This window comes from Advenella mandrilli, assembly GCF_016595155.1.
Taxonomy (GTDB): domain Bacteria; phylum Pseudomonadota; class Gammaproteobacteria; order Burkholderiales; family Burkholderiaceae_B; genus Advenella; species Advenella mandrilli.
In genome coordinates this window covers 114,367-168,249 of the sequence record NZ_JAENGP010000004.1, presented here as the reverse complement: position 1 = coordinate 168,249, position 53,883 = coordinate 114,367, and the positions used below count along the sequence as shown (strand labels likewise).

Below are 53,883 nucleotides of genomic sequence, written 5' to 3'. Positions count from 1 at the left end.
TGGTGATCGGGTGCTGGATTCCCATCATGAAAAAAGTGATGGTAAAACTTTTCTCAGTTATGGCAGGGGCATGCCACGCCCTTTATTTCAGGGAGGAGCTCCAAAAGTGATTCTGGCCCATTTGCCCCCCCGGCAGTTGCGTAAAATTTATGACGGGCATGCCCATGAGCTGAAAAAATCAGGTGTACCGGAAGATTGGAGTAGCTTCAGGGCCTATTATCAGCAGATTAAAAAACAGGGGTTTTATTATTCTGCCGGTGAGCTGGAGTCTCATTTGGGTGCCTTGTCGGTACCCATTGAAAAGGTGGGACAGCCAGGGGTGTGGGGAGCCCTGTCACTAGTGGCAGAGTTATCGCGTTTCGAGGTGGTTGATGCTCAAAAAATGAAACAGCTGCTTGAAGTCGCTATCCGAAGTATTTCACAAAGTTTGGTTTAATTGTTTTCAATAATATGAAATTTGGAAGAAGGAAGAGAGATGAAGTTAATCAGTTTTGTTTTGAATGGTAAAAATACCTATGGTGTGGTTACCAACGATAAAAAAGTCCTGGATCTGGGCCCTTTGCTGGGAGACCGATTTGCGGATCTGGCCAGCCTGCTGGGTAATAATGATCTTGCACCGGTCCACGAGGCGCTTGAAAACAATCTGGCAACGCTGGATTATGATGCGCTGGAGTTGCTACCCGTGATTCCCGAGCCAGGCAAAATTTTTTGCATTGGCCTGAATTATGCCGACCACGTCAAGGAAACCAATCGTGAAGTGACTGAATCGCCCACCATATTTTTGCGCGTGGCTGAATCCCAGGTGGCACATAATGACAGCATTGTCTTGCCGCCAGAATCTGTCAAGCTGGATTACGAGGGTGAAATTGCGATTGTGATTGGCAAAGGTGGGCGGCGCATATCAGAAGAAGAGGCCTGGGATCATATTGCCGGTTATGCCTGCTATAACGATGGCAGTATCCGTGACTGGCAAACGGCTACTTCACAATGGGGTCCCGGCAAAAACTTCTGGAAAACCGGTGGTTTTGGCCCCTGGCTGGTGACCTCAGACGAAATCAAGCCTGGTCAGGAATTAACCCTGGTGACCCGTTTGAATGGTCAGGAGATGCAGCGTACCACTACTGAATTGTTAATTCACAGTATTCCAAGGCAGATTGCCTATATTTCTTCATTCCTGCCGTTGAATGCCGGTGATGTGATTGTGACCGGTACGCCCGGTGGTGTGGGTGCCAAACGCAATCCGCCTGTTTTCATGAAAGAGGGCGACATTGTGGAAATTGAAGTGGATGCCGTGGGTGTACTGCGCAATACCATCAGCACAGAATAAGCGCATTCAATAAAAGGCTTTTGTAAGAACATAAAATACCATTGCCTGAACTTAAACACAGCTTGAAAGCAAGAATGTAATCTGCTTTCAGGCTGTTTTTCTTGGTGTTTTCACTTCTTGATTGTTATGAAAAACCTTGTAAGATACTTGGTATAAGAAGAAAACAAACCTTAATATCACCAAGGAAATGACATGGATCTTTCAGAATTAAAGCAATTTGGCCTGGATGTAACTTATCCTTATAAAAAAAAGTATGACAACTTCATAGGCGGCCAATGGGTACCCCCGGTTTCAGGTGAATATTTTGAAAATATTTCCCCTATTACCGGAAAACCATTTTGTCAGGTAGCCCGTTCGGGAGCCCAGGACGTTGAGCTGGCACTCGACAAGGCTCATGCTGCCCGGCACGCCTGGGGTAAAACATCGGTTATGGAGCGTTCTAATTTGCTACTGCGCATGGCAGACCGTATGGAACAGAACCTGCAGTTGCTGGCGGTGGCCGAAACCATTGATAATGGCAAACCTATTCGTGAAACCATGGCGGCTGATTTGCCCCTGGCGATTGATCACTTGCGTTATTTTGCTGGTTGTATCCGTGCCCAGGAAGGCGGTATTTCAGAAATTGATGAAACAACCGTTGCCTATCATTTTCATGAGCCGTTAGGGGTGGTTGGCCAGATCATTCCCTGGAACTTCCCCATCCTGATGGCTATCTGGAAACTGGCGCCGGCCTTGGCGGCGGGTTGTTGTGTGGTATTAAAACCAGCCGAGCAGACACCGGCATCAATTCTGGTGTTAATGGAGTTGACGGCAGATATCTTCCCGCCCGGCGTGATTAATGTGATTAACGGTTTTGGCAAAGAAGCCGGCAATGCCCTGGCAAGCAATAAACGCATTGCAAAAATTGCGTTTACCGGTTCAACCGCAACCGGTAAGCATATTTTGCATGCGGCCGCCGAAAACCTGATTCCTTCCACGGTTGAACTGGGTGGCAAAAGCCCGAATATTTTCTTTGCCGATGTGATGGACCAACCAGATGCTTTTCTTGACAAGGCACTGGAAGGCTTGGCCATGTTCTCGCTTAACCAGGGTGAAGTATGCACTTGCCCATCCCGAATCCTGATTCAGGAATCCATTTACGAGGCTTTTATTGAAAAAGCCATCAAGCGTGTTCAGTCTATCAAGACCGGTAATCCGCTTGATTCAGCCACCATGGTGGGGGCGCAGGCATCGCAGATGCAAATGGACAAAATCATGTCTTATATTGATATCGGAAGGGAAGAGGGGGCGGTTTGCCTCACGGGCGGTGACCGTCATCGTCCGGGCAAGCTTGAAGATGGTTACTATATTAATCCCACTATGTTGCTGGGCAAAAACGACATGCGTATTTTCCAGGAGGAAATTTTCGGGCCGGTGGCGTCGGTAACCACCTTTAAAGATGAAGAAGAAGCGCTTGCGATTGCCAATGACAGTTATTATGGCCTGGGTGCTGGTGTATGGTCACGTGACGGATCACGAGCCTACCGGATGGGAAGGGGTATAGAAGCCGGCAGGGTATGGACAAACTGCTATCACCTGTATCCGGCACATGCGGCATTTGGCGGCTACAAGCAATCGGGCATTGGACGGGAAACCCATAAAATGGCCTTGTCCAATTACCAGCAAACCAAATGTTTGCTGGTTAGCTACAGTCCGAATGCCTTGGGTTTCTTCTAGTTTTTATATGGTTAAATAAAGAAATTAACTAGAAAAAACAATAATAGTTTATTGCTCCCCTGCCAAAGCAGGGGTTTTTTTTAAGGTTAGCCGAAATGTGAAAAGAATGCATAAGGACCAGATGGTAATCCAGATACCATGTACCACTAATAAAAGGATTTGTTTGGCTGTCAGGGCAGTGTCCTGATTCAGGGTAGAAGCAATCTCGGCAACAGAAAAGCTCATGACCAGAAGGGCAAAGAAAAGTATGCCAGCCAGTATTTGCAGTTTATGAATAGTTTTCATACCTGATCTGTTTTATTGGTTATCTTGTTACCAGTGTAAGGTGTCTGGCTAAAGTTACTAAATACCAATTCTTAATTTATATATATCTTTATTGTTATTAGCATGTTTTTTTGGGTTGCTTCCTCGCTCTTATGCCCTGAACGCTTACGTGGGTGAGTTTGCATTCCTGCGCAGATTGAACGAGCAGAAAAAAGCACGAAACTATTCGTGCTTTTTAATTTAATACAAGCAGATTCCTACCCTGTATTACCAGGCAGTAAAGTAGGCGCCGGGAAATGTTTTTTCAACAAATGCTTTAACTTCATCAGATTGGTAAGCCTTGATAAACCGGGCAACCCGGGGGTCATCTTTGTTATCTTCGCGGGCGGCAATGACCACGACGGCGAAATCGGCTTTTTCATCTTCAAGGACCAATGTGTCTTTGGCAGGGTCAAGGCCGGCAGGAATGGCATAGGCCGAGTTAACTGCCGCGGCATCCACATCTTTTAAAGAATGGGGCAATTGTGCGGCTTCAATTTCAATGAATTTAAGTTTTTTGGGGTTCTCTACAATATCAAACAGCGATGCGGTAGAGGTGACGCCATCCTTGATTTTAATCAGCTTGGCCGCTTCCAATACCAACAGGGCACGGGCCCCATTACTGGGATCATTGGGAATGGCAATCGTGGCGCCTGAAGGCAGGTCTTCCAGGTTTTTGTAACGGCTGGAATAAATACCCATGAGTTGCACCACCGCATCGGCCACCGGCACCAGTTTATAACCTCGGGTGCTGTTCTGGGCATTCATGAATGGGCGGTGCTGGTAGATATTAAGATCAATATCTTTAGTGTCCAGGGCGGCATTAGGCTGGATGAAGTCACTGAATTCAATCAATTTGACCGACAAGCCCTGTTTTTCGGCAACCTGGCGTGCGACTTCACCTATTTGGGCGTGTGGACCAACCGTTACGCCTATTTTCAGTGGTTCTTCCTGGGCAATGGCCATTGGAGAAGAAACCAGGCCCAGTGATAATGTCGCGCAAACCAGTGTTTTTTTCAACTTCATGATTGAGTGAAAAATGTTCATTTTTTATAAGTCTCTGTTGGAAAGTGAATAATGGAAAACAGATGGGGTATCAGTATGGACAGATAAATCTTTATGGGATTTTTGCTTTATTTGGCCTTCAATTATAACCAGAAGGAATAAATGCCATAAGAAATTATTTATTATATGGATATAACCATTGGGAATATATATTGGATTAAAATTATCAGCTATACAATTGCCAACTTGGCAGTTTTAACCAAATTAGTGAAAAATTTATGTCATTGCCCGAATTACATCATTATGTTCCCGATCTGCTAGCTGACAATTATGCTGCGATTGATGCCGATTTACCCCAATTGCTAGCGGTTTTGTTTGCCCGTAATGCCAGTGAAGATTGGCACAAGGCGGGTACCTTCAAACATCATCTGTTGGGGGTGTATCGTGCGTTAAGTTTGTGGGACCAGCCACGGGAAGTGCGTATGCTGGGTTTGTTTCATAGTGTGTATGGCAATGAATACGTTAACCTGACCCTGTTTGACCGTGAGCAGGAACGGGAAACCTTGCGTGGCCTGATTGGTGAAGAGGCTGAATCCTGGGTTAGCCTGTTTTGTGCTATTTCCCGTACCCGTTTTGTCCAGGCGGTATTGAATGGGCAGGGTATCGGCCCTGAGGGTCTTGACCTGGACAATGATAACGGTGAAATCACTCACCTCACACCACGCCAGGTTGCGGCTTTTATTGTGCTTACTGTGGCAGACGTTGGTGAACAGTGGCATAGCTGGCAGGATGAGATTTTTTCCGGTTATCCCTACCAGCAAAAGCGGGAGCTGGCACCGCATTGGGTATCGTCTATGTGGCCCGGGCCATTAAAACCACCCGCCAATATTTTGCATATGCTGTCGCGGCTGGTTAATGTATTGCATTCATTACCGGCAGATACCGGCATACCGGTTCCTTCGGCTTTTAACCAGGGGCAGGGCGTTCTTGAGCGAAAGGATGAAGCGGCGGCATCGGCCTTGTACTGGCAGGTGATTACCCGTATGCATCCCCTGACTGAAAACATGACAGCAAGGCTGATGGTTGAATCAGTTATAGATCATAACCCTTATGTGGGTGAGCCGCGTTTGTTACTGGCCCAACTGGCCCTAACACAAGGTGACTTTGAAACGGCTGAAACACAGGCGCTGGCCGGCCTGCAAGCCTTGCAATCCTGGGGGCTGGCCTGGGATAAACGAATTGCCTGGGAAGCCTGGGTTGCCTGGGCCCGTATTTTGCTGCAACATGCGCGTAAGCGTGAATGGCCGCAAAACCTGGGCGCTTTGAATGGCTTGGGTCTGGTTGAATAAGTTAAAAGCTTAGCCATTGGAATCTCAGACTTGCCATCTTGGGTTAAATAACCCGAAACGACAACGGGAAAGCCGGGCTGATGATTTTTGTTAGCTAAGGTTTAAACGGTAAGTGCTTAAACGCCAGATACAAAAAATGCACCCTTTTAATTGGGTGCATTTTTTGTGTAACGGGCAATCGCAGAAGAGATTGCCCAAAAAACAATGACACTTATTCCTCTTCTGGTGTGCCAGAGGGCCAGTCACGAATATAGGCTTTGAGCATGGTGTTTTCAAATTTTTGAGCTTCAAGGATGGCGCGAGCCATATCGTAAAATGAAATAACGCCCATAAGGGTCGGGCCATCCATAACCGGTACATACCTGGCGTGGTGCTCAAGCATTAAACGCTGTACCTCATTGGCATTGGTATTGGGTGAAATACTAACCGGTGCATCGTCCATGATTTTGCGAATGGTGGTGTTGCCTGCCTGATTGTCGTTGTTGCTAAGGTGGCGGATAATTTCCCGAAAGGTAAGCATGCCGGCCAGTTGCCCCTGTTCCATAATGACTAAAGAGCCAATATCATGAACACTCATGGTTTCAATGGCCTGGGCAACGGTTTGGTCTGGTGTGGCCGTATAAAGCGTATCGCCTTTAACACGCAAGACTTCGCTGATTTTCAACATATTGCTCTCCCTGATACTTGCCAGCCGGATTTTTATATTTTAAGTACTGTTCAAAACTTCTTAACCGGATCTGGCTGCTTTTACTGAATAAATGAAATTTGATATATAGAAATGTACACCATACAAAGAGTCTTTTAAAGTTAAATTTTCATGTATGGCCCGTTGATGACGGGGTGGCGGCCGTTTTCCCAGTATTAATACCTATAGAATGACGGCCGGCGTTGTTTTGCTTGCTATTGTTTTTTAATGATATCGCGAAGCTTGACAGCATTATCATTCATGAGAAGCATCGGGATAGCCTGGCGAATTTCAGGTTCGTCATCCAGGGGATTGGCCTCATTGTCAAACAAAAAATAATTGGACAAGGGGGTTAGGCTGGCGTTTTCACTGCTGGCCAATGCCCATCGTTCAGATCTTTTTCCGGTTGTGTTAACAATGTATCCCATTGCCTGAAGGGGGGCGAGCACTTCTGGCAATTCATCATGATTGATTTTTAGTGAAGAAGCCAGAAAAGAACTACTTCTGCCGGGTGGATTGTCATCACGGTTAGCATGAAGCAGGCGCAACACACGGATAGCAGTCATAAACCGGGTGCCTGGTAGGGTATTGTAATGAAAACTGCCAAGCCGGATCTGGGGGGCTATGGCCGCTACCGAGGCACCAAACAGGATAACCAGCCACGATAGGTAGATCCATAACAGAAAAAGAGGGATCGTGGCGAATGCGCCATAAATAAGCGTATAAGAAGGAAAACGGCTTATGTAAAAGGTAAAGCCGACTTTCATGATTTCCAGCAAAATAGCCGTGGTTGAGCCACCAATTAAGGCGTCTTTAAGGGCAATCTTGCGATTGGGCGCTACAAAATACAATAAGGTAAATCCCAGAACAGACATCAGGATGGGTATCATGGGAACCAGGATGCTGCTAATCAGGGACAAGTCATCAACCAGACCGAATTTTTCCTGGGCCAGGTAAGCGGTGGCCCACAGGCTGGCACCCAGCATGACGGGACCTAACGACAGAATGGCCCAATAAACCAGAATGCGCTGGGAAATTGGCCGCTGGCGCCTGATATGCCATATTTTGTTCAGCGCTTCGTCTATCGTCATCATGAGCATGATAGATGTCACAATCAGGAAGCCAACCCCAATAGCGGTAAGTCGGCTTGCCTGTTGGGCAAACGTATTAAGATAGCCCATAATGTTCTCTGACATGGCGGGCGGCATCAGGTTGTTGGTTAGAAAAGCGTCAAGCGAGGCCTTGAAATCGGTAAACAGCGGGAAGGCGGTGAAAAGGGACAGGACAACCGCCAGCAAAGGAACGATGGCCAATACGGTGGTAAAAGTAAGACTGGAAGCTGCTTGCGTGAGGTTGTCACGCATTAGCCTGGATAAGGCGTATAGAAAGGCATCTTTATAAAATAGCAGGCGGGATTTGCCGCTAAACCGCGAAAGCTGTTCTTGTTCTTCTTGTGCCTCTTGGGCTTCCTGCTTTTGTTCCAGGTGCTCTTCCTGGTCCATATAGATTTGTTTGTCTTCTGTTTTCATGAAAAAGTAAGGGAATTAACCATTTTAAGGGCAGTATAACAAGATTATCCCCGCGCTTTAAGCCAGGCTGCGCTTATAATACAGTAATTAACGTTAAATGATTATTGAGTATTTTTGTGCCTGCACCTGTAATTTTTTCTTCTGACCAGGATACCCCCGTTTATTCTGTCAACCAGCCCATGACCATATCGCTTAATCCGGTCTACCGTTATATTTGTTTTGCCAGTCTGTTGGCCTTATTGCTGTTATGTGTGCTGTGGGAGCTGGTTCTTGATCCGCTGGTGCCGGGGGGCAGTATCTATGTCCTGAAAGCCTTGCCCCTTATTTTTCCGTTGTATGGTGTTTACAAAGGTAATTTATACACCATGCAATGGTCTTCCATGCTGGTCCTGCTTTACATTATGGAGGGTACCGTGCGTTGGTATTCAGACTTAAGTTCCGCCTCAATGTATTTGGGTATGGCAGAAACCCTGCTTTCATTGCTTGTGTTTGTAAGCGCTGTTTTATATGTGCGCCCGGCCAAGAAAGTGGCCCGTGCCACCAAGAAACAGGGTAAATAAAATGTTTGCCCAATTGTCGGTTAGTAATGGTTTTGCCCAACTGTCACCCGAGTTTTATACCCGGTTGCAGCCGCGTGGCCTGAACAATCCATCCTTACTGCATGTTAACAACGATGTTGCGGGTTTGCTGGGTCTTAACCAAGCACAAACTGAAAGCAATGAGTTCCTGCAAATCATGTCCGGTAATGCTCCGTTGCCAGGCGGGGTGACTTTATCGGCTGTTTATAGTGGCCATCAGTTTGGCGTTTGGGCTGGGCAGCTGGGTGATGGCAGGGCGCATTTGCTGGGTGCCGTGGCAGGGCACGATGTTAACGGCTTCCCCTGTGACTGGGAGCTGCAGTTAAAAGGAGCGGGGCTAACCCCCTATTCCCGCATGGGAGACGGTCGAGCCGTTTTACGCTCTTCAGTGCGCGAATATCTGGCCAGTGCAGCCATGGTTGGCCTGGGTATACCCACCACGCTGGCCTTATGCATTACCCAGTCTGATGATCCGGTTTATCGGGAAACCACCGAAACCGCGGCAATCGTCACGCGAGTGGCACCCAGTTTTGTCCGTTTTGGTTCTTTCGAGCACTGGTATGCTAACCGCCGCCCAGACCTGCTTCGCGAGTTGCTCAATTATGTGGTTAGCCATTTTTTTGCCGATGAAGTTAAGGTGGCACAAAGCGATGCCGATTTGTCGGCAATGGTTTGCGGATTCCTCGATAGTGTCATCAAGCGTACCGCTTTGTTAATGGCCGACTGGCAATGTGTGGGTTTTTGTCATGGCGTCATGAACACAGACAACATGTCCATTCTGGGTTTAACCATTGATTACGGCCCGTATGGCTTCATGGACGGGTTCCAGGCCAATCATATTTGCAACCATTCCGACACCGAAGGCCGGTACGCCTGGAATCAACAGGCATCCGCAGGTTTGTGGAATTTATACCGTTTGGCTAATTGTTTTATATCGCTAGGGGTTACCCAAGAGGCGCTAATCCAATGCCTTGATCGCTACGAGCCTGTCTTTACCGATGCTTTTCGCGAAAAGATGATACGCAAAATGGGTTTGGTGCAATGGCAGGAAGGTGATGAACAACTGCTTGAACAATGGTGGCAAATACTGCATACCCAAAAGGCAGACTTTACGTTAAGTTTCAGGTATTTGTCAGAAGTCATGCAAGACGACTCTCGGTTTCTTTCGCTTTTTTCAGACCAGCCTGCTGCGCAGCAGTGGTTGCAGCAATACAAAGCGCGTATTGCCGGTCTTGAAGGAAACGAGCAGGAACGGGTGGATAGCATGAACGCGGTTAACCCTTTGTATGTCTTGCGCAATTATCTGGCCGAAAGGGCTATTTGGGATGCCAAGCGTAAAAATCCGGTAACTATGGAAAATTTGTTAACGGTATTAAGAAACCCGTTTGTGGAACAGGCCGGCATGGCGCAATTTGCCGCCTTGCCACCCGAGTGGGCCAATGAGATTGCGGTAAGTTGTTCTTCTTGAACAAGATATATAAACTATAAACAGCAGAAATAAAAACGATTTGGGTAAGAGAAAAATGTCAGGTAATACATTAGGAAAAATTTTTACGGTTAGCAATTTTGGCGAGTCGCACGGGCCGGCCATTGGTTGTGTTATTGATGGCTGCCCGGCCGGCATGGCGCTGTCAGCTGAAGATATCCAGCAAGAACTGGACAGGCGCAGGCCCGGGACCTCACGGCACGTGACCCAACGTCAGGAGCCCGATCAGGTGGAAATTCTGTCTGGTGTTTACGAAGGTAAAACCACCGGAACGCCCATTGGCTTACTTATTCGTAACCAGGACCAGCGCAGCAAAGATTATTCAGCCATTTCGGATACATTCCGTCCCGGTCATGCAGACCTCACTTACTGGAAAAAATACGGTATTCGCGATCCGCGGGGGGGCGGTCGTTCTTCGGCCCGTTTAACCGCGCCCACGGTGGCGGCCGGTGCGGTGGCCAAAAAATGGCTTAAACAAGAGTTTGGCACTGTTATCCGTGGCTATATGAGCCAGTTGGGTCCTATCGAAATTCCCTTCATTTCCTGGGATCATGTCGCCAATAACCCGTTTTTTTCGGCTAACCAAAGTCTGGTTCCGGAACTGGAAAATTACATGGATGAATTGAGAAGGGACGGCGATTCTATTGGTGCGCGTATAGAAGTAGTGGCCCAAAACCTGCCTGCAGGCTGGGGTGAACCTATTTATGACCGTCTTGATGCCGATATTGCCCATGCCATGATGGGTCTAAACGCCGTGAAGGGGGTGTCGGTTGGTGCCGGATTCGAGTCCGTGGCGCAACGCGGCTCTGAACATGGCGATGAATTGACGCCTGATGGCTATTTAAGCAATCATGCAGGCGGCATCTTGGGGGGCATTTCCACCGGACAGGACATTACGGTGTCCCTGGCCATCAAGCCAACCTCCAGTATTCGCATCGAACGTCAATCGGTTAACAAGGCGGGCGAGCCGGTTATGGTGCAAACCCTGGGCAGGCACGATCCTTGCGTGGGTATTCGCGCAACGCCGATTGCTGAAGCCTTGCTGGCGCTGATCCTGATTGATCACGCACTCAGGCAGCGGGCTTATCGCTGCTGATTGCCGGTTGTGGGCAATTTCCTGCCAATAAAAAAGGACGGTATCTCAACCGTCCTTTTTTTGCTGCAATGAAAAGCGCTTAGAACAATGCTTTCAGTACGGTTCCTGAAACAGAGCCCAGGCTGATATCTGGATAGCCTTCTTTCTGGCAAACACCCTTGATAATGATTTCATCGCCATCTTCCAGGAAGGTGCGTTTTTCACCCCAAGGCAAGTCAATGGTTTTTTTGCCGCCTTCGCTTAATTCAAGCAATGAACCTGCTTCTTCGGGGTTGGGACCCGACAGTGTGCCCGAACCCAGCAAGTCTCCGGGTTGCAGATTGCAACCATTGACGGTGTGGTGCGTGACCATTTGGGCAATGGTCCAGTAGGCGTCCTTGAAATTACTGCTGGCCAGGTGTGCCGGCTGCTGATTGCTACTACGCGACTGTTCGGTGCTTAGCAAAACCTCCAGTTTAAGATCATAGGCACCGGCCTGGCTGTTTTCTTCAGAGCTTAAGTACTCAAGGGGCTGAGGGTCTTCGGCCGGATGAGAGAAGGCAGTCTTGAAGGGTAGCAGGGCTTCTGTGGTAACCACCCATGGAGAAATCGTGCTGGCAAAGTTTTTGGCCAGGAATGGGCCAAGCGGTTGGTATTCCCAAGCTTGCAAATCACGGGCAGACCAGTCATTCAAAATGCACAGGCCAAAAATGTGTCTGGAGGCATCTTCTATTGTGACGCGATGGCCAAGCGGGTTGCCGCTGCCAATGAAAACACCTAATTCCAGTTCGTAATCAAGGCGTTTGCAAGGACTTAATTCCGGTTTGCCATCTTCAGTGGTTGGACGCAATTGCCCAACCGGACGATGAAACTGCTGGCCTGATACGCCAATGCTTGACGCGCGGCCATGATAGCCGATGGGAATCCATTTGTAGTTGGGCAACAAAGGATTGTCGGGGCGGAACTGTTTGCCGACGGCAGTAGCATGATGGACGGAAATATAAAAATCGGTGTAGTCGCCAATTTTTGCTGCAGTCGTGTATTCGGCATTGGCCTGGGGTACCAGTAGTGCTTGGATGCTGGCTTGCAAGTCAGACCCGCTTTGCAGGGCGCGGGACAGGGCCAGGCGTAGTGCAGACCAGTATTCCTGGCCCAGGGCCATGAGTTCGTTCAGGTGGGTGCCACGGCAGGCATTCAGGGCCTCTTGGGCTTTGCCATCAAACAGGTTCAGGTTTGCCAGTGCGGCCAGGTCAACAATCTGGTTGCCAATGGCAACGCCTGGGCGGAATGATTCTTGTGATCCGGCCTGGCGAAATGAAGCAAAAGGCAGGTTTTGGATAGGAAAACCGTTACCTGGTACGTTGGCGGAATCTACCCAGCTTTGCAGTTGGGGGTTATGTGTCTCGTTTAGTGTTGTCATGCGTTTGAATAATTTAAAAAAGAGTTTGAAATTATAGTTGAAAACGCAACCATTGTAACGGGATCTCCTTGAAAAAAGCGAACAAGGGTTTTCCTGTATGGTACTGCGTTTTATTGCCCGGTTTGGCGTAACGGATAAAACCGTAACAGATGATACTTTACCGGATAAGCAAAAAAACAGCCAGAGGCAAGTCCGGCTGAGGCTGAAAAAGTTTTATCTTGCCTTGCAGGTTTTGTATTTGTTGGCTACCGATTAATGTCTTAATCCACTTGTTTCAGGACATTGCCAAGCACATTGAATATATGTCTGATTTGTTCCTGATTAATAATTAGCGGAGGAGAAATGGCGATAATATCGCCGGTGTAGCGCAACAGCACACCTTGGTCGTAGCATTTCTGGAAGACTTCTGCGGCACGGGCGCCAGGAGCCCCGGCTCTGGATTTAAGCTCTATGCCCGCCACCAGGCCAAGGTTGCGGATATCTACAACATGAGGAAAACCTTTTAAGCCGTGCGCGGCTTGTTCAAATACCCCACTTAATGCCTTGGCATTTTCAAAAATATGCTCGTTTTTGTACATGGCCAGCGTTGCTTTGACGGCGGCTGCAGACAGGGGGTGTCCGGAATACGTATAGCCATGAAACAGTTCTATGCCGCCCGCAGCGTTATTGACAATGGTGTTGTAAATATGGTCATGGACCGCTACAGCGCCAACTGGAACCGCTGCATTACTCAGTCCCTTGGCCAGGGTAAGGATATCAGGGGTAATGCCAAAGTATTCACTGGCAGTTGCGGTACCTAAACGGCCAAAACCGGTAATGACTTCATCAAAAATAAGCAAAATACCGTGTCTTTGGGTAATTTCACGCAAACGTTCCAGATAGCCCCTGGGGGGAATCAAGACGCCTGTAGAGCCGGCAATCGGTTCTACAATAACGGCGGCAATGGTTGATGCATCATGCAGGGCAATGATGTTTTCAAGTTCATCGGCAAGGTGTACGCCCCAGGCCGGTTGCCCCTTGCTATAGGCATTGTGCTCAAGATCATGGGTGTGCGGCAAGTGATCCACCTGGGGCAGCAGGGTATTGGAAAAGGTTTTGCGGTTGGAGCTGATGCCGCCCACTGAGATTCCCCCGAAACCCACGCCATGGTAACCCCGCTCGCGGCCAATCAACCGCGAGCGGGTGGGTTCACCATTGGCCCGATGGTAGGCCAGGGCGATTTTCAGGGCCGTATCCACAGCCTCTGATCCCGAATTGGTAAAAAATATTTTGTTAATGGTGTCTGGCATGAATTCGGCCACAGCCCGGGCCGCTTCAAATGCGACGGGGTGCCCCATCTGGAAACCGGGGGCGTAATCCAGCACATTCAGTTGTTCAATGAGCGCCTGTGTTATTTCATCACGGCCATGTCCAGCGTTCACACACCATAAACCGGCGCAGCCATCCAGTACCTGTCGATCATCGATGGTGGTGTAGTACATGCCTTTGGCCGCTTTTAGCAGGCGAGGAGAGGCTTTGAAATTTTTGTTGGCGGTAAATGGCATCCAGAAATGGGAAAGGTCGGGTGTCTGGCTCATGACTTTACTCCGAAAAGTGCATAATTATTCAGGGCGTATTTAGGGGGGGCTTATGTCTGATATGAAAAATTTTTTATTATGTGCAATTAACCGTTGCATTATGGCATGTGATTAATAGAGAAAAAAAGGCGGGTTTTACCTATGTGGACGGGCTATGTGATTGTTTTGCAACAGTTTTAAGTGAGATAATGGTTGTTTGGAAGGTTTGAATGCTGCGAGCCTGGGCAAGTGATTGGTTTTTATAGTAGTACTACTACTAGTATAAATAATGGGCTTGTTAAGCATGAGCAATCAGCGATAATTATTGCATTGTTGGCAAAAAGGTTTTTGTCAACCCAACAAAACTATTCATTTAGTTGTGCGGAGAAAAAAATGGCGCAAACACTTTACGATAAACTCTGGGACGCCCACGTCGTCGACCAGGGAGAAGACGGGACCTGTCTATTGTATATAGACCGTCAGTTGTTGCATGAAGTTACCAGTCCACAGGCTTTTGAAGGCCTGACCCTTGCCGGACGTAAACCATGGCGTTTAAGCGCCAACCTGGCCGTGGCGGATCATAACGTACCTACCCAGGACAGGGCCGAGGGCATTGCCGATCCTGTCTCAAGGTTGCAGGTTGATACCCTGGATAAAAACTGTGAAACCTTTGGTATCACAGAATTTCGCATGAACGACATGCGCCAGGGAATTGTGCACGTGATTGGGCCTGAACAGGGCGCAACGCTGCCAGGTATGACGGTTGTCTGTGGTGACTCGCATACCAGCACGCACGGCGCCATGGGTGCCCTGGCTTTTGGTATTGGTACTTCTGAGGTTGAGCACGTTTTGGCTACCCAGACTCTGCTGATGAAAAAGAACAAAAACATGCTCATCAAGGTAGAAGGTGAGTTGCCTTTTGGCTGTACCGCGAAAGACGTGGTATTGCATATTATTGGGGTGATTGGAACTGCTGGTGGTACCGGTCATGCCATCGAATTTGCCGGCAGCACCATTCGCTCCCTGTCCATTGAAGGCCGCATGACCGTGTGCAATATGGCCATCGAGGCAGGTGCCCGTTCTGGCATGGTGGCCGTTGATGAAAAAACAATTGAATACTTCCGTGGCCGTCCTTATTCGCCAACCGGCATCTTGTGGGATGAAGCGGTCAAATACTGGAAAACATTGCACACTGATCAAGGTGCAATGTTTGATACGGTTGTAGAAATCAATGCCAAAGACATCAAGCCGCAGGTTACCTGGGGTACGTCACCTGAAATGGTGCTTTCCATCGAAGACCGCATTCCTGACCCTGACAAGGAAAAAGATGATGTTCGCCGCAGCGGTATGGAGCGTGCCCTTGAATATATGGGCTTAAAGCCCAACACGCCTATCGAGGACATTCGTATCGACCGCGTTTTCATCGGCTCCTGTACCAACTCCCGCATCGAAGACTTGCGTGCTGCTGCCAAGGTGGCCCGTGGTAAACATGTGGCGTCAAATGTCATCCAGGCCATGGTGGTGCCCGGTTCCGGTCTGGTCAAGAAACAGGCCGAACAGGAAGGCCTGGATAAAATATTTATTGAAGCCGGTTTCGAATGGCGTGAGCCAGGTTGCTCTATGTGCCTAGCCATGAATGCCGATCGTCTTGAGCCAGGCGAGCGTTGCGCCTCAACCTCAAACCGGAACTTTGAAGGCCGTCAGGGACAGGGGGGGCGTACTCATCTGGTTAGTCCTGCCATGGCTGCAGCTGCCGCAATTGCCGGTCATTTTGTTGATGTCAGAAAATTAGGATAATTGAAATGGAAGCTTTTACAACACATGAAGGCCTGGTAGCCCCCTTGGACCGCGAAAATGTGGATACAGATTTAATTATTCCCAAACAGTTTCTGAAATCCATCAAGCGGACCGGTTTTGGTCCTAACCTGTTCGACGAGTTGCGCTATCTGGATCATGGCGAACCGGGCATGGATAACAGCAAGCGTCCGTTGAACCCTGATTTCATCTTGAATCAGCCTCGCTACAAAGGTGCCTCAGTTTTGCTTGCCCGTAAAAACTTTGGTTGCGGTTCAAGCCGGGAGCACGCTCCCTGGGCGCTCACCCAGTACGGTTTCAAGGCCATTATCGCCCCTTCTTTTGCGGATATTTTCTTCAACAACAGCTTTAAGAATGGCTTGTTGCCCATTGTGCTGTCTGAACTGGACGTATCGCGCCTGTTTGATGAGGTCAAGGGTTTTGCGGGCTATAAACTGCGTATCGACCTTGAGCGTCAGGTTGTGATTGCACCTGATGGCCGTGAAATGTCTTTCCAGATTGACGGGTTCCGCAAATACTGCCTGCTTAACGGGTTTGACGATATTAGTCTTACCCTGCAAAAATCAGACAAAATCAGGGCATTTGAAGCAGAACGGCTGGCCCGCCATCCATGGCTTGAAGGCAATGCCGGCTTGGTTTAATAACAGGATATTTACATGACTTATAAAATTGCAGTATTGCCAGGTGATGGCATTGGAAAAGAAATTGTCGATCAGGCCGCTCGTGTTTTAACGGCACTTAAGCTGGATATCTCGCTTGAAGAAGCCCCGGTGGGTGGTGCGGCTTACGACCAATTAGGGCATCCTTTGCCACCCTCTACACTAGCGCTGGCAAAAAGCTCCAATGCCATTCTGTTCGGTGCGGTGGGTGACTGGAAATATGACTCTTTGCCGCGTGAGCATCGCCCTGAACAGGCTATTCTTGGCTTGCGTAAAAACATGGGCCTGTTTGCCAACCTGCGTCCGGCCATTCTGTATCCGCAGTTGGCCAATGCTTCTTCCCTTAAGCCCGAAGTAGTTTCCGGCCTGGATATCCTGATTGTTCGTGAGCTTACCGGCGATATCTATTTCGGTACGCCCCGCGGTGTCCGTACCGCCGAAGATGGTGCTTTCAAGGGCGAGCAGGAAGGTTTTGATACCATGCGCTACGCAGAAACCGAAGTGCGCCGGATTGCTAAAATCGCCTTCGAAGCAGCCCGCAAGCGTCAAGGGAAATTGTGTAGTGTTGACAAGGCCAATGTACTGGAAACCTCCCAGTTCTGGCGTGATATCATGATTGATGTGTCCAAGCAATACCCTGATGTCGCTTTGTCCCATATGTATGTCGATAACGCTGCCATGCAGTTGGTACGCGCGCCTAAAGAGTTTGACGTGATCGTTACCGGTAACCTGTTTGGCGATATTCTGTCTGATGAGGCGGCCATGTTGACGGGTTCTATCGGCATGTTACCTTCGGCCTCCCTGAATGCTTCCAATCAGGGCCTGTATGAGCCCAGCCATGGTTCGGCACCGGATATTGCCGGCAAAAACATTGCCAACCCACTGGCCACTATTTTGTCGGCAGCCATGTTGTTGCGTTATTCATTAAATGAAACCGCTGCGGCTGACAAAATTGAAGAGGCCGTTCGCCAGGTATTGGCGCAAGGGTTGCGTACAGCCGACATTTATGAAGAAGGAACAGAAAAAGTTTCAACTTCTCAAATGGGTGATGCTGTATTAAAGGCATTAAGCTGATATAGTGTTGTAATATAAGCACTTAACAGTAAAGAGGGGCTTGTTGCGAAGGTAGGAATCTACCCGCGTGACAGTGTCCCTTTTGTTGTCTGAATTTTTTATAATTAGTAATTTTGTGAGTTAAAAAATGACACAATCTGTCGGTTTAGTCGGTTGGCGCGGGATGGTCGGCTCTGTTCTCATGCAACGCATGCGTGATGAGGGCGACTTCAACCTTATTAATCCCGTCTTTTTCTCAACCAGTAATGCAGGGGGTACAGCACCTGCCTGGGCGGAAGGCGCCGGTCCATTGCAAAACGCCTACGATATAGAGGCGCTGAAAAAGCTGCCTATTATTGTAACGGCACAGGGCGGAGACTACACGACAGAAGTATTTCCAAAATTACGCGCAGCAGGTTGGGATGGTATCTGGATTGATGCGGCCAGCACACTGCGCATGAAAGACGACGCGATTATTGTGCTTGATCCGGTTAATCGTGCCGTGGTTGATGCCGCCCTTGGCAAGGGTGTTAAAAACTTTGTTGGTGGCAACTGCACCGTAAGTTGCATGCTAATGGGGTTGGCCGGCCTGTTCAAGCATGACCTTATCGACTGGATGACCAGCATGACTTACCAGGCCGCTTCCGGTGGTGGTGCCAAGCACATGCGTGAACTCATTACCCAGTTTGGTTTGCTTAACGATTCCGTCAAACCCTTGCTGGACGATCCCGCTTCCGCCATTCTGGAAATTGACCGTCAATTGTTAGTTGCACAAAAAGACGAAAAGCTGCCACAGGAAAACTTTGGCATTACCCTGGCCGGCAACCTGATCCCCTGGATCGATAAAGACCTTGAAAACGGCCAGTCCCGTGAAGAATGGAAAGCCGAAGCCGAAACCAATAAAATTCTTGGTCGCGGGCAGGCATTTGGCACGGCTCCCGTGCCTATTGATGGCCTGTGTGTTCGCATTGGTGCCATGCGCTGCCATAGCCAGGCATTAACCATCAAGCTCAAACGTGATGTACCGCTTGATGAAATTGCCGATATTTTAAAACAGGGTACCGATTGGGCCAAGGTCATTCCCAACAACAAGGAAGCCACCATGGCAGGCCTGACACCGGTCGCCACTACCGGTACACTTGATATCCCGGTTGGCCGTTTGCGTAAAATGTCTATGGGTCCTGAATATCTTAGCGCCTTTACCGTGGGTGATCAATTGCTGTGGGGTGCCGCTGAACCTTTGCGCCGCATGCTGCGTATTGCCATTGGTGAGCTGTAAACATGAATTTACCCGCCTGGCTTGCCAATGAAACAGCCGTGTTGATTCTTGTGGTTTGTCTTGTCATGCTCATCGTACCTGCGGTAGCGATTGCGATTCTTAAAAAAAAGGCGGCACAGCAACCGCGGATGATGTCCGATGATGAGTTAAAGGCAAAACTGGGGAAAATCAATCTTGATCTTGATTCTCCAGAAAGCAAATAAGCATGCCTATGGACCTGCTTCCTGAATTGCCATTAAAAAGAATAGTCTTGGGTATTGCCTATAACGGTACCCCCTATTACGGCTGGCAAACCCAGCCTAATGGTAAAACGGTTCAGGATAAACTTGAAGCGGCTTTGCGGCAATTCACAACACAGGTAACCCCCACTATTTGTGCCGGACGAACCGATACCGGGGTGCACGCACTTTCTCAAGTCGTGCACCTGGACACACAGGCGGAACGACGCACTGAGTCCTGGGTCAGGGGGCTTAATGCCCTGTTACCCGATAGTATTACGGTGCGTTGGGCTAAAGAAGTGGCCCTGGATTTTAATGCGCGATTTTCTGCCCGCTCCAGAACTTATGTGTACGTGCTCAGGAATGAGCGAATTATGTCACCCCACTGGGTAGGCCGGGCCGGCTGGGACTTCCGTCCGTTAAACCTTGACGCCATGTGCAAGGCCGCAGAACACCTGGTGGGTACCCATGACTTCAGCAGTTTCCGTTCATCACAGTGCCAGGCGGCCAGTCCGGTCAGAACGATGGAATTATTGAAGATAGAAAAGCAGGGCACTTTTATTGTTTTTACATTAAAAGCCAATGCTTTTTTGCATCACATGGTACGCAATATTATTGGTTCTCTGGTGTATGTGGGCAAAGGTCGTTTCCCAAGCGAGTGGGTAAAATCGTTACTGCAGGAAAAAGACCGTAAATTTGCAGCCCCCACTTTCATGTCTGATGGCCTGTACCTGGCCCAGGTTGATTACCCCGAAGAATATGGGCTGGACTCATTTAATCAGTTCGACATTAATCACCCTTTACATTCATTGTTGCAGGCCTGAAGCAAACAATAAATTGATGCCGGTTTGCATAAATCAATAAATCCCTTGTCATTCAGGTTTGTCAAACTAAAATTGCTTCAGGGGTTAATATCAGCTTACAAAATGTGGTTAATCAGTTATCATTTTGCATCCCGGAATATATCCGGAATCATTCAGATAAAAACTATCTATTCAGTGGACATCCCTATTTGCAAGATGCCCATGCCTGAATAACAATTGGTTTATTTTTACGATTGAGAATTTCATGGGTTTTTTACTTTCCATTTCACGGTTGATAGACTCGCTGAATACTTATACCGGTAAGTTTGTCACCTGGTTAACGCTGGTGGTGGTCGTGATCAGCGCTGGAAATGCTATTTTCCGCAAAGTGTTTCATCTTAGCTCCAATGCCTGGCTGGAAATCCAGTGGTATTTGTTTGGTGCCATCTTTCTGCTTGCCGCCGGCTATACCTTCCTGAAAAATGAGCACGTGCGGGTTGATATTCTTTCACAACGCTTGTCCGAACGCACGCAGGTCACTATTGACCTGATTTGTGTCTTTCTGTTCCTGCTTCCGGTCTGCGGCCTGATTATTTACCTCTCATGGCCATTTTTCATGCTGTCGTTTGAAACCATGGAGCAGTCTTCCAATACCGGTGGTCTAATCCGCTGGCCGGTAAAGCTGTTAATTCCGCTTGGTTTCCTGTTGCTGGCATTGTCCGGGGTTTCACATTTAATCAAATGCGCTGCTTTTCTTGCCGGCAAGGGGCCCAATCCATTGGCCCGACAAAATACAAAATCGGCAGAAGAATTACTGGCCGAAGAAATTGCCCGTGAGGCAGTGCAGCGTGAGCAACAGGCAGGAGTGAAATAAGCATGGAAATCATCATCAACAACATGCCTCCAATCATGTTCCTGACCCTGATTGGCTTCTTGCTGTTAGGCTTTCCAGTCGCATTTTCTTTGGCGGCTAACGGTATTTTGTACTGTTTGTTAGGTATTTTCATGGGGGAATTTACCTTTTCATTCCTCCAGGCCTTACCTGAGCGTATTTTTGGTATTGTGCAAAATGACTCCCTGCTGGCGGTACCGTTCTTTACCTTAATGGGGCTTGTGCTGGAACGATCGGGGATGGCCGAAGACCTGCTGGAAACCATTGGCCAATTATTTGGCCCTATTCGTGGTGGCCTGGCCATTGCCGTTGTGCTGGTGGGAGCCATGCTGGCTGCTACAACCGGGGTGGTTTCCGCATCGGTTATTTCAATGGGCCTTATTTCACTGCCAATCATGCTGCGTTATGGCTATGACCGCAAGCTGGCAACCGGTGTCATTGCTGCCTCGGGAACCCTGTCTCAAATCATTCCACCATCTCTGGTGCTTATTGTTTTGGCTGACCAGCTTGGTCGTTCAATTGGCGATATGTATCGCGGTGCCATTGTGCCTAGCTTCTTGCTAACGGGCGCCTACATTATCTATATTATTATTTCTTCCATTATCAAGCCATCATCGGCACCCGCCTTGCCAGAAGAGGCGCGTGTTTATAATCAGCCCAATGGAAGCCGGGGACTTAAATCCCTGTTGGTGGTTACACTAATTGCCTCTGCTGCCGCTTATTATCTGGATAGTATCCTGATCAATGAAAGTGCACCGGTCGATGAAAAAGTGGTGGTTTCCCTGTTGTTATGGGGGGTGATTGCTTTTGCGATTGCCTTGACTAATAAATTTCTTCGTTTGGGCTTGCTATCGCGTATTGCCGAGCGGGTGATATTTGTCATGATTCCGCCTATGTTCCTGATTTTTCTGGTGCTTGGAACTATTTTTATTGGCGTGGCTACACCCACAGAGGGTGGGGCAATGGGTGCGGTTGGTTCTATTCTGCTGGCATTGTCACGTCGCAGGCTTAGTCTGGATTTGTTAAAACAGGCCATGGACACCACAACTAAAATCACCAGTTTTGTGGTGTTTATTCTGGTGGGTTCAACCATTTTCACCCTGACGTTTACCGGGTTTGGTGGCCAGGTATGGGTTCATAACCTGTTTGAATCATTGCCGGGCGGGCAGTTTGGCTTCTTGGTCGTTGTCAGTATTGCCGTTTTTTTCCTGGCATTTTTCCTGGATTTCTTCGAGCTGGCCTTCATTGTGGTGCCGTTGCTGGGGCCGGTGGCCGAAAGCATGGGCATTGATTTGATCTGGTTTGGTGTGTTACTGGCCGTGAACATGCAAACTTCGTTCATTCATCCACCCTTTGGCTTTGCCCTGTTTTATCTGCGTTCGGTGGCTGCCAAAGATGACTATATAGACAAGGTGACCGGCAAGCTTATTCCCAAGGTAAGCACCGGGGATATTTACAAGGGTTCCATTTCTTTTATTGTTATCCAATTGATGATGGTGGCTTTGGTCATGTACTGGCCAGATGTGGTCATGCACTACAAAGGGCAAGAGTCCGGTATTGATCCAAGTACCATTATTATCGATACCGGTGCTGGCTCTTATGGTGCCGATCCTTACGGAACCCCCAGCCCGTATGGCGGCGACGGGTTCTCTAGTCCTGCCGATGCGTTCAAGTAAGCTTGGAAATATATGAGAACACGGGTAAAAATCTGCGGCCTGCGCAGTAAAGAAGACATTCATATGGTGGCCGATGCCGGTGCTGATGCCATTGGTCTGGTTGCCTACGCCGGCAGCAAGCGGGCGGTTAGCATACAAGAAGCGGCTGTACTGCGTCGTGAAATTCCTGCCTTTGTTTCTGCCGTGGTGCTGGTTGTTAATGCCAGCCAGGCAGAAATAACACAAATCATCAAAGACGTAAATCCTTCGTTATTGCAGTTTCATGGTGATGAATCAGCCGAATTTTGTGAGCAGTTCCAGTTTCCCTATATCAGGGCACTCAGGGTTGGCGGCGGAGAGTTGATTTCGGCTGAAGCGGTTGCCCGGGAAGTGCAAAAATATCCCAATGCCAGCGGGTTTTTGTTTGATGCTTACAGTACGGGTTATGGTGGCTCGGGGTTAACCTTTGATTTGTCTTTGCTTGAAAAAGTGCGTGAAATCTTGCCTGCCAGAAAAATCATTATTGCCGGTGGTCTGAATGCCGGTAATGTGCAGCAACTTATCAGTCAGGTGCAGCCTTATGCGATTGATTTAAGCAGTGGCGTAGAAGCAGCCCCTGGTGTTAAATCGGCCGAAAAAGTACGGGAATTCATGAAAAAGGTGGCGCAGGCTTAACAGGCTTGTCCCATTTGCACAAAAAAACGGGCATTACTCGTTACATACTCCAGTGTGGAATGCATACGTTTTTTCTGTGGCAGCGCGGTATCATCATTCAGGTTTGCTCCGACGCCGCTTCGCGCCGAAGTCGCTGCACCTGAACGATGATACCGCTTTTGCAAGTTTGAAAATACCCAATATAATGCTTCGTGAACTGTTGTGTCAGTTCACTGTGTGGTAACGTCTATCACACGGCAAGCGATTCTATTTCTTCTTGCAACATGAGCCATTCCTCTTCCAGATCATTATGGCGCTTACTGAGCTCACCATGCTCGTTAAGCACCTTAACGCGCTCATCGCGCCGCTCATCTGCATAAAAAGACTCATTGGTGATTAGCAAATCAATCTCTTCGAGCCGCTTCTGGCTTTTTGCCATCTCGCTTTCCACTTTTTTGAGTTTGCTTTCCAAAGGTTTACGTAAAGCAGAAACGCGCTGGCGCTCTTCGGCTTCAAGGCGTTTTTGCGTTTTGCGGTCAATGTTTTCCTTGCCATTGTTTTCTGCCGCTTCCTGGCGGGCTTCGCTGCGTTGCGCCTGGTTGCGCTGGTTCAGCCATTCACGGTAATCTTCCAGGTCACCGTCAAACTCCTGGACCTTGCCATCGGCAACAATCCAGAAGCTGTCCACAGTGGTACGCAACAGGTGCCGGTCGTGCGAAACCATGAGCATGCTGCCGTTGAATTCGGCCAATGCCGTAGCCAGGGCTTCGCGGGTATCAACATCCAGGTGGTTGCTGGGCTCGTCAAGCAAAAGCAGATTGGGTTTTTGCCAAACAATTAACGACAGGGCCAAACGGGCTTTTTCACCACCAGAAAACGGGGCTACCTTTGAATTGACGGTATCTCCGCCAAAACCGAAGCCGCCCAAATAGTTACGCATTTCCTGTTCACGGGTGTCTGGTGCTATCCGGGCAAGATGCTGCAAGGGAGTGGCATCCAGATCCAGCATATCTAGCTGCTGCTGGGCAAAATAACCAACCTCCATGCCTTTGGCGGGCTTATATTGCCCGGCTAGCGGTGATAATTCTTGGGCAATGGTTTTGATCAGCGTACTTTTTCCCGCGCCGTTAACCCCCAAAACACCAATGCGGGCACCACCACGAACCATAAGCGTGACATCGGAAAGAATCGTTTTGGATTCGCCTTTTTCATTGGTATAACCGGTCGAGACTTTATCCAGCACCAGAAGAGGGTCTGGCATATTGGCCGGAGAGGGAATATGGATACTAATACCAGATTCCATTTGCAGTGGCGCCAGCTTTTCCATGCGCGCCAATGCCTTGACGCGGCTTTGTGCCTGTTTGGCCTTACTTGCCTTGGCTTTGAAACGGTCGATAAAGCCTTGCAGGCGGACGCTTTCACGTGACTGGCGGTCAATCGCGATTTGGGCTTGTTTCAGGCGTTCGGCGCGTTGTGTCAGGAAGTCTTCATAGCCGCCTTTGTATCGAACCAACTTGCATTGGTCAAAATGTAAAATCACTTTGGCCACGGCATCAAGAAACTCGGTGTCGTGCGAAATCAGGACAACCGTGCCCTGGTAAGCCGTCAACCATTTCTCAAGCCACAGCATAGCGTCAAGGTCAAGGTGGTTGGTAGGTTCATCAAGCAGCAGCAATTCGGAAGGGGCCATTAAGGCGCGGGCCAGTGCCAGTCGCATTTGCCATCCCCCTGAAAAACTGTTCACCGGGTTCATCCATTGGTCTGGTTTGAAACCAAGCCCTGCCAGCAACTGTTCGGCCCGTGAGGGTGCGCTCCAGGCATCGGCCTCTATCAGGGCCGACTCCAGTTCTGCAATTTTAGTGCCGTCATGCTCATCCAGTTGAGCGCGCTCAGCCTGAAGGGCACGCAGATGGGTGTCACCGTCTATCACAAATTCACGGGCAGGCTGCTGGCTTGAAACCACTTCCTGCCGGACACTGGCTATGCGCCAGGTATCTGGCATGGTTAATGAGCCGGCGTCCTGATCCAGTTCATCCTGTAAAAGGGCAAACAGGGTGGATTTCCCGGCGCCGTTTTTGCCAACGATACCTACCCGTTCGCCGGGGTGTATGACAAATTCGGCGCTATCCAATAATACTTTTGTGCCTCGTCTTAGCGTGAGGCCGGTAGAACGAATCAAAATAAATCCAGATAAAAAGAAGCTGTTTATTCCAGGGTAAGCAGCTGGGTTCGGTTCAACAACAAGATGCAGTGAGAGGTGGTTTCTGTTTCAAGAAAAACCGGATCCAGTGTGGGGAAGGCATTCATGAAGTTTTCATATTCATGGCCAATTTCCAGCACGATAAAGCCATCATCCTGAAGATGAGAGGGAGAGAGTTTCAGGATACGACGGATAAGCTCCATGCCATCTTCCCCACCATCAAGGGCCAGTTCAGGCTCGTTCTGATATTCAACGGGCAAGGCCTTCATGGAAGTACTGTTTACATAGGGGGGGTTGCAAATAATAAAATCATATTGCTTGTTGCCCAGTGCTTCGAATAGGTCGCTGTGGATCACATTAACCTGATGCTCAAGACCATACATGGCAACGTTGACGTTGGCCAGACGGATAGCGTAATCTGAAATATCGACGGCATCAATGGTTGCTTGCGGAAAGGCCAATGCAGCCAAAATAGCCAGACAGCCTGAGCCGGTACACATATCCAGGATATTAGCCGTATTTTCAGGGTCAACCACCCAGGGGTTCAATTGCTCTGAGAGCAGTTCAGAAATGGGCGAACGGGGGACGATAACCCGTTTATCGGCAATGAACTTGTGTCCTTGCAGCCATGCTTCGCCAATTAAATAAGCCAGGGGGATGCGTTTCTTGACGCGCTGGTCTATGAGTTTGAGGCAAAGTTTTTTTTCTTCTTCAAGCAGGCGGGCATCCAGAAAAGGCTCCAGTGTGTCCAAGGGCAGGTTCAAGGTATGCAAAACCAGGTAAACCGCCTCATCCCATGCGCTGTCGGAGCCATGGCCAAAAGATAGCTTGGCTTGGTTGAACCGGGAAACCGCAAAGCGGATCATGTCCCGGACTGTTTTAAGTTCGTTATGAATTTTTGTCATGAAAGGCTGGTAAATACAAAATAAGTGATTAAAGCAGGAGGTGTTCTAGTGTACGACGGTAAATGTTTTTCAGGGGTTCAAGCGTACTGATTTCAATGTTTTCATTGATTTGGTGAATACTGGCATTAATGGGACCAAACTCAATCACTTGCGGGCAGATTTTAGCAATGAATCGGCCATCTGAGGTGCCGCCAGTGGTGGATAATTCGGTGCTAATACCGGTTTCATCCAGAATGGCCTTGGCCATGGCCTTGCTTAACTCTGCCCGTGGCGTCAGGAAGGGTTCTCCACTAAGCGTCCAGGTCAGGCTATATTCTAACCGATGGCTTGTTAAGATTGTATTAACACGGTTTTTCAGGCTCTCGGCAGTACTGGCGCTGGAAAAGCGGAAATTGAATAAAATATTGGCCTGGCTAGGCACCACATTGCCGGCACCGGTACCAGCATGAAAATTGGAAATCTGGAAAGTGGTAGGAGGAAAATACTCATTTCCCTGGTCCCATTCGGTTCGGGCCAATTCATCAATGGCGGCAGCACAAAGGTGAATAGGGTTGCGTGCCAGGTGTGGGTAGGCAACATGGCCTTGCTTTCCCTTTATAAGCAGCTCCCCGTTCAGGGAGCCCCGGCGTCCATTTTTAACTACATCCCCCAGTTGTTTGTCTGACGTGGGTTCACCAACAATGCAATAGTCCAGGTTTTCGTTTCGCGCTTTTAATGCATCGCAAACCCTGACGGTGCCATTCACAGAGGGGCCTTCCTCGTCTGCGGTAATCAGCATGGCGATGGAACCTTTATGGTGAGGGTGTTGTGTGACAAACTCTTTGGCCGCAATCACAAAGGCGGCAATAGAGCTTTTCATGTCGGCAGCCCCGCGTCCGTACAAAACCCCGTTTTTTTCAGTTGGCGTAAAAGGGGCTGTGTCCCATTTCTCAAGGGGTCCCGTGGGAACGACGTCGGTGTGTCCGGCAAACACCAGTACCGGTGAAGCCGTGCCACGCCTGAGCCAGAGATTGTCCACTTCTTCAAAACGCATTTTTTCTGCGTAAAACCCCAAAGGGACCAGGTGGGAGGCGATTAAGTCCTGGCAATCCTGGTCTTGAGGGGTTACCGAGGCGCGACTGATTAGCGTTTTGGCCAGATCCAGCACAGTGGTATTCATGTTGCTTAGGCCCTTAACAAGTCGTTGATGCTGGTTTTTGAGCGGGTTTTTGCATCAACCCGTTTGACAATTACCGCGCAGGCAAGGCTGTGGGTACCATCGGCAGAGGGCAGAGAGCCGGGCACCACGACCGAGCCGGAGGGAATGCGGCCATAAGTAATTTCGCCCGTTTCACGGTTGTAGATTTTGGTGCTTTGGGAAAGAAATACTCCCATGGCCAACACTGAGTTTTCTTCAATAATGACACCCTCGACCACTTCCGAGCGTGCGCCAATAAAGCAGTTGTCTTCAATAATGGTGGGGTTGGCCTGCAGGGGTTCCAGTACGCCACCGATGCCGACACCGCCACTAAGGTGAACGTTTTTGCCAATCTGGGCGCAGGAACCAACAGTAGCCCAGGTATCTACCATGGCACCTTCATCAACGTAAGCACCTATATTGATATAGGAGGGCATGAGCACTACATTCTTGCCGATAAAAGCCCCACGTCGGGCAACGGCTGGCGGTACGACCCGAAAGCCGCCCTTCACAAAATCTGCGGCGGTATAGTCTTGAAACTTAAGCGGAACTTTGTCATAAAACTGCATGGGGGCATGACTCATGACTTCATTGTCCTGAATCCGGAAGGACAATAAAACGGCTTTTTTTAACCACTGGTTGACAATCCAGGTGCCTGCTGTTTTTTCTGCCACGCGAAGGCTGCCATCATTAAGGCCGGACAGGGCGGTTTCTATTGCGTCCCGTACTTTAGCGCTAACGGTTGAAGATGACAGTTCGTTGCGGTTTTCCCATGCTTGTTCAAGTGTGTTTTGCAATGCGCAGTTCATGATTTTTTTCCCGGCGGGAAGGTTATGTTGGAAATCGGGTTGAATAAATGGTTTTTCATGCCCGTGAGGCATGGGTTTAGCGGTTGTTATTGATAAAACTGGCAATCCGTTGTGCGCCTTCAATACATTGTTCAAGGGGGGTAACCAGGGCAATGCGAATGCGGTTTCTGCCCGGATTAATGCCATGGGCATCGCGGGCCAGGTAGCTGCCAGGCAAAACGGTTACGTGCTCTTGCTCATATAAGCGCAACGCAAATTCCTCATCGGCCATAGGGGTGCAGGCCCAAAGGTAAAAAGAGGCATCGGGCATTTTTACATCCAGTACTTCAGCCAGAATGGGTAGAACTGCTTCGAACTTGGTTTTATACAGGGCGCGATTCTGTTCTACATGGTGCTCATCATTCCAGGCGGCAATGCTGGCGGCGCTGAACACGGGGCTCATGGCGCATCCGTGATAGGTCCTGTAAAGCAGGAACTTTTCCAGCAGACGGGCATCACCGGCCACAAAACCGGAGCGCATGCCCGGCACATTGGACCGTTTGGACAAACTGGAAAAACACACCAGGTTCTGGTAGCTGGGGCGCCCTAATAGCTGGGCCGCCTGCATGCCGCCAATCGGTTTGTTCTCTTCAGAAAAATAAATTTCTGAATAGCATTCATCAGAGGCGATGACAAAGCCATGCCGGTCAGACAATTCAAACAGGGTCTTCCATTCTTCAAGTGGCATGACATTGCCCGCAGGATTACCCGGAGAGCATACAAATACCAGTTCGGTTTTTTCCCAGACGTCAGCCGTAATGCTTGACCAATTACTGCCAAAGTTTTTGGAAGGGTCGGCATTCAGGTAGAAGGGGGTGGAGCCAGCCAGCAGGGTTGCGCCTTCGTATATTTGGTAGAACGGATTGGGGCAAATAACCAGACTGTTTGGTCCGCCGTTAATCATGGCCTGTACAAATGAAAAAAGCGCTTCGCGTGAACCGGTGCAGGGCAAGACCTGGGTTTCGGTATCGGGCGCCGGGATATCATAGCGGCGGGCAATCCAGTTGGCAATTGCCTGGCGCAAAGCCGCGTCACCCTTGGTGGGTGGGTATGAAGACAGGCCCGAAAGATTGTTTTTAATGGCTTCTTCAATCAACTTGGGGGTGGCATGCTTGGGTTCGCCAATAGACAGGTTGATGTGAGATTTGTGTGCGGGAGCGGTTGCATTGGCAAGCAGCACTCTTAGTTTGGTAAAGGGGTAGGGCTGTAGTAAATCTAGTCTGGCATTCATTGGATTGAAATGTCCGTTTTGGTTACAAGGTTTTTTGTTTTTTTTATTATGCACAACAAATCATTCTAATATTGGATTTACGTTAGATTTGCTTGAAAAAATGAAGAGGGCCTTAATTCAAGGCAATATAAACTGAACAGACTATGGGGGGGAGGACAGTGACGAATGTACTGATAAAGAGGGATGTTTATTGTTTTTTTTAAAATATCTTGGTGCGAGCGGAGAGACTCGAAAAACAAGTAAACAAGCCGATTTCAGCCATATTGTGGGTAATTTTTGGGAAGATTTATTTTATTTTCAGGTATCTTGAGATTTCCGCGCCGGTAATACGGCCGTCAATAACTTGTATCTTGCCTTGGGCTATACGCTTCTGCAAAGTATTGTAGCTTACCCCCAAAAGATTTGCGGCATCTTTTAGATGATATAGGGTGATTTCATTGAACATATTCAATGCCCCTATCCTGGCCGCCTGAACCAGCATTTCCTGCAATTCGGCTTTTTCAAGTATGTGTGTCATTGTCTATCCTTCTTTGCTTTAATCTTTACCGCCGCTTCCCGCATCATCGCTGCAGTCAACTGCCCAGCTGTGGTGCGCACAGGACTTTCGCTCAAGCTCATTCGCTGATCGCCGTAAAGCTCGAATGTCCGCTCCAGGGCGATTGATTTTGGGGCGTGGTATTCGCGGGTGCTGGTTAGTTTTTGGGGTTTTGTTTTCATTCCTCAACCTTCCTGGCTAAGAATACGGGATCAAACTCACGATCTATTTCAAACTTACCGATCAATGTTCCGTTCGGTAGCCAGAGCGTCATATTTATGGGCCACAAACACTCCCATCCATCGTGTTCTGAGTGGTAATCATCAGCTGCCTGTTTTGCTATAAACCCTGGATCTCTATCATGACAGTCAAAATCACACTTAAACTCGTATGAATTTTCAAAATCATCATCGGTGTTGTATCTATAAATATTCATCCCTCACCTCTCATTGCTTCGTCAATTTTTTCACGGCATCTGTTCTCGGCCCCCCAGGCATACCATGCGCCTAATGTTTTTTTGCTAACGTACCCACAACTTTCATTCGGAGTTATATCCATACCCATATGTACCTTGGCCCAATATTCAAAGCGCTCTCGCTCGGTTCCGGTGGATTCGTCCGTCAAGGAATCATTAACAACTGGGGAGCCGGGCGTGCAATCCGGGCATGGCTCTGCGGGCTGTGGGGCGGATTTAATCATCGCCGTGTACATTGTGCTGGTTTTTTTTAACCCGTCCGCCTTCCACGCGATTAGTGCAGCATAGAGCATTTCCAATGTAGGGACGATTGGCACCAGCCGCCAGCCTTCAGGTGCCGCATTGAGGGCTTCCTCATTATGGCCCTCGCGTTCACGCTGAATAATTTCAATGAGTTCTTCTTTGGTGAGTGATTCAAGGGGTCTGATATTCATTTCTGTTCCTCTGTGCATAGATTTACCCGGGCTTGCCATGCGTTCCAAGCCACGTCTGTCGTTAAAGACAGGTAAGACCCGTCATTTTGGCGAGATAAGGTGCGCGTCATGAAATCTTTGATCGCCCACTGCTCAAACGCCCTGCGTTCTTTTTCAAATTTCATAAATTCTCCGGCATCAATAAAACAACATCATCACCCCAGGTATCGTCATAAAGTCTGACGCGTGCAATGGCATAAATGTAACCCAGCGGTGCTGGCCGGAATTCAGCATCTTCATCGCGTTGTGTAGCCGAGAAACAAAGATCAAAGGTATATGCCCTAATTTCGTATCCCTCTAGGTGAGGGAAATTCTGTTTTCGCCATTCGTTGGCTTTGTCAAAGTTCATTTCAAAAGCCCCTTCGTGCTACCCCTAAAATCAACATCCGGCACAATAACCTGCGGTTTGAATACAACTCGGTAATGGTATGTACTGACATCCACGCCGTCCAGCTGCTCGGCAAAGTAAGTCACGTTGTCCGATAACCCAAGAAAATGCTTCTTGTACTCGTTTGGCCCGGTCTTGCAGGTGACATGAAATGACGTGTTTGATGCATTAGTGTCAATCGAACATTTGCCCTCAATCGTCAAAATGTATTGATCTGTGATGCCGTTGTAGAACACGATTCGGCGATTGATTTCAAACATATCAGCGGCTTTACTTAAATTCCGAGAGGCAATATTTGAGTCCGTATCGCATCCGGCCAGAGCTACGCTGGCAAGCATTATTAAAAGTGTTTTTTTCATATTTATCCTCAAAAACTTCCGGCATATTTCTGCCAAAAATCGGCATACTGCCAGTTATCCAAAATCACAACAATTTATGTACGGTTCTGCGCACAACACCATCCGGCAGGTCTTTTGTTTCTTCGCTGATTAATCCAGATATGGCCGGCTTTCCGTTATGCACAATAAACCCAGAATCGCGAGCGCCTGTCCTGGCCACATAATCAGCCTCAATCTTGGCTGTATTCACCAGCACCTGGCCAAGATCGGCAATGGCTTTTGCATCCTGCACAGTAATCTTTCCGGCTTTCAAAAGATCCATTGCATCAAAGAGCGATTCACGCAGATCGGTTATTGTTTTGCTCATGTTCGCTTATTCCTTTCGTTAATTTTTTGACTGCTCGAATAGCGTTTTTCACCTCAAGCGGGTACCTGTGTATAGTGTTGCGCCTCATATTTTCGGCTCGGCTGATGCACTCCAATCGGTCAATGGTGATTTCCTCGATCTTGTTGGTGTGCATCCCAGGCATGAACCTGACGACATGATCACCGGGTATTGGTCCGCGCTCTCGCTCCCACACAAGGTGAGCAACCGGGCGCCACCGCCTGGCAGGGTACAAATCTGGGGTGTCGGTCGTCTTTTGCTCAAGAGCCCCATCCCTAGTGATTCGAAAAGACCCGATTGGCACATAGTTTCGCTGGGCCGCACCGGACATCTCGCCTTTCTTGAAGCGTGTTTCAATACTTCTGCCACCTGCCGACCAACCCGTGCCTTTATTCCAGGGTGTTTGGCCCTTTTTAAACTGGGTGCCGGCGCCATGCGCACTGACTTTTTTGCCGCACTCGCTTAAAAACGCCTTGTCTTTTTTCAGGCCCATCTTGCCGGCGCGATAATAGACTGCTGAAAGGGAGCAATTTAGCGCTTTGGCGATATCAGGCGCTGACATTGTTGAGTAGTGCTTGGCCAGATAATCAATATCGTCTTGCTTCATCAGTAAATCCTCTTGCAGACCTCTTTCCACCACTTCGCATAATCACCATCGATCTGAATTTGACAATCATGAGATGCTCGCACGTACCCATTCAGGATGTAGTGCCTGCCCTCGATGCCGGTAATTTTGTATTCACGTGAGTCGAGGGACAGCTTGATCACGTCACCCAGCCTGTGATGCCATAGCCGTGGCGTGATCGTCCATTTTTCTTGCTCCATTCTTTTTCCTTGATGATGCACGAATCATGCTTCCTACAATGAGGCCGGTTTGCCTTGCTGCTCTGATGACGTGCGCATAATTGGCCAGCTCAAGCAGTTCCAAATTTGTGTTTTTGGCCTCTTCGAGCGCTCTTAATTCATCACCGGTGGCAATGTATTTTCCGGTTTCCGTATGCCGGTCACCGATGACCCCCAAAGTTTGGCCGTAAAGCTGATGCCGGTTTCCGGCTTCGATAATTTTTCCGGACTTGTCGTATTGGCCGATTAAGTCAGCCAGTTCGGTGCCGAGTATCAGCATTTTTGACAGGGTGAAATATTCTTCTTCCATCATCGTGCCGAAACGCAGGCTGTTTATGGCGGCTTGCCACGGCATATGGAAGTTGTTGATTTCTTCCGGGGTTAACGAGCGCTGAATGTTTGATTCGATCAGATAAGAAAACCGTTTATCAAAAAGATCGTAATCAATGATCGTTCTGGTTTTTTGCTTTGCTCTACGTTGCTTTCTGTTCATTGCCTTGTCTCAATTTTTCACCGCCCAACACCAACACCAGATCATCCAGCATCTTGGCCAGCTCAGCACACATCAGCGTCATGTCAGCATCGAAGCGTTCAGCTTCATCCATGCTTGAAAAATCGCCACCTTCTTTGAGAATGTCCAGCGGTTTGATGCGTTTGATATCCAGAGAATCATTCAACACAAATGAAATGCGGTCTGCCCATGTCATGGCCAGCTTTGTGCAAACTTTCCCATTCTGGATATGCTTGGCCACATCACCGGACTCAGGCGTTTGGCGGATATAGCGAACCGTTGCGCTGCTTTCAGCTTTTGAAACAAGATCGGTATCCTGGTCAATGCTGAAGTTTGCAGGCGCCTCATCCTGGAGCAGCCATTCGGTCATGGCAGCAGATGGGGATAGCTCGGTGAACAGACTTTGCACCGGCAGCGGATCCAGTACTTTGGCCAGCATACCAATGACTTCATCTGACTTGGCAGAGGAGGCTGCATCGATAATCAGCCAGTGGTTTTTGGTATCCAGCCAGACGCGGGTGTCTTTTTGGACAGCAAAGGCCTTGGGCAGTAGCTCCTCGGTAACCTGCTCCTTGATTTCCTTGAGCTGTTTGCGACCAGGTCTGTAGCCTTGCTGCTCTTCGATTTCCAGACATTTTTCTTTTGTTGTCTGATTAATGACAGAGGCGGGCAGAAGCTTTTTTTCAACACGCAATGCCAGCAGGTACTGACCATTTATCGCGTGTACCAAAGCGCCATTATTGCAGGGTGATACCCAGCCCATGTTTTGCATGTCTGACCGGTTGCCGGGCTGGAATAGTTGCCGCTCAAGTTTGGTTTCGAGATCCGCGGCCGTGAAATTGAATTCAGGTGAAAGGCGGAATATCTTTAAGTTTTTAAACCACATATTAATCCTTATGTCAGAATGGGATTGAGTCATCCATATCCATGATGTTTGCTGGCGGGGCAGCTGGGCGCTGCCTTTGTGGTGGCGGGGGTGCGGCTCTTTGCTGCTCTTGCGGCTGGGCTTGGCTACCAACAAACTCAAACATAGATACTGTTGCTGCCAATGCGGTGCCTTGCGTGCCGTCATTCCTCTGAAACGTCTGGATATGCACATCACTCAGAACAACATAAAGTTGCTGTCCCTTTGTGAGATATTGCGCAATAGCCTCCGCGTTATCCCTCCAAAGCGAACCCTTAACCCATTGTGTGGGCTGTTTGCCGTCTTGTTTTTTGCCATAAGAAAATGCAAGCGACAAGTCAGCAACTGCTTTACCATCTCTTGTGTGCCTTACTTCCGCATCCCTGCCGAGCCGAGCAACTCCAATTAATTGAGCCATTTTTATTCCTTCAAAATATTAAGCAGCTTCTTTCAGTGCATCAGCCAGTTGTTTTTGGCATCGAGAAACCATTCTTTCAAATTCAACCAAGTCTGATTCCAGCGCGTTAATGACATCATCGTCACGGTTGATTCTGATGATTTTCATTGCGGCAAGATCATGTACCCACAAAATCAGATCAACCCATTTCCTGCCAAGCAACCACATTGCGCCGTTGCACTGGTCGATATAGCCGGAAATATCACCATCAACAAAAGCAGTAAAAAGCGTGTCACTGGAAACCATGGTCTTGATTTCAATGATTCCATCGTCATCAACAAGGCCATCAACGCTGACGCCAAACAGCCGGTCGTGCGTAGTGATAAAACCCGCTTCATCAACGATGTTGCCGGTCTTGCGTTCGTATATCATTCTGGCAAGCGGCTCTTGTTCTGTGCCTATTCGCATTGCACCATTGGTAAAAACTGGCATTGGTTCGCCACCTTCACGCTCCCTGGCCACGTCTTTTGCGTAGTCCAGGCATTTTTTTGAGGGATGACCGTTTTTCAGGCGGTCACGGCAATCCTTGAACCGACTTCCGGTGATAACACCTTTTCTTGCCGCCAGCCAAGCTTCAGACCCCTGCTCGTCGGTATATATAATGTTGTCGGTCATTTCTTACTCTCCCTGCTCAATCATTTTTTTCTTTGATTTCCACGCCCTGGAGAATGCAGCATATTGATCAAGCTTATTTGCTGCAAACAGTTTGGCAGCATCTTCGCCATCCCATATTTTTTGCAATTCTTCTACTGAAGACGCCTGAGCAACAGCGCTGATGCACTTGTCACGTAAGCTGGTATCATCCGGGGCCACTCCATCGGTGTCATCGTCCTGTTCTGATAGGCCGGTGATCGCTTTCAAGGTGTACCGCTCAAGATATGATTTCGCACTGGCCCGGGCTTGAATAGCATTCTTTGCCCCGCCTGTGTCCGGTGGGCCGCCCATGCTTACGCTTTCTTCATGACCGCCTATATGGCGTAAGTAGCAGGTAACTTCAATCCAGTCTTTTTCGTCCTTAGTTAGCTTCCATGAAGATGAAAGGCCGTGTTTTGATAAGGCAGGAGTTACAGCATTCACCCAGTCATGCAGCTCCGCATAGCTTTTGCCACGCAGCGGGCCATCTTTGACATCCTTGCTTCGGATTACTTTCACTGATTCGGCTTTAAATGCAGCAAAAGCAGCGTCATAGGCTTTCTTGGCTTCAGCTTTTTGCCAGCGCTCCTGGAGGTCCATCATTTGGCTGATCTGCTCCAGGCTGGCGCCTTGCTGTATGGCTGCCATCATCATTCCCATTGGGGAATTAGCAGGCACCTGTCCTGCCGCTGCGATAGCGGCAGGCTTGGCCTCAATAATTTCTGTGTTTGTGCTCATATCACTTCCTTTTGCCACACACCCCATTCTTCCAGTTGGTCAGTCCAGCCATGGGAGTAGGCCATATCAATTAATTCGCGGGCGTACTCGATAACAGACTGCCGTGATTCCCTAACAATTCTTTGCGAGTATGTAAGTAGCCATGACTCAAGCTCGCCCTCGCGATACGAAGCATGAAATGCTTTTATCCACTCGGCCTTTGGTTCGCCGAATGCGTGACACTTCTTTCCATCCAGGCACTCAACGACTTTTGAAATAATGAAGTCGTCCGTTACTTGCACTGGCTCAACGCCATCAATAGTTAATTGAGACATTTGGAATCTCCCCCTTTGCTATCAGGATAATTGCTTGCCTTGCGCATTCTTCAGGTACGCCACCATCAATAAGTGCTTGCATGGCGATACGGTTCACGTTGCCACGATGCTCGCGGTCAGCTTCACGTTTACGCTGTTCTTCTTCGGCCTTCGTCTTTTCCCGTTCTTGTCGGGCTATTTCTGCCTGCCGTGCGGCTTCTGCCGCCTCTTTTGCCCGCTGCTCTGATGCCAGCTTTTCAGCTTCAGCGCGGGCCTCAGCTTGCTTCTGGCGCTCAATGGCTTCCTGTCTTTCCCGCTCGGCTCGCTCTGCTGCTGCTTTAATGTCAGCTTCACGTTTGGCCGCTTCTTCGCGCTCTGCCCGGGCCTTGGTTTCAGCATCTGCCTTAGCTTTTTCAGCAGCCTGACGGGCAATTTCAGCTTCCCTGTCTTTTCGTTCCTGTTCAGCTTGCTTGCATCTGAGTTCAGTCAGTTCGGCTTGCTCGGCTTCGTATTTTTCACGGTCAGCCAAAGCGAAGCCAAGGCTATCAAGCGCCTTTTGTTTGGCCCTGTGGGCTTCAGCCTCAAATTCTTCCCATGATTCATCTACAGCAGTAGACTCAACATCTGCAATCATCTGACGTAGAACATTAGACTCAAGGCTTGTGCTTGCATTTGCGCCAGCCTGATTGAGCCGCATAACTGCCGCGTTGTGTTTTGCGAGTCGGCCTTCTTCGGCTTGTTCCCACTCGGTCAGAGGTTTGCGAATCCGTTCCTGCAGGGCATCGAAGCGATCTTTGATGCGACGGCGTGATGCGTCGATCTTTTTAGGGATTTCTTTGTATTCCGCTGATAGTTTGGCGCCCAGCTTCTCAATGGCAGTCTTGCTGCGTGCCACCTTATAGGCGTCGCTTGCGCACTGGTCTCGGCCTTTTTTTGTGCTTATGTCGTAGACTACGCCAACTACTTGATTCTCAACCTCGGCATACAGTTGATCCAGAGAATCCTCTGTAGTGAAAACCTGTAATGCATTTTCGTAAGCTGGTAGCGTTACCAGTTCTGTTGTTTGTGCTGTTTGTGCTGTTTGTGTCATAACCACACCATTAATAAAATTATTACAACGCAACCAATCAGCATTGCGATTGCAAGTAGCCAATCAAATCCAGGCTCATTCGGTGCCCAGCTGCCAGTGAGCGGGTCGTACTCTGAGTCCGGTTCGTGGCAGATATGCCCAATGTCTTTATACGGATCCATGCGGCCTCCATGGACTCACTGATACATATCCAAAAACAAACTCACCATGAGCTTTTTTGTAGTTATCAGCCGCGTGAGCTTGGTCAACCGCGAACGTAATAAATTCTTTATTTACGATGTATGCATTCATATCAATCATCCATTTCAGTTTTGCCGAACGGGCAGGGGGTTGTTGTGCAATCCAGCACCGCGTACCACCAGTCACCGGTGGCGTAAGGATCGCGCACGGTCTTGCAGTGGTCGCAATCTTCGCAGCGTGGCTGGGCTGGCTTTGGTTTGTGTTTGGGCGTGCGTGTCGTGTGGCTTCGCAGATGTGCCGCGAGGCCGGGGAAGGGGTTTTTCATTGATTTCTCCGTGGGTGAGGAGTGGGGCCACTGGCTGGCCGTGCGGATCAATATCCGTGCCGTTCTCTGACTTTCGCCGGGCGTCCAGATCGCGCCAAGGTGTGGCCTGTCCAAGCCGTCGGCTACCATGAGTCCAGCGTTTGCTGGGTTGGAGTTTGGATTGTTTGATTGGTTGATGGTGGCCGGGCGTTACTCCAGCTGTACCCACTCGACAGTCGCGCGTGGTCGGTACGGGACCGCGGCTACCTACCCTGCGTGTCCACTTTCCACGCCGCCGCTCTTGTGATGGCCCTGCGCTCTTGCCCGGCACAGGTTAGGGGCTTTACGCACTGCTTTTGCATCTCCGGTAAACCGGCTCGCTAACTAATGCCCGTGTACGCATGAGCATCCCGGTATCGCACATTTACGGGACTTTTCACGGACTTCATACTGACAGTCGTTGTGCTGAAAAAATAGGTTGATGGCTGCTGGAAGGAGATCCTCTGCTTTCGCATGTATGCCAACTAGTTTGGCGGCTAACTGCCATCCAGCCATATAAGCCGCGATTAAAGCCATCAAGAATCCACTCCCGGACTTACGCTCCCCTTCGGCCTTGGCTTCCGCTGCTGCCCGAGTGGATTCTTGATGGCCCCCGCTACTTTCCCGGGGTGGTCATCGGCTCATGTCTTCAGCCGCCCGTCATACTCATTACAGGAGTAACGTGGCTGGTTTATCACGGAAAACCAGCAAAACCGTACCGCAAGGAGTCAGTTATGAAATCAGCTCTGGCGCTTTAATGCAGATCACTATCCGCTACCGTTCTCGCTATTTGCCCACCGTTGCGAACCGGTCTTTACCCTATGCGGGGTTGGGCTGTTTATTTAAACTGAGTAATCCGCTCACCCAAAATTGCGCTATACATCGTCATAATGTGCGCCTGCGTATTCAATCGCTCCTGCTCCTGCCAAGGAAGGGAGGCAAAAAGATCTGTATTTTTGAATTCGCCAAGCTTTGTGCGGCGCTCGTCCAGTTCCGATTTTTCTTCAACTACTCTTTGTTGGTGAGGTTGCATAAATTTCCTTTGTTGGTGGTTGGTATTTATTGAGCAGGCTCCCGTTTTAATTCGTTTTTCAATTATTTTTTGTGCAATTGGTTAATTGGTGCCGGGTGAATAACTCCCGGCGGAACCTGCTCAATAGATGGCACTCGTTAGAATGCCTGCCACCCAGTTACCGGCTGTTCCCTCGTCGGCTCCGGTAAAAGGATGGCAATACAATCAACATCTGGACTCTCGCATTTCGCGGGCTTTCGCTAAGTCTCCCTGACTCATATCCAGCGCTGAAGGGCCTTGATCTTTCACTCAGGAGTAAAGCGTTTCGTCCTGCGGATAGCCATGCCGTGATCGGCATCATTTCCGTGTTTATCGATTCCAGTTTTTTAAAGATCAAACCAAACTTAGGGGAGAGGCCATTCAGCTATAATCACCTTGCCGGATCCACTAACTCCGGTTGCGGCCTAGTAAACCGCTGAAGGTGAAAACCATTTCTTAAATCTCTTGCAAGCCAGGGGTTGGATAGCCCCTCGGATGGTGCTGATGCACTTACCCGGTACGCTTAGCAAGACAAAAGATTCTGAGATTTGGGGTTAGCCGACTCATCTTGCCGAGGGTTGGATGAGTGCGGAAAAGTACCCGGGTACTGATTCGCAAAGCGCCAGGCACGGCGCTATATAAATGCCAACCCTTAACTGTTGGCAGGCCTGTCAACTTCTTTCGGGGCTTTTTGCCATGATAGAACTGACAATCAAGATGACGTTGAGCTACAAACAGGCCATAAAGCTATTGGCTGGCTTGTTCATGCTTTTCGTCAGCTAGAAGTGCCCCAGCCTCGAAAGGGGCTGGCTGCGAATCCAAGGGCAGGGTGCTAATACACCTTGCCTTTTTTCGTTATGGCCTCTCGCCTAAGTTCAGTTGTTAAAGAAGCTTCGTTTGAAGCGTGCGCTCCGTTGAGTGCATGAGTTGAATATTACCACTAGAAAAACTAGTATGCAAGAAAAACTAGCAATAAAGCATAGTGAAATAGAAACAAAATGTAAATTTGATGGTTGTGTTGATTGGGGTGAATTGCAACAATGGCTAAAATTGCCCACTTTGGCCCGGCTCAGGCCAGCCGCCGGCTTAATATTCGGTCATGAATACTTTTACATTACTGCCGGACGGCAATCTTTTACACGACAGCGGTTTTGTCCTTATCACCGAAAATGAAATGATCCGGCTGGACGTTTTGACTTTTGATGAATTTGTGGCCTGGATGAATCAAGAAGAGGAGGGCGCGCTCGATGAGCGATTTAGGCAGCTGCTTGTGGATGCCCTGGGATTTTTGCGGAGGTTGAATTGAATAAACCGCATCGCGAGAGGGGGAAGATAGGAATCAACAACATTAACGGGACTTATACTTATGTATGTGTTATATTATCAGGGTCGATCTTTAATAAAACAGTGGCGGTAACCGGGCTTTCCTTGTCATAGGAAGGCTTTTTTTGTCGCCGGTTGTTTTGTTGGATTATATGTTTTTTGTTAGAAAAGGAGATGGTTATGAGAGTAAGTGACGGATGGGATGGCTAGTAACGTATGGATCCATCAGTAGTAAATAGCGACCTAATCTTAGGTGAAACATATGGCTTCTGGACACAAACAGGAGCCATTGTTATATCTGCGATCATTGCTTTCTTTATGTGGCGCCATCAAGCAACCCAGGCACGCAGGAGAGCGACAATTGACGTGATATTAGATGAAAGAAATAACGATAAGCTTAATAAAGCAAAAGCCAGAATTTATGAAATATTAGATATCCCTAATTATAATTTTATGGATGGATACAATAATGACGAGTCCGAAGATAAAAAATTAATTCTCATGGTGCTTAATCAAAAAGAATTCATAGCCAAGGGTATTCGATGCAAGGCTTTTGAAGAAGAAATTTATAAAGACACTCAATATTCTAACAACATGAAAATATGGCGCGCCACAAAACCATTAATAATGGAAATCAGGCGTAAAACAGGAAGAGAGACGCTATTTCAGGAGTTTGAGTGGCTTGCTCGTCGCTGGGAAAAGAAACCACTAAAGAAAATACATTAATAAGCCGCATCGTGTGCGGCTTGGTTTGATGGGCTTAAGTCGAGCTTGCTTTTGGCGGAGCAACTAAATCACTAATGTGCAGTCTGCTGATATTTCCATCTTGATCAATTTCGGCTTTTGCGAGAAACTTAATTGCCGTTCGATTTGCCATTGAAATAGCATAAGAGTTACCGGCCAATGACGCAATCGGATCTGAGATGACTGCGGATACCGTCACTTGATCTTCAGTGGAGCCCGCAAGCTCAATTTTGCAATTCCCATTGCGAATATCCATTTCCACAATATATCCGTTGTATTCACGGGTGGGCTCAATAGTGGATGTTTTCGGTATCATCACAAGGTTTTTTGTTTTCTGGTCGAACTTTACGGTAGTTCCTTCTTTTTTTTCGGTGATGCTTATGTCGCTACAAGAATTTCCTATTGGGGCAAGCGCCTGACGAGCGGATGCAGCAAGCCCATCGGCCATTTTTTCAATTACCGTCATAAGTCTACTTGCATTTTCTGCATTTTGGCCAAGCGATTGTTCCAGCGCTTTGCTTAGATGTTTCATTTCGACCTCTTTTCGGCGATTAAATATATAGCCAATCAGCCCCGTTAGAAGAGCGCCTCCTGTTCCGCTCCAAAACTGCCCGGACTGCGCCACGCCTTGAATTACAGCCATTACCTCGTAGCAATTGTGTTTCTCGACCGGAGCGGCATATACTTTTACTGATAAAGCATCGTATTGTTTATTGTACTGCCCGGTGACGGAAAAATGGGAGCAAACAGCCAAAATTCTGGCGAATCCCTGAAGCGAAACGCCAAGTTGATTTAGATCTATTTGATGATCGGCGCTATCCAAACCATCATATCTTATCGTTACCGATTCGCCATCTATCATGTTGTTTTTGTCTTTTGATTCTTTGCCCATTTCTATCCCGCATCAAAAACCCAATCAATCCCTTGGTCTGGTAAACAACACCAGCATTCCAAGAATAATATCCCCAGCCATCCAGGTGCCCAAAACTATTAAAAACCCCATCGTTGAGTTATTTATAGTCTTCTCAAGGCCGACCTGATCCACCATGTTGGCAAAAATATCATTGGTCCCGACCATGTACATAATCAAAAGCAGTAGCATCAAGACATTAAAAACAACAAAAAGCCACTTGAATGCCGTGCCAAAGAAACCCCTTTTGGGCTCCTTTAGCTGTATTCCGCACGAAACACACTTTGTTGATTGGTCGCTTACATTGGAGTTGCACTCCGGGCAATTTATTAACACCGCGCTTCTCCAGGAGGAATTAATTCTGCTGCCTTGGCTGCTGCGTTTGCTCTACTGACCCGGCCGCAATTCCTGTGGCAACGCCATGTTGATCTGAGCTGGTTGAATAGCTGGACAGAACGCCAGACTTATCGAAATTCAATACGACTGAGCCAAATGTGGTGTCAGCGCCACCCGCAAACGCACCAACAATAGGAACAAACGTAATGGCCCGGGCTTGAGTTTGAGAGTGGCTATAAATCAATGTTGATGTGCCATCAGAGTTTCTGTGCTGAGAAGTGGGCTGCCCAAATGATGCTAATACCTCTGTTTTAGTGGTCTTGCCGTCCTGGAGGGTAGCTATTTTTTCATCTGAAATTTTCACGCCAGAAGACGCGCACCCAACAAGGGCAACGCATGCCATCAATAAGATATTTTTTAATACACGATTCATTTTTCGTTACTCCATGATTAAATTTTTTTAAAATCTCAGCTAATTTAGCCTCAATTAACAAATACCCCATATTCTTTAAGCTTATCAAAGTACTTGATAATGGCCGGCTTGGCGGAACCGACTACATCAGTAGAAAAGATGCCTTCAACATAGGTCTTACTAAGCAATACTTTTACACGAACATCTTTAGCATTAACCAGTTGGCTTGCCAGGCTAAAGGGAATGTAATAACGTTTTGAAGATGTAGATCTCCCGGGGATGTATGAGCCAGCATGAACAAATCCAGGCACTCGCTGGAAGTCAGTCGTATCATCCATAGTACTGATCTCAACCACCTTTCCGTCAATGTTAAATAACAATGACTTTCCTCTTTCTATGCTGTGCGCTCCATCGACATAAACATCAAAAACAAGCGTATCTTTAGGCATTTTGCTGCTCCAGCGAACGCCCATCTTTATCTGCCATCCGCTCATTCCGGACGTATCGGCATACACAAACGCAGGCTCCATTAGTACTTCTTTCGAGCCATCAAAAGTCGAAGTGTTTTCCCTGATGGCGCCTATGCCAGACATTTCATTGAGCGCTACACAGCCAGATATAGAAATCATTGCGAGTGTCGTTAAAATAACTTTTGAAAATATATTCATATTTCATTACCTCAAGGTTAAAATATTTAAAGCACAAAGCTACACATAATCACGCGGCCGATAATCTTGAAGCTATCCTTTGGGCCAATAAACATTGGATCATAAGCATGGTTGTAGGAAAGCGCCACGATGCCTCCCTCAGTTTTGCTAAGCGACTTAATGTATATGTTTTTATTTAGGAAAAACACATATACCTTGCCATTGATAATTTCATGGCCATTCTCAACCACTAGAACATCAGCCCCGTCCGGTATGATCGGCTCCATGCTATCGCCCTTAGCGGTCATAAAGAACGTGTTCTTTTCTGATGCACCGTTCTTTTTCAAGAAATCAGATCGTATTTTGAATGGCTCAAGGGCATCATAATCAAACACAAGCCTGCCTTCCCCGGCAGACGCTCGCAAATCAAATCTGCGGATATTTGTAAATTCACTTTCATTCGCGGCCGGTGTCTCTTTTACTTCATTGCCGGTTTGCGCTTGAGCATCCCCGAAAAGAATGTATTCGGAAGTTGTGTTCAGTACTCTTGCCACATCATCCACTCTTGATCTTTTTGGCGCGGTCTTCCCGTTCTCCCACTGCTGAATTGTTTGCCATGATTTTAGCGACAAAAGGGCGGCTAGGGCCTCCATAGAAAGCCCTGAATTTTCTCTTAATCGTTTAATGCGTTCGTGAATTGTGCTCATACCGCATTAAACCATGCAAGAAAAAATTGCATCAACACAAGAGTATCTAGCATTGCTAGAAAAACTAGTATAGAATTATGCTTATGAATACTCAAACAGCAATCATTGAGGCCGTTGCTAAGTGCGGCGGAGTTATAGCCACCACCCAAAAAACCGGGGCAAGGGGGTATCAGTCCGTCCAACAATGGATAAGAGCGGGCCAAGTTCCGGCCTGGGCCTGCCCAATTCTTGAAAAAGAAAGTGGAATTTCCAGGATCAATTTCAGGAAAGATGCGCACAAAATTTGGCCCGAACTTGCCGAAAAGGCTATCAATGAATAACCACATCCTCACCTCCCTTCAGCAGTCGGTAAAAAATACTCAACGCCAGCGCGTAGTCGGTTTCGTTGTCTTCGCTGGCTTGAGCCAAGGCAATGAAGTAAAGGGTGTCGATGCTCATTTCCGTTTTTCCGTGAAAGTTAACCATGGAAAAAATTTTCAGCGATTTTGTACCGGAAAGTATAGGAAATTCTCATGTCAATAAAATCCAGTAGCCAGTTAACTATTGATTTTGAACCCGGTTTGACAGAGCGTCACGATACGCTGCTTGATTGCGTCCGTGAGTGCGCCTATACAAACCGCAATCCGCTTAAAACAATCGCGGCAGATATGGACCTGAGTCAATCGGAGTTGTCCCGCAAGCTGGCCAATAACCCAGAAGACCCCCGGAAAATGTCGGTTGGTGATCTTGAGAAATTCATTGTGGCCACAGGTGACACGACGCCCATTTACTACCTGGTCGAAAAATACTTACAAGACGAGTCTGCTAAACAGAAGCAAGCTATCTCCGCGCTAGCTAAAGCCATGCCGGATATTCTTTCATTGATGAAACAGGCAGGGATGGCATGAAACAATTGTTCCAGCTCTCGCATCCAGTTGCCCGGCGCAATGCTGCCAATGCAGTTATGCAGGCCGAAGATGGACACATGGTGGAAATAAAACCACGTACCCGCTCACTAGATCAAAATGCCATGCTTCATGCGCTTTTCACAGAAGCATCCAAAAACGCAACATGGCAGGGTAGAAAGCTAACGCCCATGCAGTGGAAGGTGCTTTTTATCTCTGGCCACAACATCGCCACCGGAAATGGGGCTGACATGATTCCTGGCCTTGAATCTGAGTACGTAAATATTCGCGAGTCATCGGCACAAATGAGCATCCCCAGAATGACAAGCTTGATTGAGTATATCAATGCGTGGCTGGCAAATAACGTGGTGGCCTCATGACAAAAACAGAACGCCAGTACCTGGGCCGCATTGCTGACTTCGGCTGCATTTTATGCCACCGCCTAGGACTTGGTGCCACGCCATGTGAAATACACCATTTACGGCATGGTATGGGCAAGGGCCAACGCAACAGCAATTTTAACGTTATCGGTCTTTGCTTCGAGCACCACCGAGGTAATACCGGCTACCACGGCTTAGGCCGACGCGCCTTTGAGCGCATGTATGAAATCACAGAATTGGAATTGCTGGCATTGAGCCAGCAGAACATTGAATTGCCAGAATCGGCAGGCGTGAAAAAAGCCGCTATGCAGGCGGCTTGATTCGAACTACTTATAGGAACTATAGATATATGTTAACTCAAACCAATAATTTAATGCAAGCGTTAAGCGTAAATACAACCATCACAATGACCAGTCTGGAAATCGCTGATTTGGTTGAATCCCGTCATGACAACGTACGAATTGCCATTCAGCGCCTTGTTGATAAAGGCGTGATAACTTTACCTGCAATGCAGGAAAAGCCCACGGCGGGCCGCCCCACACAGGTTTATGTGTTTTCAGGCGAACAGGGCAAACGCGACAGTATTATTGTGGTCGCCCAACTTTCCCCTGAATTTACCGCCAGGCTGGTTGACCGTTGGCAGGAGCTTGAGCAAGGAGTCGCGGCTATCCCAAGATCTTTGCCGGAGGCGTTGCGCCTTGCTGCGGACCTTGCGGAAAAGAACGAGCACCTGGCCATAGAGCGCGATCATGCTGTTGCCACCAAGGCACAGATCGGCAGCAAACGCGAAGCCACAGCCATGGCAACAGCCTCAAAGCATAAACGCGAAGCCGAAAAACTTAAACATGAACTGGGTCGCAATAGGCACCACGCCACCATCATTGCAGTAGAGCGTGCCACTGGCCTTAAATTTCCCAAAAACGCCTATGTCGCGTTACGCAAGTGGTGCAAGAAAAACAATACGCCATCGGTTGATGTGGTTGATGACCGATACGGATCCGTAAAGGCATGGCCTGCCGGAGCTTGGCTTTCTGAGTATGACGTTGATCTGTCTGAGTTGTTTGTTTCGGAGGCAGCGTAATGCATTATTTCCAGCAGAAAATAAATGAATTATTCCTTTTCCCTGGCCAATTGAATTTGAGTGGGCAGAGTGTAAATGTAGGTCAGGATGTAGTAGGTCAACTCAGCGGCAGCAAGCGCGTCTTTTTCGCCAAGATTTTCGACATCATGAGCGGCGTCATTGCCGATAAATCTAAGCTCGTGCGACCACTCTTTAATTTCGTCGGTAACGCTAAGTTTGTTAATGCGGTCCGCAAGATTCCCTTTGGCTTCAGGAAGTTTGTCTTTGGTCATCAACTCAATGACGCGGCGATACGCCATAGCGGCAGAATTCCACCTTTTTCCTTTGAGTGCATATTCAGCATCGAGGTAGTTTTCAGCAATGTGCGCAGGGATGTGTTCTGGGATTTGAATCGGTTCCGGGTGAGGAAAAATATCCTGAGCAAGATAATCACCATTTTGCAGAATATTGCCATGCGTACGTATCGAATCAAAAGATCGCATATGGGAATGACAGGTGATAGCTACCGGCATATAGCAACTATTGCATGTAAACATAAAAGACCACGCGTAACACCTGCCCATGCTAGAACTTATAGTCGTATGAGTTTGCACGCCATTTGCGAATGTGAAACCAACATTCTGACTGTGGCAATGAGGGCAATCATGAACAAGGGTCAGCGCCATGAGTAACTCCGAATCAATTACATTTGAAAATAAAAAAATAAAACAAATTATAGAGCATTACGGTCCCGCTAAAGCCATATCGCATTTATTCGAAGAGTACCGTGTTTCAGGGGGAAATCGTGACGCTTTTGTGGCGGCCCTTATTGCACGCATGTGCTTGATTGAATCAAGAACAAAAACAATGGAGTCCAATCATGGCAAGAGCTAGAAACATAAAGCCCGGATTTTTTTCTAATGATGACTTGGCTGATATAAGCCCACTTGGGCGCTTGTTATTTATTGGCCTGTGGACCGTTGCTGATAAAGCAGGAAGAATGGAAGATCGCCCAAGAAGAATAAAGGCAGAAGTCCTTCCTTATGACGATTGTGACGTTGATGGCTTGCTTAATGACCTTGAAAAGCATGGTTTTATTACCAGGTATAAACACGACAATTCCAAGTATATTCAAGTGCTTAACTTCACCAAGCACCAGAATCCGCACGTTAAAGAATCGGAAAGTCAGATACCAGCACCAGACCAGCACAGTGCAAGCACGGTACAAGTACAGTGCAATGAACAACCTAAACCGGAACAAGCCGGGCTGATTCCTGATTCCGGATTCCCTATTACTGATTCCATAGAAAAAGAAAAAGTAAAAAAAGAAAATCCAGATGCCTCGCCTCCGGCTCAGCCTGCTCCCAAAAAATCAAATGCCGCCAAAGTCACTGGCACAAGGCTGCCTGAAAACTTCCAAGTCCCTGACGACTGGGTTGACTGGGCTACCGATGAACGGCCAGACATACCGGCGGCAGAAATGCGCACGGTCGCTGAAAGCTTCGTTGACTACTGGACGGCCAAGGCAGGTGCCGCAGCCCGAAAGGTCGATTGGCAGGCCACATGGCGCAACTGGGTACGAAACCAGAAACGGTATGCTACGCCACCGCCAGCCAAGCAGCAGAAGTTCGACCCAACCGCCTACGTGAACCGAAACCGAGTACCGAGCCATGACATTATCGACATTTGAAAACCCCTGGAGACAAGTCAAATCCAGCATTGGCATGTCATTGATCGACCACCTGTACAACCGGCTGGACGGCATGTACACCAGCAAATGGCGAGCTGCTTTTCCGAGCATCGAGTCCATCGAAAACTGGAAAGCGGCCTGGTCTGATGCGTTCATCGAACGCCGTCTGTCGCCTGAGCAGATCAAGCGAGGCCTTGCAAATTGCCTTGACCTGTACGACTGGCCGCCCAGCCTGGCCGAGTTCATCAAAGCCTGCGAGCAGAAAAGCCGTGATGAGCAGATCACGCCCATCGAGGACCCAGCCAAGCTACTGGAGCGCGACATCAAGCCAGATCCAGCCAAGGCTGAGGCCGTGATGAAGATGGCCCGCTCACAAGTCAACACGCCCGGGAGCATGGAGTGGGTCAAGCCGATCATGGCCAACCCCAAAAATTACGCCAGCATGGCCGTGAAGATGGCCAAGCAGGTTGCTGAAAAACACAGGATCGCGGTATGAGCGTTCAGTGCGTTGCTTGCAAGAACTTCTCCCTTCGAGGCGATAACCGGTCAAGCATCGGCATGGCCAGTCAAGGATACGGCATTTGTAGCTTCGGCACGGCAGGACAGTTTCAAAGCGCGATATTTCCTCGGCACTGCGCAAAGTTCGTCCAGGTCGATGCGGAGATTGAGGCAAAGCGGGTGGCCTGGCTGGATAAGCAAAAAGCAGAATTTTTAAAAAGGATTATGAAATGAAATTGAAGTTGCCTTATCCGGTTTCAGCTAATCGGTACTGGAAAACACGGGCCGTTAAAAACTTCGCTCAAACGTACCTCAGTGCCGAAGCGAGGGATTATAGAAGGCAGGTAATGCGCATTGCAGCCGATTTCAGGGCGGTACAGGGCGATGTTTCGATTGGGTTGGTACTTGCACCTAAGCTGACCAAAAAAAACGAAGCCAGCAAGGTTTTGATGGATTTGGATAATTCCATAAAGGTGACCTTGGATGCCTTGATTGGGGTCGTTTATGTGGACGACAAGCAAGTGAAGCGAATCACGGCCGAGTATGGGCAGCCGGAAGTTGGTGGTGCACTGTATGTAACCGTAAAGGAAATGGAATGTTTATCGGAGTAATCATGGGCTTTGCCTTGGGCTTTGCAGCCAAGTGGGCGTGGGATGTTTTTGTTTTCAGTATTCGGGAATGGAGGTAATGTAATGTACGGTAAAACAATGATGGATAGAGAAGAAATGATGGCGGATACAAAGGATCAAATCAACCACCCAAGCCACTACCAAGGCAAAGTGGAATGCATCGATGCTATCGAAGCCGCAACGGAAGGGTTGGTCGGCATTGAGGCCGTGTGCACCGGCAATGCTATCAAATATCTTTTTCGCTGGAAGAAGAAGGGCGGAAAAGAGGATCTGGAAAAGGCAAGGCGCTACATCAACCGAATTCTGGGAGATTGGTGATGCACTTTACTGATTTGACAATTGATGAATCAACCCAGATTGATGAGCTGCTGGATATCTGGTGGTCTTGGAGCCGGGCATACATGGAAAAGACGGGAGCGCCACGCATTTCTGCATTTTGCAAAGAAATGAAGATGGATGATACCTACACCGATTCAGACGTGATTGATGATCGAATCAACTCGGCAATCGCGGCGCAGGTAGAGGCAGTCATGGAGTCGTTGACATGGCAACAGAAATCGGCAATAGGCATCATCACCGGCAACAGAGTGATTGGCAACAGGGTATTCAAGAACCCACGCATGACACGAGAAGAACTTCACCTGCATTACAAGAGCGCCAAGCTTGTTATGTGGCCACATCTTCTCAGACGTGATCTTGTCAAGAAAGAGGTTGACGTTTAATGGTTTTGTTCTTATAATATGTGCGTGGGTGTATTGTTGCGCCTGTAAGAATTGCAAGCCTCGTTCGAGAAATCGATCGGGGCTTTTTTGTTGGGTGATTCAATGAAAGAACAACTGGATCGAATCGAAGCCAAGCTGGATCTATTGATTGATTTGCTGCTTGAAGAAGAACAAGAAGAAGAAAAATTCAGCGGCGATCTTTCGGCAGATGAGCTGACCCCCAGAATGCCAGACGAGCTATGACATTACTCAAGCCCAAGATCAAGCTGGCCACTATCAAGCCACGACTACCAGTAGCAGGCAAGGCGGCCAGAGCGCCAGCACCACCCAAACGGATAGCAGGAAGAAGAGGGCAGGAACGCAGGAAAAGAATATGGCTTAAAGATCCGCACTGCGCAAACTGTGGAAAGCTGGTTGCAATGCATGAGTTTGAGTTAGACCACAGGATACCGCTGCATCAAGGTGGGCCAGACACGGACGATAACTGTCAGGTCTTATGTGCCGGCATCGGTGGGTGCCACGATTTGAAAACACGAGCTGAAGGCGGATACAGGACGAGGCGATAGCCCCCCTGTTAAAAGTCTGGAAGTGGCTTTGGCTGGACACCCGCCCCCCACTCATTCGCAGAAAATTTCCAGTTTTAACAAATATGTTAAAGGACGAGTTAAATGGCGTTAACAGAGAAAAAGCGCAAATTTGCAGCGGCGCTTAAATCTGGCGCTTCAAATAAAGACGCTGCTATTGCTGCTGGCTATAGTGAAAAATCAGCATCCCAGGCCGGCTCAAGATTGTCTAATGATCCTGATGTCATTGCTGAGATGGAGCGCAAAGGAGTTGTGCAAAGGGCCAAAGAAGAACCTGGGCCACTTAATCTGTCAGAGCTGGCCGGCTCATTCAAGGACCCAAAGAAATTCTTGATGGCGATGGTTAATGATGTTGCCGAAGATCCCAGGCTTAGGCTGGACGCCGCCAAAACCCTGATGCCTTACTTTCACGCCAGAAAGGGGGAGCTGGGCAAGAAGGAACAGCAACAGCAGGATGCGCAGGCTACCCAGTCAAGCAGGTTTGGGCAGCGACAGGCAGGTCACTTGAAGGCAGTTAAATAAGTGGAGTGGGATACTTCTTGTGTGGATTGGGAAAAACGCATTGAAAACTCAGAGTCGCTTATTCCGGTGGGCCCATTATTCCCAGATCAGGCCAATGACGCACTAGACGTGTTTTCCAACCTGAGAATGGTTGATGCAACCGGCAGTCCGCTTATGGGTGATGCCTGCCTGCCATGGGTGATGGATATCGTGGCCACACTGTTTGGCTCATACGATGAAAGCACCGGGCGAAGGTTAATCAAGAATTATTTCTTGATGGTAAGTAAAAAAAACGGCAAGAGCACCATTGCTGCCGGGATCATGCTGACCGCGCTGGTCCTCAACACTCGGCCATCGGGTGAATTTATCATCCTGTCGCCCACTAAAGAGGCAAGCGATAACGCATATAAACCAATTAGGGACATGATCCGGGCTGAGCCTGAGTTGGCAGCCCGTTTTCATGAGCAGGAGCATATACGGACTATTACCGACCGGCTGAATAATGCCACATTGAAAGTGGTGGCTGCTGACTCAACCACCGTGACTGGGAAAAAAGCCATTGGCGTCTTTATTGATGAATTGCACGAGTTTGGTAAGAAGTCAAAGGCAGCAGGGATGCTGACCGAGGCAACCGGTGGCTTGGCATCGCGCCCCGAGGGGTTTGTATTCTATTGCACTACGCAATCGAATGAGCCGCCAGCGGGCGTTTTTAGGGCAAAACTGAAGTACGCACGGGATGTGAGGGATGGAAAAGTAAAGGACAAAATGTTCTTGCCAATCATTTATGAGTTCCCTCAATGGATGATTGACCGGAATATGCACCGGGACCTGAGAAATGCTTATGTGACAAACCCGAACTGGGGTGTATCAGTGGATCAGGAAGTGATTGAGCAGAAGTATCAGGAAGCTGCATCAGAGGGCGAGGAGGCAACGCTTGATTTTCTGGCCAAGCACCTGAATGTTGAGATCGGCATGAATCTACGCTCAGACCGCTGGGCTGGGGCTGACTATTGGGAAAGTCGCGGCCAATCCCTCACTTTAAATGAGCTGCTTGACCGGTCCGAGGTGGTAACACTTGGCGTTGACGGCGGCGGCCTTGATGACTTGCTAGGAGCGGCTGCCATTGGCCGAGAAAAAGATACAGGCAGATGGCTGCATTGGGGCAAAGCCTGGGCCCATCCGTCCGTGCTTGAGCGAAGAAAGGAAATCGCACCAAGGTTACTGGATTTTGAGAAAGACGGCGACCTGGTGATTGTTGAGGATATTGGTGATGACGTTCGGGAGTTGGCTGAGATATTCAAGATGATTTATGACACAGGAAAGTTGCCCGAGAAGTTTGCAATCGGTCTGGATCAGATCGGTATCAGTTTTGAAGAGCCTTTTGCCGAAGCTGAATTGCCCACTGAATTGCTGGCCAGCATTAGCCAAGGGTACAGGCTTGGGGGCACCATTAAAACGGTTGAGAGAAAACTTGCCGAAGGCTCGTTTATTCACGGCAACAGGCCCATGATGGCCTGGGCAGTAAGCAATGCACGTGTTGAGCAAAGAGCAAACTCAATATTGATTACAAAACAAGCCTCTGGCACAGCAAAAATTGACCCGCTTATGGCTTTGCTGGATGCTGCGCAATTGATGGCGCTCAACCCAGTGGCAACAGGTCTGTCAGTTTACGAATCACGCGGCATACGTTTTATTTAGGGCACACATGGGAATTTTTAACTTCTTCCGGAAAAAAGAACCGGAGGCTTCTGCTCGCCCGCAGGCTTCGTATGACGGCATGGCATTTAGTAGTATGGATGATCCGGCTTTCAAGGAATACGTCCGTGGGGAGCAAATCTCAAATGATAAATTGCGCAATATGGCCGCGCTCAGATGCGTATCTTTGATTTGTGAATCAATCGGTATGCTGCCGATTAATCTTATTAAAAACGGGCCTCAGAAGGAATTTGCAAAAAGCCATCCGGCGTATCGGTTGCTAAAACTAAAACCCAACGGCTGGCAGACGCCTTATGAATTTAAAAGCCAGATCCAGTTAAGCGCTCTGACCAACGGCAGTGGGTATGCCCGAATCATTTGGTCACGGGGCCGTCCCATTGCTCTGATTCCGCTGCCGTTTGATCGTGTAAAAGCCAGTTTGGGCGATGACTGGAAAATGACATACACATATACCAGAAAAGACGGTAACCCGGTCACCCTGCAGCAACATGAAGTCTTTCATTTAAGAGACCTGACCATAGATGGCATAACCGCTATTGCCAGAATGAAGCTGGCCAGTGGCGCAATTAAGCTTGCCCGTGATGCAGAAAATGCAGCAGCACGCACGTTTGAAACAGGAAACATGGCGGGTGGCGCTATTGAAACTCCGAAAGCGCTTTCTGATAGTGCATTTGAGCGGATGCGCAAATCGCTGAATGAGGATTTTTCGGGCGCTGAAAATGCAGGCAAGTGGATGATCCTTGAAGAGGACGCTAAGGCCAAGCTTTTTGCCGCAACCTCCCGCGAATCTCAGCACATCGAGAACCGGAATGCACAAATCGAAGAGGTAGCCAGAGCCTTTGGTGTGCCAAGACCGCTCCTTATGATGGATGACACATCCTGGGGTTCTGGCATTGAGCAGCTTGGCATTTTCTTCATTCAGTACGGCTTGCAGCATTGGTTTACTGCCTGGGAACAAGCATTGGCCCGTGTAATGTTAAGTGATTCTGAAATGGAAGAACTTTATTTCAAGACTAACGAGCGCGCCCTGTTGAGAGGCACACTAAAAGACCAGTATGACAGCTTTGCAAAAGCTCTGGGCGCGG

General features: G+C 48.5%; 69 protein-coding genes (2 of these 69 cut by a window edge). 34 read left to right on the top strand and 35 right to left on the bottom strand.

Annotation, left to right across the window (positions count from 1 at the left end; translation table 11 throughout):
- The 3 genes from JHL22_RS05345 to exaC form a co-directional block, all read left to right on the top strand.
- Window positions 1-436, top strand: the 3' portion of a protein-coding gene (locus JHL22_RS05345) for an IclR family transcriptional regulator (protein ID WP_200234705.1). It extends 320 nt beyond the left edge of the window; only the last 436 of its 756 coding nucleotides appear in the window; its start codon lies beyond the left edge, outside the window; its stop codon occupies window positions 434-436.
- A 39-nt stretch (window positions 437-475) separates the two neighbouring features.
- Window positions 476-1,327, top strand: a complete 852-nt coding sequence (locus JHL22_RS05340) for a fumarylacetoacetate hydrolase family protein (RefSeq protein ID WP_200234703.1) — start codon at window positions 476-478, stop codon at window positions 1,325-1,327.
- 192 nt (window positions 1,328-1,519) lie between these two features.
- A complete protein-coding gene (gene exaC, locus JHL22_RS05335) occupies window positions 1,520-3,043 on the top strand; it encodes an acetaldehyde dehydrogenase ExaC (protein ID WP_200234701.1) in 1,524 nt (507 codons plus the stop codon).
- A gap of 48 nt (window positions 3,044-3,091) precedes the next feature.
- Here exaC and JHL22_RS05330 read toward each other — a convergent pair whose 3' ends face one another.
- Both JHL22_RS05330 and JHL22_RS05325 read right to left on the bottom strand, forming a co-directional pair.
- The gene (locus JHL22_RS05330) at window positions 3,092-3,328 is read right to left on the bottom strand and encodes a hypothetical protein (RefSeq protein WP_200234699.1); all 237 of its coding nucleotides are present in this window, start codon (window positions 3,326-3,328) and stop codon (window positions 3,092-3,094) included.
- Window positions 3,329-3,574: 246 nt separating this feature from the next.
- Window positions 3,575-4,372 carry a MetQ/NlpA family ABC transporter substrate-binding protein gene (locus tag JHL22_RS05325; protein ID WP_200234697.1) on the bottom strand — a complete coding sequence of 266 codons (798 nt, stop codon included), beginning with the start codon at window positions 4,370-4,372 and terminating at the stop codon, window positions 3,575-3,577.
- Window positions 4,373-4,629: 257 nt separating this feature from the next.
- Here JHL22_RS05325 and JHL22_RS05320 point away from each other — a divergent pair, with 257 nt between their 5' ends.
- Window positions 4,630-5,700 (top strand): DUF6817 domain-containing protein, encoded by a 1,071-nt coding sequence (locus JHL22_RS05320; protein WP_200234695.1) that lies wholly within the window; start codon window positions 4,630-4,632, stop codon window positions 5,698-5,700.
- Window positions 5,701-5,911: 211 nt separating this feature from the next.
- Here the strand turns inward: JHL22_RS05320 and JHL22_RS05315 are convergent, their stop codons facing one another.
- The gene (locus JHL22_RS05315; protein ID WP_200234692.1) at window positions 5,912-6,367 is read right to left on the bottom strand and encodes a CBS domain-containing protein; all 456 of its coding nucleotides are present in this window, start codon (window positions 6,365-6,367) and stop codon (window positions 5,912-5,914) included.
- A gap of 233 nt (window positions 6,368-6,600) precedes the next feature.
- Window positions 6,601-7,914, bottom strand: a complete 1,314-nt coding sequence (locus tag JHL22_RS05310; protein ID WP_234041122.1) for a YihY family inner membrane protein — start codon at window positions 7,912-7,914, stop codon at window positions 6,601-6,603.
- A gap of 179 nt (window positions 7,915-8,093) precedes the next feature.
- Here JHL22_RS05310 and JHL22_RS05305 point away from each other — a divergent pair, with 179 nt between their 5' ends.
- From JHL22_RS05305 to aroC, 3 genes are read left to right on the top strand one after another with little or no spacing between them, the layout of a single operon-like run.
- Window positions 8,094-8,474, top strand: coding sequence for a DUF2069 domain-containing protein (locus tag JHL22_RS05305; protein ID WP_200234852.1), 381 nt, complete (start codon window positions 8,094-8,096; stop codon window positions 8,472-8,474).
- 1 nt (window position 8,475) lies between these two features.
- The gene (locus JHL22_RS05300; RefSeq protein ID WP_200234690.1) at window positions 8,476-9,960 is read left to right on the top strand and encodes a protein adenylyltransferase SelO; all 1,485 of its coding nucleotides are present in this window, start codon (window positions 8,476-8,478) and stop codon (window positions 9,958-9,960) included.
- 55 nt (window positions 9,961-10,015) lie between these two features.
- Window positions 10,016-11,074 carry a chorismate synthase gene (aroC, locus tag JHL22_RS05295; protein WP_200234688.1) on the top strand — a complete coding sequence of 353 codons (1,059 nt, stop codon included), beginning with the start codon at window positions 10,016-10,018 and terminating at the stop codon, window positions 11,072-11,074.
- A 79-nt stretch (window positions 11,075-11,153) separates the two neighbouring features.
- On the opposite strand, the gene fahA is transcribed toward aroC, so the two are convergent.
- Window positions 11,154-12,473, bottom strand: a complete 1,320-nt coding sequence (gene fahA, locus JHL22_RS05290) for a fumarylacetoacetase (RefSeq protein WP_200234686.1) — start codon at window positions 12,471-12,473, stop codon at window positions 11,154-11,156.
- 260 nt (window positions 12,474-12,733) lie between these two features.
- Window positions 12,734-14,050, bottom strand: a complete 1,317-nt coding sequence (gene aptA / locus JHL22_RS05285) for an omega-aminotransferase AptA (RefSeq protein WP_503488463.1) — start codon at window positions 14,048-14,050, stop codon at window positions 12,734-12,736.
- A 372-nt stretch (window positions 14,051-14,422) separates the two neighbouring features.
- On the opposite strand from aptA, the gene leuC reads away from it, so the two are divergent.
- The 9 genes from leuC to JHL22_RS05240 all read left to right on the top strand — a co-directional run bounded on the left by leuC (window position 14,423) and on the right by JHL22_RS05240 (window position 23,078).
- Complete coding sequence (gene leuC / locus JHL22_RS05280; protein WP_200234684.1) at window positions 14,423-15,826, top strand: 3-isopropylmalate dehydratase large subunit; 1,404 nt, start codon at window positions 14,423-14,425, stop codon at window positions 15,824-15,826.
- Window positions 15,827-15,831: 5 nt separating this feature from the next.
- Window positions 15,832-16,485 (top strand): 3-isopropylmalate dehydratase small subunit, encoded by a 654-nt coding sequence (leuD, locus tag JHL22_RS05275; RefSeq protein ID WP_200234682.1) that lies wholly within the window; start codon window positions 15,832-15,834, stop codon window positions 16,483-16,485.
- Window positions 16,486-16,500: 15 nt separating this feature from the next.
- Window positions 16,501-17,577 (top strand): 3-isopropylmalate dehydrogenase, encoded by a 1,077-nt coding sequence (leuB, locus tag JHL22_RS05270; RefSeq protein ID WP_200234680.1) that lies wholly within the window; start codon window positions 16,501-16,503, stop codon window positions 17,575-17,577.
- Window positions 17,578-17,704: 127 nt separating this feature from the next.
- Window positions 17,705-18,835, top strand: coding sequence for an aspartate-semialdehyde dehydrogenase (gene asd, locus JHL22_RS05265; RefSeq protein WP_200234678.1), 1,131 nt, complete (start codon window positions 17,705-17,707; stop codon window positions 18,833-18,835).
- A gap of 2 nt (window positions 18,836-18,837) precedes the next feature.
- Window positions 18,838-19,038 (top strand): hypothetical protein, encoded by a 201-nt coding sequence (locus JHL22_RS05260; RefSeq protein ID WP_200234677.1) that lies wholly within the window; start codon window positions 18,838-18,840, stop codon window positions 19,036-19,038.
- Window positions 19,039-19,040: 2 nt separating this feature from the next.
- Complete coding sequence (gene truA / locus JHL22_RS05255) at window positions 19,041-19,877, top strand: tRNA pseudouridine(38-40) synthase TruA (protein ID WP_234041121.1); 837 nt, start codon at window positions 19,041-19,043, stop codon at window positions 19,875-19,877.
- Between the two features lie 244 nt (window positions 19,878-20,121).
- Window positions 20,122-20,730, top strand: coding sequence for a TRAP transporter small permease subunit (locus tag JHL22_RS05250; protein WP_200234675.1), 609 nt, complete (start codon window positions 20,122-20,124; stop codon window positions 20,728-20,730).
- 2 nt (window positions 20,731-20,732) lie between these two features.
- Complete coding sequence (locus JHL22_RS05245) at window positions 20,733-22,424, top strand: TRAP transporter large permease (RefSeq protein ID WP_200234673.1); 1,692 nt, start codon at window positions 20,733-20,735, stop codon at window positions 22,422-22,424.
- A 12-nt stretch (window positions 22,425-22,436) separates the two neighbouring features.
- Window positions 22,437-23,078 carry a phosphoribosylanthranilate isomerase gene (locus JHL22_RS05240; protein WP_200234671.1) on the top strand — a complete coding sequence of 214 codons (642 nt, stop codon included), beginning with the start codon at window positions 22,437-22,439 and terminating at the stop codon, window positions 23,076-23,078.
- 229 nt (window positions 23,079-23,307) lie between these two features.
- Here JHL22_RS05240 and JHL22_RS05235 read toward each other — a convergent pair whose 3' ends face one another.
- From JHL22_RS05235 to JHL22_RS05125, 23 genes are all read right to left on the bottom strand, one after another.
- Window positions 23,308-25,236, bottom strand: a complete 1,929-nt coding sequence (locus JHL22_RS05235) for an ATP-binding cassette domain-containing protein (RefSeq protein WP_200234669.1) — start codon at window positions 25,234-25,236, stop codon at window positions 23,308-23,310.
- Between the two features lie 26 nt (window positions 25,237-25,262).
- Window positions 25,263-26,162: a 50S ribosomal protein L3 N(5)-glutamine methyltransferase gene (gene prmB / locus JHL22_RS05230; RefSeq protein ID WP_200234667.1), complete on the bottom strand. Its 900-nt coding sequence runs from the start codon at window positions 26,160-26,162 to the stop codon at window positions 25,263-25,265.
- A gap of 28 nt (window positions 26,163-26,190) precedes the next feature.
- Window positions 26,191-27,321, bottom strand: a complete 1,131-nt coding sequence (gene dapE, locus JHL22_RS05225; RefSeq protein ID WP_200234665.1) for a succinyl-diaminopimelate desuccinylase — start codon at window positions 27,319-27,321, stop codon at window positions 26,191-26,193.
- A gap of 5 nt (window positions 27,322-27,326) precedes the next feature.
- Entirely contained in the window at window positions 27,327-28,148 is an 822-nt protein-coding gene (gene dapD / locus JHL22_RS05220) for a 2,3,4,5-tetrahydropyridine-2,6-dicarboxylate N-succinyltransferase (RefSeq protein ID WP_200234663.1), read from the bottom strand.
- A gap of 76 nt (window positions 28,149-28,224) precedes the next feature.
- Entirely contained in the window at window positions 28,225-29,418 is a 1,194-nt protein-coding gene (gene dapC, locus JHL22_RS05215) for a succinyldiaminopimelate transaminase (RefSeq protein WP_200234660.1), read from the bottom strand.
- Window positions 29,419-29,704: 286 nt separating this feature from the next.
- Window positions 29,705-29,935 carry a MerR family transcriptional regulator gene (locus tag JHL22_RS05210; protein ID WP_200234658.1) on the bottom strand — a complete coding sequence of 77 codons (231 nt, stop codon included), beginning with the start codon at window positions 29,933-29,935 and terminating at the stop codon, window positions 29,705-29,707.
- Window positions 29,932-30,135, bottom strand: coding sequence for a hypothetical protein (locus tag JHL22_RS05205; RefSeq protein ID WP_200234656.1), 204 nt, complete (start codon window positions 30,133-30,135; stop codon window positions 29,932-29,934). Before JHL22_RS05205 ends, JHL22_RS05210 begins: the two co-directional genes overlap by 4 nt.
- The gene (locus JHL22_RS05200) at window positions 30,132-30,389 is read right to left on the bottom strand and encodes a hypothetical protein (RefSeq protein WP_200234654.1); all 258 of its coding nucleotides are present in this window, start codon (window positions 30,387-30,389) and stop codon (window positions 30,132-30,134) included. The genes JHL22_RS05205 and JHL22_RS05200 overlap by 4 nt, the downstream gene beginning before the upstream one ends.
- On the bottom strand, window positions 30,386-30,862 hold the full coding sequence (locus JHL22_RS05195; protein ID WP_200234652.1) for a hypothetical protein: 477 nt from the start codon (window positions 30,860-30,862) through the stop codon (window positions 30,386-30,388). The genes JHL22_RS05200 and JHL22_RS05195 overlap by 4 nt, the downstream gene beginning before the upstream one ends.
- Window positions 30,859-31,026, bottom strand: coding sequence for a phiTE_015 family protein (locus tag JHL22_RS05190; protein WP_200234650.1), 168 nt, complete (start codon window positions 31,024-31,026; stop codon window positions 30,859-30,861). Before JHL22_RS05190 ends, JHL22_RS05195 begins: the two co-directional genes overlap by 4 nt.
- On the bottom strand, window positions 31,023-31,250 hold the full coding sequence (locus JHL22_RS05185) for a hypothetical protein (RefSeq protein ID WP_200234648.1): 228 nt from the start codon (window positions 31,248-31,250) through the stop codon (window positions 31,023-31,025). The genes JHL22_RS05190 and JHL22_RS05185 overlap by 4 nt, the downstream gene beginning before the upstream one ends.
- The gene (locus tag JHL22_RS05180; protein WP_200234646.1) at window positions 31,247-31,648 is read right to left on the bottom strand and encodes a beta-sandwich lipoprotein; all 402 of its coding nucleotides are present in this window, start codon (window positions 31,646-31,648) and stop codon (window positions 31,247-31,249) included. The genes JHL22_RS05185 and JHL22_RS05180 overlap by 4 nt, the downstream gene beginning before the upstream one ends.
- A 64-nt stretch (window positions 31,649-31,712) precedes the next feature.
- Window positions 31,713-31,994 carry a hypothetical protein gene (locus JHL22_RS05175; RefSeq protein ID WP_200234643.1) on the bottom strand — a complete coding sequence of 94 codons (282 nt, stop codon included), beginning with the start codon at window positions 31,992-31,994 and terminating at the stop codon, window positions 31,713-31,715.
- Window positions 31,966-32,619 (bottom strand): HNH endonuclease family protein, encoded by a 654-nt coding sequence (locus tag JHL22_RS05170; RefSeq protein WP_200234641.1) that lies wholly within the window; start codon window positions 32,617-32,619, stop codon window positions 31,966-31,968. The genes JHL22_RS05175 and JHL22_RS05170 overlap by 29 nt, the downstream gene beginning before the upstream one ends.
- A gap of 162 nt (window positions 32,620-32,781) precedes the next feature.
- Window positions 32,782-33,348 (bottom strand): hypothetical protein, encoded by a 567-nt coding sequence (locus JHL22_RS05165; protein WP_200234639.1) that lies wholly within the window; start codon window positions 33,346-33,348, stop codon window positions 32,782-32,784.
- Entirely contained in the window at window positions 33,329-34,252 is a 924-nt protein-coding gene (locus JHL22_RS05160; protein ID WP_200234637.1) for a recombination-associated protein RdgC, read from the bottom strand. Before JHL22_RS05160 ends, JHL22_RS05165 begins: the two co-directional genes overlap by 20 nt.
- Window positions 34,253-34,265: 13 nt before the next feature.
- On the bottom strand, window positions 34,266-34,688 hold the full coding sequence (locus tag JHL22_RS05155) for a single-stranded DNA-binding protein (RefSeq protein ID WP_200234635.1): 423 nt from the start codon (window positions 34,686-34,688) through the stop codon (window positions 34,266-34,268).
- Window positions 34,689-34,706: 18 nt separating this feature from the next.
- Window positions 34,707-35,342, bottom strand: a complete 636-nt coding sequence (locus tag JHL22_RS05150) for a lambda exonuclease family protein (RefSeq protein ID WP_200234633.1) — start codon at window positions 35,340-35,342, stop codon at window positions 34,707-34,709.
- Between the two features lie 3 nt (window positions 35,343-35,345).
- Window positions 35,346-36,098 (bottom strand): ERF family protein, encoded by a 753-nt coding sequence (locus tag JHL22_RS05145; RefSeq protein WP_200234631.1) that lies wholly within the window; start codon window positions 36,096-36,098, stop codon window positions 35,346-35,348.
- Window positions 36,095-36,412 carry a hypothetical protein gene (locus tag JHL22_RS05140; RefSeq protein ID WP_200234629.1) on the bottom strand — a complete coding sequence of 106 codons (318 nt, stop codon included), beginning with the start codon at window positions 36,410-36,412 and terminating at the stop codon, window positions 36,095-36,097. Before JHL22_RS05140 ends, JHL22_RS05145 begins: the two co-directional genes overlap by 4 nt.
- On the bottom strand, window positions 36,393-37,544 hold the full coding sequence (locus tag JHL22_RS05135; protein WP_234041120.1) for a coiled-coil domain-containing protein: 1,152 nt from the start codon (window positions 37,542-37,544) through the stop codon (window positions 36,393-36,395). Before JHL22_RS05135 ends, JHL22_RS05140 begins: the two co-directional genes overlap by 20 nt.
- Window positions 37,545-37,773: 229 nt before the next feature.
- On the bottom strand, window positions 37,774-37,986 hold the full coding sequence (locus JHL22_RS05130) for a hypothetical protein (RefSeq protein WP_200234627.1): 213 nt from the start codon (window positions 37,984-37,986) through the stop codon (window positions 37,774-37,776).
- A gap of 856 nt (window positions 37,987-38,842) precedes the next feature.
- The gene (locus JHL22_RS05125) at window positions 38,843-39,037 is read right to left on the bottom strand and encodes a crAss001_48 related protein (protein ID WP_200234625.1); all 195 of its coding nucleotides are present in this window, start codon (window positions 39,035-39,037) and stop codon (window positions 38,843-38,845) included.
- A 1,117-nt stretch (window positions 39,038-40,154) separates the two neighbouring features.
- Between JHL22_RS05125 and JHL22_RS05120 the strand changes: the two genes are divergently transcribed.
- Both JHL22_RS05120 and JHL22_RS05115 read left to right on the top strand, forming a co-directional pair.
- Window positions 40,155-40,361, top strand: coding sequence for a hypothetical protein (locus JHL22_RS05120; RefSeq protein ID WP_200234623.1), 207 nt, complete (start codon window positions 40,155-40,157; stop codon window positions 40,359-40,361).
- Between the two features lie 233 nt (window positions 40,362-40,594).
- Complete coding sequence (locus tag JHL22_RS05115; RefSeq protein WP_200234621.1) at window positions 40,595-41,104, top strand: DUF4760 domain-containing protein; 510 nt, start codon at window positions 40,595-40,597, stop codon at window positions 41,102-41,104.
- Window positions 41,105-41,138: 34 nt separating this feature from the next.
- Here the strand turns inward: JHL22_RS05115 and JHL22_RS05110 are convergent, their stop codons facing one another.
- From JHL22_RS05110 to JHL22_RS05095, 4 genes are all read right to left on the bottom strand, one after another.
- Window positions 41,139-42,014, bottom strand: coding sequence for a DUF7946 domain-containing protein (locus tag JHL22_RS05110; protein WP_200234619.1), 876 nt, complete (start codon window positions 42,012-42,014; stop codon window positions 41,139-41,141).
- Window positions 42,015-42,387: 373 nt separating this feature from the next.
- Window positions 42,388-42,801, bottom strand: coding sequence for a hypothetical protein (locus tag JHL22_RS05105; RefSeq protein WP_200234617.1), 414 nt, complete (start codon window positions 42,799-42,801; stop codon window positions 42,388-42,390).
- 50 nt (window positions 42,802-42,851) lie between these two features.
- Entirely contained in the window at window positions 42,852-43,448 is a 597-nt protein-coding gene (locus tag JHL22_RS05100; RefSeq protein WP_200234615.1) for a hypothetical protein, read from the bottom strand.
- 26 nt (window positions 43,449-43,474) lie between these two features.
- Window positions 43,475-44,134 carry an XRE family transcriptional regulator gene (locus tag JHL22_RS05095; protein ID WP_200234613.1) on the bottom strand — a complete coding sequence of 220 codons (660 nt, stop codon included), beginning with the start codon at window positions 44,132-44,134 and terminating at the stop codon, window positions 43,475-43,477.
- Between the two features lie 83 nt (window positions 44,135-44,217).
- Here JHL22_RS05095 and JHL22_RS05090 point away from each other — a divergent pair, with 83 nt between their 5' ends.
- Window positions 44,218-44,454 (top strand): hypothetical protein, encoded by a 237-nt coding sequence (locus JHL22_RS05090; protein WP_200234611.1) that lies wholly within the window; start codon window positions 44,218-44,220, stop codon window positions 44,452-44,454.
- Here the strand turns inward: JHL22_RS05090 and JHL22_RS16095 are convergent.
- A complete protein-coding gene (locus JHL22_RS16095) occupies window positions 44,444-44,572 on the bottom strand; it encodes a hypothetical protein (RefSeq protein ID WP_268918912.1) in 129 nt (42 codons plus the stop codon). The two genes, JHL22_RS05090 and JHL22_RS16095, sit on opposite strands and share 11 nt — an antisense overlap.
- A 74-nt stretch (window positions 44,573-44,646) precedes the next feature.
- On the opposite strand from JHL22_RS16095, the gene JHL22_RS05085 reads away from it, so the two are divergent.
- Genes JHL22_RS05085 through JHL22_RS05070 form a run of 4 tightly spaced genes read left to right on the top strand, consistent with a single transcriptional unit; the run spans window position 44,647 to window position 46,479 of the window.
- Window positions 44,647-45,021: a phage regulatory CII family protein gene (locus JHL22_RS05085; RefSeq protein WP_200234609.1), complete on the top strand. Its 375-nt coding sequence runs from the start codon at window positions 44,647-44,649 to the stop codon at window positions 45,019-45,021.
- The gene (locus JHL22_RS05080) at window positions 45,018-45,398 is read left to right on the top strand and encodes a recombination protein NinB (protein ID WP_200234607.1); all 381 of its coding nucleotides are present in this window, start codon (window positions 45,018-45,020) and stop codon (window positions 45,396-45,398) included. Before JHL22_RS05085 ends, JHL22_RS05080 begins: the two co-directional genes overlap by 4 nt.
- Complete coding sequence (locus JHL22_RS05075) at window positions 45,395-45,718, top strand: Ref family recombination enhancement nuclease (protein ID WP_200234605.1); 324 nt, start codon at window positions 45,395-45,397, stop codon at window positions 45,716-45,718. The genes JHL22_RS05080 and JHL22_RS05075 overlap by 4 nt, the downstream gene beginning before the upstream one ends.
- Window positions 45,719-45,747: 29 nt before the next feature.
- Window positions 45,748-46,479, top strand: a complete 732-nt coding sequence (locus JHL22_RS05070) for a Rha family transcriptional regulator (protein WP_200234602.1) — start codon at window positions 45,748-45,750, stop codon at window positions 46,477-46,479.
- 29 nt (window positions 46,480-46,508) lie between these two features.
- On the opposite strand, the gene JHL22_RS05065 is transcribed toward JHL22_RS05070, so the two are convergent.
- On the bottom strand, window positions 46,509-47,144 hold the full coding sequence (locus JHL22_RS05065) for a DUF4145 domain-containing protein (RefSeq protein ID WP_200234600.1): 636 nt from the start codon (window positions 47,142-47,144) through the stop codon (window positions 46,509-46,511).
- A 161-nt stretch (window positions 47,145-47,305) separates the two neighbouring features.
- Between JHL22_RS05065 and JHL22_RS05055 the strand changes: the two genes are divergently transcribed.
- From JHL22_RS05055 to JHL22_RS05005, 11 genes are all read left to right on the top strand, one after another.
- Window positions 47,306-48,148: a hypothetical protein gene (locus JHL22_RS05055; protein ID WP_234041119.1), complete on the top strand. Its 843-nt coding sequence runs from the start codon at window positions 47,306-47,308 to the stop codon at window positions 48,146-48,148.
- A gap of 34 nt (window positions 48,149-48,182) precedes the next feature.
- A complete protein-coding gene (locus JHL22_RS05050) occupies window positions 48,183-48,644 on the top strand; it encodes a replication protein P (protein WP_200234593.1) in 462 nt (153 codons plus the stop codon).
- Window positions 48,641-48,880 (top strand): hypothetical protein, encoded by a 240-nt coding sequence (locus tag JHL22_RS05045; protein ID WP_200234591.1) that lies wholly within the window; start codon window positions 48,641-48,643, stop codon window positions 48,878-48,880. The genes JHL22_RS05050 and JHL22_RS05045 overlap by 4 nt, the downstream gene beginning before the upstream one ends.
- Window positions 48,877-49,257 carry a RusA family crossover junction endodeoxyribonuclease gene (locus JHL22_RS05040; RefSeq protein ID WP_200234589.1) on the top strand — a complete coding sequence of 127 codons (381 nt, stop codon included), beginning with the start codon at window positions 48,877-48,879 and terminating at the stop codon, window positions 49,255-49,257. Before JHL22_RS05045 ends, JHL22_RS05040 begins: the two co-directional genes overlap by 4 nt.
- Window positions 49,258-49,338: 81 nt before the next feature.
- Complete coding sequence (locus JHL22_RS05035) at window positions 49,339-49,593, top strand: DUF3310 domain-containing protein (protein ID WP_200234587.1); 255 nt, start codon at window positions 49,339-49,341, stop codon at window positions 49,591-49,593.
- An 83-nt stretch (window positions 49,594-49,676) separates the two neighbouring features.
- Window positions 49,677-49,997 (top strand): hypothetical protein, encoded by a 321-nt coding sequence (locus tag JHL22_RS05030; RefSeq protein ID WP_200234585.1) that lies wholly within the window; start codon window positions 49,677-49,679, stop codon window positions 49,995-49,997.
- Between the two features lie 102 nt (window positions 49,998-50,099).
- On the top strand, window positions 50,100-50,240 hold the full coding sequence (locus tag JHL22_RS05025; protein ID WP_200234583.1) for a hypothetical protein: 141 nt from the start codon (window positions 50,100-50,102) through the stop codon (window positions 50,238-50,240).
- Entirely contained in the window at window positions 50,237-50,563 is a 327-nt protein-coding gene (locus JHL22_RS16090) for an HNH endonuclease (RefSeq protein ID WP_268918911.1), read from the top strand. Before JHL22_RS05025 ends, JHL22_RS16090 begins: the two co-directional genes overlap by 4 nt.
- 102 nt (window positions 50,564-50,665) lie before the next feature.
- The gene (locus JHL22_RS05015) at window positions 50,666-51,103 is read left to right on the top strand and encodes a terminase small subunit (RefSeq protein WP_200234581.1); all 438 of its coding nucleotides are present in this window, start codon (window positions 50,666-50,668) and stop codon (window positions 51,101-51,103) included.
- Window positions 51,104-51,124: 21 nt separating this feature from the next.
- The gene (locus JHL22_RS05010) at window positions 51,125-52,780 is read left to right on the top strand and encodes a terminase large subunit (protein ID WP_329610638.1); all 1,656 of its coding nucleotides are present in this window, start codon (window positions 51,125-51,127) and stop codon (window positions 52,778-52,780) included.
- Between the two features lie 7 nt (window positions 52,781-52,787).
- Window positions 52,788-53,883, top strand: the 5' portion of a protein-coding gene (locus JHL22_RS05005) for a phage portal protein (protein WP_200234577.1). 143 nt of this gene lie beyond the right edge of the window; only the first 1,096 of its 1,239 coding nucleotides appear in the window; the start codon lies at window positions 52,788-52,790; its stop codon lies off the right edge, out of view.

Coding starts and splice junctions, on each gene's coding strand:
- JHL22_RS05035 (WP_200234587.1), top strand. CDS start 49,339: ATGTACGGTAAAACAATGATGGATAGAGAAGAAATGATGGCGGATACA.
- JHL22_RS05305 (WP_200234852.1), top strand. CDS start 8,094: ATGACCATATCGCTTAATCCGGTCTACCGTTATATTTGTTTTGCCAGT.
- dapE (WP_200234665.1), bottom strand. CDS start 27,321: ATGAATACCACTGTGCTGGATCTGGCCAAAACGCTAATCAGTCGCGCC.
- JHL22_RS05160 (WP_200234637.1), bottom strand. CDS start 34,252: ATGTGGTTTAAAAACTTAAAGATATTCCGCCTTTCACCTGAATTCAAT.
- JHL22_RS05330 (WP_200234699.1), bottom strand. CDS start 3,328: ATGAAAACTATTCATAAACTGCAAATACTGGCTGGCATACTTTTCTTT.
- JHL22_RS05210 (WP_200234658.1), bottom strand. CDS start 29,935: ATGACACACATACTTGAAAAAGCCGAATTGCAGGAAATGCTGGTTCAG.
- JHL22_RS05110 (WP_200234619.1), bottom strand. CDS start 42,014: ATGGGCAAAGAATCAAAAGACAAAAACAACATGATAGATGGCGAATCG.
- JHL22_RS05190 (WP_200234650.1), bottom strand. CDS start 31,026: ATGAAATTTGAAAAAGAACGCAGGGCGTTTGAGCAGTGGGCGATCAAA.
- JHL22_RS05340 (WP_200234703.1), top strand. CDS start 476: ATGAAGTTAATCAGTTTTGTTTTGAATGGTAAAAATACCTATGGTGTG.
- JHL22_RS05200 (WP_200234654.1), bottom strand. CDS start 30,389: ATGAATATTTATAGATACAACACCGATGATGATTTTGAAAATTCATAC.
- fahA (WP_200234686.1), bottom strand. CDS start 12,473: ATGACAACACTAAACGAGACACATAACCCCCAACTGCAAAGCTGGGTA.
- JHL22_RS05105 (WP_200234617.1), bottom strand. CDS start 42,801: ATGAATCGTGTATTAAAAAATATCTTATTGATGGCATGCGTTGCCCTT.
- JHL22_RS05130 (WP_200234627.1), bottom strand. CDS start 37,986: ATGAAAAACCCCTTCCCCGGCCTCGCGGCACATCTGCGAAGCCACACG.
- JHL22_RS05115 (WP_200234621.1), top strand. CDS start 40,595: ATGGATCCATCAGTAGTAAATAGCGACCTAATCTTAGGTGAAACATAT.
- JHL22_RS05125 (WP_200234625.1), bottom strand. CDS start 39,037: ATGCAACCTCACCAACAAAGAGTAGTTGAAGAAAAATCGGAACTGGAC.
- JHL22_RS05205 (WP_200234656.1), bottom strand. CDS start 30,135: ATGAAAACAAAACCCCAAAAACTAACCAGCACCCGCGAATACCACGCC.
- JHL22_RS05245 (WP_200234673.1), top strand. CDS start 20,733: ATGGAAATCATCATCAACAACATGCCTCCAATCATGTTCCTGACCCTG.
- leuC (WP_200234684.1), top strand. CDS start 14,423: ATGGCGCAAACACTTTACGATAAACTCTGGGACGCCCACGTCGTCGAC.
- JHL22_RS05090 (WP_200234611.1), top strand. CDS start 44,218: ATGAATACTCAAACAGCAATCATTGAGGCCGTTGCTAAGTGCGGCGGA.
- JHL22_RS16090 (WP_268918911.1), top strand. CDS start 50,237: ATGACATTACTCAAGCCCAAGATCAAGCTGGCCACTATCAAGCCACGA.
- aroC (WP_200234688.1), top strand. CDS start 10,016: ATGTCAGGTAATACATTAGGAAAAATTTTTACGGTTAGCAATTTTGGC.
- JHL22_RS05030 (WP_200234585.1), top strand. CDS start 49,677: ATGGAAAAGACGGGAGCGCCACGCATTTCTGCATTTTGCAAAGAAATG.
- JHL22_RS05070 (WP_200234602.1), top strand. CDS start 45,748: ATGTTAACTCAAACCAATAATTTAATGCAAGCGTTAAGCGTAAATACA.
- dapC (WP_200234660.1), bottom strand. CDS start 29,418: ATGAATGCCAGACTAGATTTACTACAGCCCTACCCCTTTACCAAACTA.
- asd (WP_200234678.1), top strand. CDS start 17,705: ATGACACAATCTGTCGGTTTAGTCGGTTGGCGCGGGATGGTCGGCTCT.
- dapD (WP_200234663.1), bottom strand. CDS start 28,148: ATGAACTGCGCATTGCAAAACACACTTGAACAAGCATGGGAAAACCGC.
- JHL22_RS05310 (WP_234041122.1), bottom strand. CDS start 7,914: ATGAAAACAGAAGACAAACAAATCTATATGGACCAGGAAGAGCACCTG.
- exaC (WP_200234701.1), top strand. CDS start 1,520: ATGGATCTTTCAGAATTAAAGCAATTTGGCCTGGATGTAACTTATCCT.
- JHL22_RS05260 (WP_200234677.1), top strand. CDS start 18,838: ATGAATTTACCCGCCTGGCTTGCCAATGAAACAGCCGTGTTGATTCTT.
- truA (WP_234041121.1), top strand. CDS start 19,041: ATGCCTATGGACCTGCTTCCTGAATTGCCATTAAAAAGAATAGTCTTG.
- JHL22_RS05300 (WP_200234690.1), top strand. CDS start 8,476: ATGTTTGCCCAATTGTCGGTTAGTAATGGTTTTGCCCAACTGTCACCC.
- JHL22_RS05170 (WP_200234641.1), bottom strand. CDS start 32,619: ATGAAGCAAGACGATATTGATTATCTGGCCAAGCACTACTCAACAATG.
- JHL22_RS05240 (WP_200234671.1), top strand. CDS start 22,437: ATGAGAACACGGGTAAAAATCTGCGGCCTGCGCAGTAAAGAAGACATT.
- JHL22_RS05320 (WP_200234695.1), top strand. CDS start 4,630: ATGTCATTGCCCGAATTACATCATTATGTTCCCGATCTGCTAGCTGAC.
- JHL22_RS05175 (WP_200234643.1), bottom strand. CDS start 31,994: ATGAGCAAAACAATAACCGATCTGCGTGAATCGCTCTTTGATGCAATG.
- JHL22_RS05015 (WP_200234581.1), top strand. CDS start 50,666: ATGGCGTTAACAGAGAAAAAGCGCAAATTTGCAGCGGCGCTTAAATCT.
- JHL22_RS05315 (WP_200234692.1), bottom strand. CDS start 6,367: ATGTTGAAAATCAGCGAAGTCTTGCGTGTTAAAGGCGATACGCTTTAT.
- JHL22_RS05185 (WP_200234648.1), bottom strand. CDS start 31,250: ATGAACTTTGACAAAGCCAACGAATGGCGAAAACAGAATTTCCCTCAC.
- JHL22_RS05065 (WP_200234600.1), bottom strand. CDS start 47,144: ATGGCGCTGACCCTTGTTCATGATTGCCCTCATTGCCACAGTCAGAAT.
- JHL22_RS05195 (WP_200234652.1), bottom strand. CDS start 30,862: ATGAATATCAGACCCCTTGAATCACTCACCAAAGAAGAACTCATTGAA.
- JHL22_RS05025 (WP_200234583.1), top strand. CDS start 50,100: ATGAAAGAACAACTGGATCGAATCGAAGCCAAGCTGGATCTATTGATT.
- JHL22_RS05095 (WP_200234613.1), bottom strand. CDS start 44,134: ATGAGCACAATTCACGAACGCATTAAACGATTAAGAGAAAATTCAGGG.
- JHL22_RS05080 (WP_200234607.1), top strand. CDS start 45,018: ATGAAACAATTGTTCCAGCTCTCGCATCCAGTTGCCCGGCGCAATGCT.
- JHL22_RS05100 (WP_200234615.1), bottom strand. CDS start 43,448: ATGAATATATTTTCAAAAGTTATTTTAACGACACTCGCAATGATTTCT.
- JHL22_RS05045 (WP_200234591.1), top strand. CDS start 48,641: ATGAGCGTTCAGTGCGTTGCTTGCAAGAACTTCTCCCTTCGAGGCGAT.
- JHL22_RS05120 (WP_200234623.1), top strand. CDS start 40,155: ATGAATACTTTTACATTACTGCCGGACGGCAATCTTTTACACGACAGC.
- JHL22_RS05155 (WP_200234635.1), bottom strand. CDS start 34,688: ATGGCTCAATTAATTGGAGTTGCTCGGCTCGGCAGGGATGCGGAAGTA.
- JHL22_RS05150 (WP_200234633.1), bottom strand. CDS start 35,342: ATGACCGACAACATTATATATACCGACGAGCAGGGGTCTGAAGCTTGG.
- JHL22_RS05085 (WP_200234609.1), top strand. CDS start 44,647: ATGTCAATAAAATCCAGTAGCCAGTTAACTATTGATTTTGAACCCGGT.
- leuD (WP_200234682.1), top strand. CDS start 15,832: ATGGAAGCTTTTACAACACATGAAGGCCTGGTAGCCCCCTTGGACCGC.
- JHL22_RS05145 (WP_200234631.1), bottom strand. CDS start 36,098: ATGAGCACAAACACAGAAATTATTGAGGCCAAGCCTGCCGCTATCGCA.
- JHL22_RS05165 (WP_200234639.1), bottom strand. CDS start 33,348: ATGAACAGAAAGCAACGTAGAGCAAAGCAAAAAACCAGAACGATCATT.
- JHL22_RS16095 (WP_268918912.1), bottom strand. CDS start 44,572: ATGAGCATCGACACCCTTTACTTCATTGCCTTGGCTCAAGCCAGCGAA.
- JHL22_RS05075 (WP_200234605.1), top strand. CDS start 45,395: ATGACAAAAACAGAACGCCAGTACCTGGGCCGCATTGCTGACTTCGGC.
- JHL22_RS05180 (WP_200234646.1), bottom strand. CDS start 31,648: ATGAAAAAAACACTTTTAATAATGCTTGCCAGCGTAGCTCTGGCCGGA.
- leuB (WP_200234680.1), top strand. CDS start 16,501: ATGACTTATAAAATTGCAGTATTGCCAGGTGATGGCATTGGAAAAGAA.
- JHL22_RS05325 (WP_200234697.1), bottom strand. CDS start 4,372: ATGAAGTTGAAAAAAACACTGGTTTGCGCGACATTATCACTGGGCCTG.
- prmB (WP_200234667.1), bottom strand. CDS start 26,162: ATGACAAAAATTCATAACGAACTTAAAACAGTCCGGGACATGATCCGC.
- JHL22_RS05250 (WP_200234675.1), top strand. CDS start 20,122: ATGGGTTTTTTACTTTCCATTTCACGGTTGATAGACTCGCTGAATACT.
- JHL22_RS05040 (WP_200234589.1), top strand. CDS start 48,877: ATGAAATTGAAGTTGCCTTATCCGGTTTCAGCTAATCGGTACTGGAAA.
- JHL22_RS05140 (WP_200234629.1), bottom strand. CDS start 36,412: ATGTCTCAATTAACTATTGATGGCGTTGAGCCAGTGCAAGTAACGGAC.
- JHL22_RS05050 (WP_200234593.1), top strand. CDS start 48,183: ATGTCATTGATCGACCACCTGTACAACCGGCTGGACGGCATGTACACC.
- aptA (WP_503488463.1), bottom strand. CDS start 14,050: ATGAGCCAGACACCCGACCTTTCCCATTTCTGGATGCCATTTACCGCC.